Origin of the sequence: Nostoc sp. LEGE 12447 (assembly GCF_015206985.1) — a bacterium.
In the GTDB taxonomy this organism is placed as follows: Bacteria; Cyanobacteriota; Cyanobacteriia; order Cyanobacteriales; family Nostocaceae; genus Nostoc.
Map to the genome: position 1 here is coordinate 1 of NZ_JADEXT010000039.1, position 57,671 is coordinate 57,671.

Sequence of the window (57,671 nt, forward strand, 5' to 3'; positions counted from 1 at the left end):
GGAGGTTATCTTGAACATCGACATAAAACCCCTATTGGTATCCAGGTACTATGGCGAGGTTGGTTAAAATTACACGACCTCTGTGAAGGTTGGCAGCTTGCAAAAGAGACTTAACGGTAAAAGTCAGATCTCGCAGTGGTTCGACATAAGTTAGGGTTTGATCGGCGTATTCCACCTCAGAAATCATCAAACCGGCGACAAATGCCCCCATTTCAATGGACAGCCCCAAATGCTCTGTCAACAGGGCAATGCCCAAACACAAGGCTACAACCCCTAATAAAAATAGTTCTCGGCTTTCAGTACGGGCTAACAGTCGCAACAAAGGCGGTATCAGCCACATCCCCGCAGCCACTGCACCAGCAGCAAATAAAGCAATCCACAGTAGCGCTGTTAGCACGGCGATACCAATGGTTTCTGCTGGTTGGTTTAGGGCTGGTAGAACTGCTAACATCAGTCCCAGTGCCAAGTCTTGGACTACCAAAATCCCCAACATCACCTGTCCGTGAGGCGTTTCTGTTTCATTGCGTTCCATCAAGCACTTGAGGACAACGGCTGTGGAAGACAAGGATAGAATACATCCCAAAAACATCCCCTTCGCGGGTAAGGTTCCCCAGGCCCCGCTTAACCCGGATACCACAACTGTTACCAAAATTGTCAAAGCAATCTGGAGTCCACCTCCACCAAGAGCGATCGCTTTTACCTTCTTGAGTTCCGCAAAGGAAAATTCTACACCCAAGGCGAATAACAAAAAGGCGACACCAAACTGTGCCAGAGTCTCTACTTGAATAACTTCTTTAATTAATCCCAGTCCGGCTGGCCCAATAATCATCCCGCCGATGAGATAGCCTAGCAGCACGGGTTGCCGTAAAAGTGCCGCTAACAATCCACCACAGGCTGCAACGCCCAAAACTAAAACTAAATCAACGATTAGCCTAAAATCTTCTTGCACCAGTTTTAAAAGAACTATTTATTAAGACCTATTAATTCAGGATACAAAGTTTTACGATCTCAAACAGCTTGTTTGGAAATTGGGTATGGGAAATTGGGGATTGGGGATTGTGGATTGGGAATTGGGGCAAGAAGTTTTTTAACTGCTGCTCAATGCCCATTAAATTTTAGGTGAGCTAAGGGCACTCAGTAATAGGAGTGACCACGGCATTTTAATATCGGGTACGAGCCATGAGTAGTTTCTCAGGATAGGTAATGCAGTCGGTAGCACAAAACGTAAAGAACGTAGTGATGCGGGCCGAGCGCCATTTTCATCGACAATTCCATATTTATCAGCGAGTTCGGCAACAATTTGCACACGTCCTGTACGGCGCATTAAATTTGGTTCACAAGCAAGTGCAGCAATTACCCGTCCAGTTAATAATGGAGTTTCCCAGTTGTAGCGATCGCTAAGGAATGAGTTTTTTTGCTCAGTAGCATTGGTTTGATTCATCTCGTCAGCAAAACGGGAAAAAAGCTCAGTACCAACAATACCTGGCCAAATTGAAACAGAAGCCACATTATGGGGTTTTAACTCAACAGCCATATCAGCCGCTAGGCGATCGCAAGCTGCTTTTCCCACACCATAAGCTGTATTAAAGATATAAGACATACTGCCCCACGAGGAAATGGTGCAAATTAGTCCAGAATTACGTTTGGTCATCATTCGCGCAGCAAAAACACTCGCAACATAGTGGCTACGAAGACCAACGTTGTTGCTTGCATCCCATAGACTTAGTTCACAATCCCAAAAAGGCTGCCCAAAAGCGTTTTTTATTGCCTCAACTCCTGAGTAAGCATTATTCACCAATAGATCGAGTTGTCCATCCTGCTCATCTTGGATGCGCTCAAACAGTAAACGCACCTGCTCATCGTCGCTGTGGTCTACTTGGACGGGAATACACACACCACCGGCTTCCTCTATAGTTGATTGGGTTTCACCAAGACTTCCTAAAACCGCATCACTGGAGGAGTTGTTGAGGCTGCGTCCCGTGACGTATACAGTTGCCCCAGCCTCAGCCAAACCAATAGCAATTCCCCTACCAATTCCCCGCGTAGCACCTGTTACTAATGCCACTCTTCCCTCAAGGTGTTTCACGATCGCTTTTCCCTGTGGTTAATTTATTTTAAAGCCGGAGAACCCCAGCCTTAAAAAAGGCAAAAACCTCTCAAAGTCCCCCTTTGCTTAGGGGGATTTAGGAGGATCTACAACTACAAATAATGTCTACCACTCAATCTAAGTAAGTTGGCACGAAAAAAACAAGTATGTTACAAAACGCAAATAGGCTTAAAACCCTTACTAATGAAAGATGACGAAGGACAAATGACAAATGACAGCCCTAGCCAGTTACCTTTAATTGCGCCGACCTACTAACCAATTAATTTCTGCCAGCTAGCAGGCCCAACAATCCCATCGGCATCTAAACCATTTTGCTTTTGAAAGTTCTTGACTACAACTTCTGTTTGCGGCCCGTAAACACCATCATTCTCAACACCTAAACGGTATTGTAAATATCTAACAACTGCACCACCAGCATGGTTTGGTCTGATAATTCGTTTTGCCAAAATTAGATTTATGGCATTCCATGTAGTTGAGTCAGCAACTCCAGTTGGCTGAACTCCGACAATAGCCTGAAATTTTTCGACAGCAGATTTGGTGTTAGCCCCAGCGAAGCCATCTTCTACTAATGCCTTACCATTTTTATCAGTTATTTTGAGTCGATTTAAGGATTTTTGCAGCCTGAGAATCGTAGCATCTGCATTCTCCTCTTCATCTGGTACGGGGTTAACAGGAGTACTCGCTACTTTACCAGTTAAGCCTTTGACGATCGCATTGGCCATTGCTTCAGGATTAAAAAGATTCATATCTTTTTGCGAATCGATGAAGCAACATTCTATCAAGATAGCAGGCATATCTGTATTTTTCAGAACATACAAGTGGGAACCACTCTTAACGCCGCGATTAAAAAATCCCAACTTGACGATTTCATCTAATACAGGTTTAGCGATTTTTCTACCAGTCTCACTAGTGGCAAATACTTCTGTACCATTAGCTTGGTTATTAAAAGCATTAAAATGAATTGAGACGTAAATATCTACTTTACTGCCATTAGCTGTAGAACATCTTTTTGAGAGTGAGTCACGGACTGTACTAGCACTACTCGGTCTACATACTACAACATCATTACCTAAAGCTCTTAACTTGGCTATAACTCTATTACCTACATCTAGAGTTAAATTATCCTCAAATTTAATTCCTCTGGCTCCTGTGTCTGGTGGACAATTGTGTCCGCTATCAATTCCAAATTTCATGATTTTATCCTCAAATTACTTCTTTTTACACTAGTTCAAAACTCTTCAAATTTTAGAGAAAAAGTTTTGTTAATAAATTTGTTGAAGTACTTGTTCACAATGTCCGCATTGTTTTAAGCATTAATACGCTAGCAGACAAAATATGTTTTTCTGCGAACCTGAACAGCAAATTTATATGCTAAAATACCTTAATTAAAAGGTATGTTTTCACCAAAAACACAACCATTATAATTTATCAAAATCGAGAATAACAAGGTTAATTTTTGCAATAAATTTCAATGTAGCAATTGCCTTCACTATTCAGATAATAGCGCTTTAGAAAAGTAGAAAGCCATAAAAGACATACCTAGTAGCGCAAGGCGTAATTCGTAATTCGTAATTTGTAATTCGTAATTACCATTGCATAAGGGCTTTAGACATTTCAAATGGGTGGCTTATTTACGCCGAACTGTACTAGTTAGATATCCAAATCCTTAAACCGACGCACCTCCTGATATGAACGTGGGCTTATAGAGTCGTAAACCATGTACAGACTCTACCCTTGGCTTGCTGTTAACCCTGAGCAGCTTAACACATAATACTTTACAGTATTAAAGAATACGTGATATTTTCTACACACCTGCGGGAGACTTAGATATTATCGAGTTGCATACATTCACAAACCTGTCAGCACAAGAAATTCGTTCGCTGTGTAGAGGCACTAAAGCAATACTGCTTGGGTTTTGGATTTTGAACTCGGAATTGGGTTTGGGAAAAAGGTTAAAGGTTTTTTCTTTCCCCTTCCCTTTAACCGACAAGTGTTGGGTACTAAAGGAATTAAAATATCCCAAAGGCGTTGGTGAGGGTGAAGCAATACTTTTCCGGTTCAGGGGAAAAGGGGAAAGGGAAAGGGTTTGAATTTCCCTTTCCCCATTGCCCTTTAACCTTTCCCCAGACCAAAAGAGAGATTATTGGGTTTATCCGAAAAGTATTGGAGGGTGAAGTTCTAGCTACCTCAAGAAATTATTGACCGGAATCTGTGGGTAGATATATGACAATCAACCTGAAAGCACGTTTAAGATTTAAGTAAAGAAATATTTCGTAGCTTACAGGCATGAAACGCATCGTCTTGGTTGCTGGGTTTGAATCATTCAACGCTGACTTGTACAGGAAAGCAGCTTTTTTGGCTAACTCTCGCTGTCCTGAGTTGGATATTCGGGTATTTAGCGATCGCAATATTACCAGTCAACGTGCCGAGGTAGAAGCAGCACTTGATAACGCTGATGTATTTTTCGGTAGCCTGCTATTTGATTATGACCAGGTTGTGTGGTTGCGCGATCGCATTTCTCAAATTCCCATCCGCCTAGTCTTTGAGTCAGCCTTGGAATTGATGAGTTTAACCAAGTTGGGTGACTTTGCCATTGGCGACAAACCCAAAGGAATGCCCAAACCAGTTAAATTCATTCTTGACAAATTTAGCAACGGACGAGAGGAAGACAAACTTGCTGGTTACATCAGCTTCTTAAAAATTGGCCCTAAACTACTGAAATACGTCCCAGTGCAAAAAGTCCAAGACTTACGCAACTGGTTAATTATCTATGGTTACTGGAATGCTGGCGGGCCAGAAAACGTCGCTTCATTATTCTGGACACTGGCAGAAAAATACTTAGATTTAAAAGTCGGTGACATTCCCCCGTTAATCGAAACCCCCAACATCGGATTACTCCACCCCGATTATCAAGGGTTTTTTGAATCGCCCCGCGAATATTTGGAATGGTATAAAACCCATTGTAGAGACGCGATTCATCGCGTCTCTACAAAACCAGTTGTCGGTATTCTTCTCTACCGAAAACACGTCATTACCAAACTACCCTACATTCCCCAACTAATTCGCAGTTTTGAAAAAGCCGGGTTAACTCCTTTACCCATTTTCATCAACGGCGTAGAAGGACACGTGGCGGTACGAGATTTGATGACAACCGACTATGAAATTCAGCAACGAAAACTAGGTAATATAGAAACTCCCTCACTTTCTAGTGAAGCAGTTAAAGTAGATGCGATCGTTTCCACAATTGGCTTTCCTCTGGTGGGTGGCCCAGCTGGTTCAATGGAAGCAGGCCGCCAAATAGAAGTAGCAAAGCGCATCCTGACTGCCAAGAATGTACCTTATATTGTTGCTGCACCACTATTAATTCAAGATATTCACTCTTGGACGCGCCAAGGTGTTGGCGGATTGCAAAGTGTGGTGTTGTACGCCTTACCAGAATTAGATGGGGCCATTGATACCATTCCACTCGGTGGGTTGGTGGGCGAAGATATTTATCTAGTTCCTGAACGGGTGCAGCGATTAATTGATAGGGTGAAAAGCTGGGTGTCTTTGCGGCAAAAACCTGCTTCGGAACGCAAAATTGCGATCGTTTTATATGGGTTCCCGCCAGGTTATGGTGCTGTGGGGACGGCTGCATTATTAAATGTGCCGCGTAGTTTGCTGAAGTTTCTCCACGCACTGAAAGAACAAGGTTACACTGTGGGAGATTTACCGGAAGATGGGGAAGAATTGATTCGCTGGGTGAAAGAAGCGGATGAAGCTAATCCTCTTGTGGGGCAGTCGTCTCGCCTGCTCCTAAATAATGGCGCTCATGTTGCCCAGCCCACAAGTACTGTAAATTTCCGCACTCTAGAAAAATGGCTGGGATATTTACAAACTTCCCGCATCGAAAAACAATGGAAATCTTTGACGGGAACTGGTATTAAAACTTATGGCGAGGAATTTCAGATTGGTGGTGTGCAATTAGGTAATGTGTGGATAGGTGTACAACCACCTTTGGGGATACAAGGCGACCCGATGCGCTTAATGTTTGAACGGGATTTAACGCCTCATCCGCAATATGCTGCTTATTATAAATGGTTGCAAAATGAGTTTCAAGCTGATGCTTTAGTTCATTTTGGAATGCATGGGACGGTGGAATGGTTGCCTGGTTCTCCGTTGGGTAATACGGGTTATTCTTGGTCGGATATTTTGTTAGGAAACTTGCCTAATCTATATATATATGCGGCGAATAATCCTTCGGAATCGATGTTGGCAAAACGTCGCGGTTATGGTGTGTTGATTTCTCATAATGTGCCTCCTTATGGGCGGGCAGGTTTGTATAAGGAATTGGTGGCGTTGCGGGATTTGATTTCGGAGTATCGGGAAGATCCGCAGAAGAATTATGTTTTGAAGGAAGGGATTTGTAAAAAGATTGTGGACTCTGGGTTGGATGCAGATTGTCCGTTTGAGGATGCGAGGAAGTTGGGGATTGCGTTTACGCCGGAGAATGTTCGGATGTTTAGCGGTCATGCTTTTGATGCTTATTTGGTGGAGTTGTATGGATATTTGCAGGTTTTAGAGAATCGGTTGTTTTCTTCGGGGTTGCATACTTTGGGGGAAAAGCCGAGTGAGGAGGAGTTGGGGTCTTATTTGGAGGCTTATTTTGGGGGGGAGGAGGAAGAAAACGAACCGCGAAGGCGCGTTCACGAAGTGTCTCGAAGAGAAGGACGCGAAGAAGAAGAAAGGTTAATAAGGGATTTGTTGATGCAGTCTACGGATGAGTTAACGAATTTGTTGAGGGGGTTGAATGGGGAGTATATTCCGCCTGCGCCTGGGGGGGATTTGTTAAGGGATGGGGCTGGTGTGTTACCGACTGGGAGAAATATTCATGCTTTAGATCCTTATCGGATGCCTTCGCCTGCGGCGTATGAACGGGGACGAGAAATTGCTCAAAAAATTATCGCGCAGCATTTGGATGAATATGGGAAGTATCCTGAAACGGTGGCGGTGATGCTTTGGGGATTGGATGCGATTAAAACTAAGGGGGAATCTTTGGGGATTCTGTTGGAGTTGGTGGGGGCTGAACCTGTTAAGGAAGGAACTGGTAGGGTTGTTCGTTATGAGTTGAAGCCGTTGGCGGCGGTTGGACATCCCCGGATTGATGTGTTGGGTAATTTGTCTGGGATTTTCCGGGATAGTTTTGTAAATATCATCGAATTATTGGATGATTTATTTCAACGGGCGGCTGATGCTGATGAACCGGATGATCAGAATTTTGTTAGGAAACACGCTTTGGCTTTAAAAGCCCAAGGGGTAGAAAATACCTCGGCGAGATTGTTTTCTAATCCGGCGGGTGATTTTGGTTCTTTGGTAAATGATCGCGTTGTGGATGGTAACTGGGAATCTGGTGAAGAGTTAGGCAATACTTGGCAAAGTCGCAATGTATTCAGCTACGGGAGAGAGGATAAAGGTCAAGCTAGACCGGAAGTTTTGAATACGTTGTTAAAAACTAGCGATCGCATTGTCCAAGAAATTGATTCGGTAGAATATGGTTTAACTGATATTCAAGAATATTACGCCAATACGGGCGGTTTGAAAAAGGCAGCAGAAAAACAAAGCGGTAAGAAGGTGACAACTAGCTTTGTGGAAAGCTTCTCGAAGGATACTACACCGCGCAATTTAGATGATTTGCTGCGAATGGAGTATCGCACTAAGTTGGTAAATCCCAAATGGGCGCAAGCGATGGCAAATCAAGGTTCTGGTGGTGCTTTTGAAATTTCACAACGGATGACGGCGTTGATTGGTTGGGGTGGTACTGCCGATTTTACCGATGATTGGGTTTATGACCAAGCGGCTGATACTTATGCTTTAGATGCAGAGATGGCGGATAAGTTACGGAAGGCAAATCCTGAAGCTTTTCGCAATATTTTAGGGAGAATGTTAGAGGCGCATGGGCGGGGTTTCTGGGAAGCTGATGGTGATAAGTTAGATAAGCTACGTCAGTTGTATGAGTTGACAGATGAAGAGTTGGAAGGAGTGACGGTTTAGAAAGTTGATGCGTTAAAAGTTCAAATAAAGACACTAACGATTAATAAAAATGATTCTAGAGACGGCGATTTATCGCGTCTTTACTTAACCGAACCGTATTGAAAGCGATGTCTACGACGGGCTACGCCTACGCTATTACGCTTGAAGCTGTAAAAATTAAAACCTTTGCAGCTAAGATTACTTCATGTATAAGAAAGGCTTAAGTTTTTCTTGCAAATGTATAAGCTGTTGCTGCAATTGCTTAATACTTTGCAACAAATGATCTTCCATGTATAAGAAAGGCTTAAGTCTTTCTTGCAAATGTATAAGTCGTTGCTGCAATTGTTTAATATTTTGCAACAAATGCTCTTCCATATATAAGAAAGGCTTAAATCATCGCAGCAATTGTTGTAATGAACTTATGAATTTATGAATCAATTTGGGAGATGCTTCAATGTAACTGTCGGTACTCAAACGGGTTCGTCCGTCTGCGCCTCAATACGGTTCGGTTAAGGCAAGAGACGCGATAAATCGCCGTCTCTACAAAGGACTGATTATTTCCGATTTAGTACTGTGCGATCGCTTACTCGCCCAAGTTAGGCATCGCCGACAATTGATGCTGCATAACAGCGTTCAACTAGCTATCATTAGCTAAGTGGTATGCCAGATACATCGACGGCAATACCATTGAGTTAGCAGTCTTTATAAACTGCTTACACTCGCACCCATAAAAATTAGTTTGATCCACCTTCTATTCCCTGCTTTTTATTGTGATACGCATTGGCTCAAAGTACTCTAAATAAGTACGGGGTGCAAAAAATACAAAAATTTCTTCAAGGATTAAGATTAAGGATAAGGTTATGGCAACCGAACAGTTAACTAGAGACAGCGACAATCTCGATTTAAATCAGCTATTAAGAACGCTGAATGCTGTTAAACAGGGTGACTTCTCGGCTCGGATGCCTATAGATCATACTGGTGTGGCGGGGAAAATAGCTGATACGCTCAATGATATTATTGACCAGAATGAGCGGATGGCGGCGGAGCTACAGCGAATTGGTAACGTTGTCGGCAAAGAAGGCAAAATTGCTGAACGTGCTTCCCTAGGAGATGTTCGTGGTTCTTGGTCAAATTGTGTTACTTCTGTCAATACTCTAATTACAGATTTAGTTCAACCAACAGCTGAAACTACGCGGGTAATTCGGTCGGTTGCTAATGGTGATTTATCCCAAACGATCGCTACAGAAATTGACGGCAGACCCCTGCAAGGTGAGTTTCTCCAAACTGCTAATATCGTCAACACGATGGTAGAACGGCTTGGTTCCTTTGCGAGTGAAGTAACAAGAGTTGCCCGTGAAGTGGGAACTGAAGGTAAGTTGGGCGTTCAAGCCGAAGTGCAAGGTGTAGCTGGCACTTGGAAAGATTTGACGGATAACGTTAACTTGATGGCGGGTAATCTCACTGGTCAAGTTCGCAACATTGCCGAAGTTGCTACTGCGATCGCCAATGGTGACTTATCCAAAAAAATCACTGTGGATGTGAAAGGCGAAATTCTGGAGTTGAAAAACACCGTCAATACAATGGTGGATCAACTTAATTCTTTTGCATCAGAAGTCACAAGAGTTGCCCGTGAAGTGGGAACTGAAGGTAAATTGGGCGTGCAAGCAGAAGTTAAAGGTGTTGCAGGTACTTGGAAGGATTTGACTGACAACGTTAACTTGATGGCTGGAAATTTAACCGCCCAAGTGCGTAATATTGCGGAAGTGACAACGGCGGTAGCGAATGGCGACCTTTCTAAAAAAATTACTGTTGATGTCAAAGGCGAAATTCTGGAGTTGAAAAACACCGTTAACATCATGGTGGATCAACTTAATTCCTTTGCAAGTGAAGTAACAAGAGTTGCCCGTGAGGTGGGTGCTGAAGGAAAATTAGGCGGTCAAGCAGAAGTTCGCGGGGTAGCGGGTACGTGGAAAGACCTTACCGATAGTGTGAATTTCATGGCGGGAAGCTTGACGGCACAGGTGCGGAATATTGCCGAAGTGACCACGGCGGTAGCGAATGGCGACTTATCCAAGAAAATCACCGTCGATGTGAAAGGTGAAATCCTGGAGTTGAAAAATACCATCAACACAATGGTGGATCAACTTAATTCCTTTGCAAGTGAAGTAACAAGAGTTGCCCGTGAGGTGGGAACTGAAGGTAAGTTAGGCGTACAAGCAGAAGTTCGGGGAGTTGCGGGGACTTGGAAAGATTTAACTGACAACGTTAATTTAATGGCGGGTAATCTCACCGGACAGGTGCGAAATATTGCCGAAGTTGCAACTGCGATCGCAAATGGCGATCTATCCAAAAAAATCACCGTCGATGTTAGAGGTGAAATTTTCGAACTCAAAAATACCATCAATATCATGGTGGATCAACTCAGTTCCTTTGCATCAGAAGTTACAAGGGTTGCGCGTGAAGTTGGTAGTGAAGGTAAACTGGGTGTACAAGCTGATGTGCGCGGTGTCGCGGGTACTTGGAAAGATTTAACTGACAGCGTGAACTTCATGGCGGGAAGTTTAACGGCACAGGTGCGAAACATTGCCGAAGTAACTACCGCCGTTGCAACAGGCGACTTATCCAAGAAAATCACCGTTGATGTAAAAGGTGAAATTCTGGAGTTGAAAAATACTATCAACACGATGGTGGATCAACTCAATTCCTTTGCATCAGAAGTTACTAGAGTTGCCCGTGAGGTAGGAAGTGAAGGTAAACTTGGCGTACAAGCAGAAGTGCGCGGCGTGGCTGGAACTTGGAAAGATTTAACCGACAGCGTAAACTTCATGGCGGGAAGTTTGACGGCACAGGTGCGGAACATTGCCGAAGTAACTACGGCGGTTGCAACAGGCGATTTATCTAAGAAAATCACTGTTGATGTTAAAGGTGAAATCCTGGAGTTGAAAAATACCATCAACACAATGGTGGATCAACTCAGTTCCTTTGCATCGGAAGTAACAAGGGTTGCCCGTGAAGTGGGAACTGAAGGGAAATTGGGCGTACAAGCAGAAGTAAAAGACGTTGCTGGAACTTGGAAAGACTTAACCGACAGCGTAAACTTCATGGCGGGAAGCTTGACGGCACAGGTGCGGAACATTGCCGAAGTGACAACTGCGATCGCAAATGGTGATTTATCTAAGAAAATTACTGTTGCCGTCAAAGGCGAAATTTTGGAACTCAAAAATACCATCAATATAATGGTGGATCAACTCAACTCCTTTGCAAGTGAAGTAACGCGGGTTGCCCGTGAGGTAGGAAGCGAAGGTAAACTGGGTGTGCAAGCAGATGTGCGCGGCGTGGCTGGCACTTGGAAAGATTTAACTGACAGCGTGAACTTCATGGCGGGAAGTTTAACGGCACAGGTACGAAACATTGCCGCCGTTACTACAGCCGTAGCTAATGGCGATTTATCTAAAAAAATCTCTGTTGATGTCAAAGGTGAAATTTTAGAGTTGAAAAATACCGTTAACACGATGGTAGATCAACTCAATTCCTTTGCAAGTGAAGTAACGCGGGTGGCGCGGGAGGTGGGAACTGAAGGTAAGTTGGGCGTACAAGCAGAAGTTAAAGGTGTTGCCGGCACTTGGAAGGATTTAACTGACAGCGTAAACTTCATGGCGGGAAGTTTGACGGCACAAGTGCGAAACATTGCTGAAGTAACCACCGCCGTAGCTAATGGCGACTTATCCAAGAAAATTACTGTTGATGTAAAAGGCGAAATTCAGGAACTTAAAAACACCATTAATACAATGGTGGATCAGCTAAATTCTTTTGCATCAGAAGTTACTAGGGTTGCCCGTGAGGTGGGAACGGAAGGTAAATTAGGCGTGCAAGCTTACGTCAGAGGAGTTGCTGGGACTTGGAAAGATTTAACGGATAACGTGAACTCGATGGCGGGAAACCTCACCGGACAAGTTCGCAACATCGCGGAAGTTACCAAGGCGGTAGCGAATGGCGACTTATCTAAGAAAATTACCGTCGATGCCAAAGGCGAAATTTTGGACTTAAAGAACACCACCAATACGATGGTGGATCAACTTAGTTCCTTTGCCAGTGAAGTAACGCGGGTGGCGCGAGAAGTGGGAACTGAAGGAAAGTTGGGTGGACAAGCCCAAGTCCAAGGTGTTGCAGGAACTTGGAAAGATTTAACAGATAACGTTAACTCAATGGCGGGTAACTTAACGGCACAAGTGCGCGGTATTGCCAGAGTTGTCACGGCAGTTGCTAACGGTGACTTGAAACGGAAACTGATGTTAGATGCTAAGGGAGAAATTGAAACCTTGGCAGAGACAATCAACGAGATGATTGATACCCTAGCGACATTTGCCAATCAGGTGACTACAGTAGCGCGGGAAGTGGGAATTGAAGGGAAGTTAGGCGGACAAGCGAGAGTACCTGGCGCGGCTGGGACTTGGAAAGATTTGACGGATAATGTGAACGAACTTGCTGCTACACTGACAACTCAGTTGCGAGCGATCGCAGAAGTTGCTACAGCTGTAACTAAAGGTGATTTAACTCGTTCAATTGCCGTTGAAGCATTAGGGGAAGTAGCGATACTCAAAGACAACATCAACCAGATGATTGCCAATCTGCGGGAGACAACGCAGAAAAATACTGAGCAAGATTGGTTGAAAACTAACCTAGCCAAGTTTACCCGAATGCTGCAAGGGCAGCGAGACTTGGAAACCGTATCTAAACTAATTCTCTCAGAACTAGCACCCTTGGTAGGAGCGCAACACGGCGTATTCTTCCTGATGGAATCTGGAGAAAATACACCGTTTTTAAAACTAATCAGTAGCTACGCTTACCGCGAACGCAGACATCTAGCTAACCGCTTCCACTTGGGTGAAGGTTTGGTGGGACAATGCGCTTTAGAAAAAGAGCGAATTCTCTTAACAGATGTACCAAGCGATTATGTGAGAATTGCCTCTGGTTTAGGAGAAGCATCTCCACTTAATGCTGTGGTTTTACCTGTACTCTTTGAAGGACAGGTGACAGCAGTCATAGAATTAGCATCCTTCCGCCGCTTTAGCGAAATCCATTTGACATTCTTCGACCAGCTTACCGAAAGTATAGCGATCGTTCTCAACACGATCGCAGCTTCTATGCGAACTGAAGAATTACTCAAGCAATCGCAATCTTTGGCTGAAGAACTCCAAACTCAACAAAATGAACTCCGGGAAACCAACAAGCGCTTAGAACAACAAGCCCAATCCCTCAAAACTTCAGAGGATTTACTCAAAGGACAACAAGAAGAACTGCAACAAACCAACGCGGAGTTGGAAGAAAAGGCAGAGTTGTTAGCTATGCAGAAGAAAGAAGTCGAGCGCAAAAATCGAGAAATCGAACAAGCAAGAATGTCTTTAGAAGACAAAGCTGAACAACTCGCCCTTTCTTCAAAATACAAATCAGAGTTTCTCGCCAATATGTCCCACGAACTGCGGACACCGCTAAATAGCTTGTTAATTTTGGCGAAGTTGTTGGCAGATAACATAGATCACAACCTCACCAGCAAGCAAGTTGAATACAGCCAGACAATTTACTCAGCTGGTACTGACTTGTTGGCATTAATCAATGACATTCTGGATCTAGCTAAAATTGAATCGGGAACCATGTCAATTGACATGACCCAAATGCCTTTGGTAGAGTTGGGCGAACAAATTGAGCGCACCTTCCGGCAAATCGCTCAGAGCAAAGGACTTGCATTCACAATTGAATTTACTCCCGACTTACCCACAACCATCTATACAGATGTCAAACGCTTACAACAAGTGTTAAAAAATCTCCTCTCCAACGCTTTTAAATTTACGGAGCAAGGGGAAGTCCGCTTGCAGATTGCGGTGGCGAAACAGGGATGGAGCAACGATCAAGTAACTTTAAATCGCGCTCAAAATGTCATTGCCTTCTCAGTTAGCGATACAGGGATTGGCATCGCTCCCGACAAGCAAAAAGTTATTTTCGAGGCATTTCAACAAGCCGATGGCTCTACCAGTCGGAGATACGGCGGTACTGGATTAGGCTTATCAATTAGCCGCGAAATCGCCCGTCTCTTTGGTGGCGAAATTAAACTAACAAGTCAACCCGGTCAAGGTAGCACCTTTACATTCTTTTTCCCACAATTGAATGTTGAGCCTACATCAACACAACTCCCTACTCCCTACTCCCTACTCCCCACTCTCCACTCCTCACCCAGCACTCCTCACTCAGCACTCCTCAGTGACGATCGCGCTACTATTGGCATGGGCGATCGCGTTTTGTTAATCGTCGAGGACGACGTGAACTTTGCCCGCATCCTTATAGAGATGGCGCAACAGCATGAATTTAAGGTGATAACAGCTCAAAATGGCAGTACAGGTTTAGCATTAGCGCAGCAATTCCATCCTTCAGCCGTTTTACTAGATATCCGAATGCCAGAAATGGATGGTTGGACGGTATTGGATCGTCTGAAACATGACCCAAATACTCGCCACATTCCCGTACACATTATGACCGTTGAAGAAGGGCAACAGCGCAGTTTGCAACTAGGTGCGATCGCGTATCTGCAAAAGCCCTTAAGCAGCGAGATAATATCCGAGGCATTGGTCAAAATTAAAGGTTTTGTTGAGCGCCAGGTAAAAAATTTACTGGTAGTCGAAGACGATGACACTCAACGGCATAGCATTGTCGAACTAATTGGCAACAGCGATGTTCATACTACTGCTGTTGCCACAGGTGCAGAAGCGTTAGAAGCCATCCGCACCCAGCATTTTGATTGCCTCGTCCTCGATTTAGGGCTACCCGACATGACCGGGTTTGAATTGATCGATCAGATTAAGCTTCTACCTCACGGCAAAACATTGCCCATCATTGTCTACACCGGGAGAGACATTAGCAAAGCTCAAGAAACCGAACTGAGACGGATTGCCGAAACAATTATCATTAAAGATGTGCGATCGCCCGAACGTCTCCTCGATGAAACAGCATTATTTTTACACCGAGTCCAAGCAAATTTACCTGCACCCAAACGAAAAATACTTGAACAATTGCATTCCATAGATTACTTACTTGCTGGCAAGAAAGCGCTAATTGTAGACGACGATATGCGTAATATTTTCGCGCTGACAAGTATGCTGGAGCGTTATCAAATACAAGTGTTATACGCTGAAAACGGCAGAGAAGGGATTAACGTGTTAGAAAATACACCAGATATTGATGTCGTTTTGATGGATGTAATGATGCCAGAAATGGACGGTTACGAAACAACAAGCTTAATCCGCCAAAACGAGCAATTTAAATCTTTGCCGATTATTGCACTGACAGCTAAAGCCATGCAAGGCGATCGCGAGAAGTGTATTGAAGCTGGTGCATCAGACTACATCACCAAACCCGTAGATACTGAACAATTGCTTTCACTCTTACGTGTTTGGCTATACCGTTAAGCTAAATTAAAGGAGATAGGAGGCAGGGCAATACTTCTCGGTTAAGGGGAAAAGGGGAAGGGGGAAGGGGAAAGAAAAAACCTTTAACCCAAACCCAGTACCCTTTTCCCAAAATCCGATTCCGAATTAAAAATGCACAAAGCGAGAAGTATTGGGAGGCAGGGGGCAGGGAGCCGTTGTACTATTTCAACCCTAATAGGGATTTTGATGAATTGCAATCCAAACCACCCAGCTAAACCTGGAACTGGAGACAGTTTCAATCCCTGATAGGGATTTTGATGAATTGCAATGTGCTTCATCATCTCCTACTCCTTGGAATGATTTAGTTTCAATCCCTGATAGGGATTTTGATGAATTGCAATTTGTTTATCATGTTCTTATGATTCTTTTGGTAAAGTTTCAATCCCTGATAGGGATTTTGATGAATTGCAATCTAAGTCTTCATTGGTAGCTACTTGGTCAGGGATGGTTTCAATCCCTAATAGGGATTTTGATGAATTGCAATCTTCCCGGTCAAAAGGATGTTACATACACCCATGTTTCAATCCCTAATAGGGATTTTGATGAATTGCAATTTTGTCGCTCCCAAAAATGATATTGTCAAGTATAGCGTTTCAATCCCTAATAGGGATTTTGATGAATTGCAATCCGCCAGCTAGCCCATTAACTATTAAGCACTCGATGTTTCAATCCCTAATAGGGATTTTGATGAATTGCAATGCGCTATAAAAGCTCCAGAAGTAGAAGCTCCGCCGAGTTTCAATCCCTAATAGGGATTTTGATGAATTGCAATTTAATAGAAGGATAAAATTATGCCACTCACAAAAGCGTTTCAATCCCTAATAGGGATTTTGATGAATTGCAATTTGGGTGGATGACAATTTGAGCAGCAAGCCTTTGGTTTCAATCCCTAATAGGGATTTTGATGAATTGCAATCTTCGGCTTGTACAGTGCCTTTTGAAATAATTTGTTGGTTTCAATCCCTAATAGGGATTTTGATGAATTGCAATAAAGGAGGGCGATTACAAAATCAAGGTAGTGATTGTTTCAATCCCTAATAGGGATTTTGATGAATTGCAATTTGTGGACGACCCGTATTAAATAAAGTATCAAGTGTTGTTTCAATCCCTAATAGGGATTTTGATGAATTGCAATTAATAGGTTTAACCTTAATCTGTCAAGGTATATTAGTTTCAATCCCTAATAGGGATTTTGATGAATTGCAATTATTAGTAAAAGTGATTGCCCAGATAGGTATTATGGTTTCAATCCCTAATAGGGATTTTGATGAATTGCAATGTGGGGCGCGTCCCCTCATCTCGCGTTCTCTCAGCCGTTTCAATCCCTAATAGGGATTTTGATGAATTGCAATGTTATATTTGCTACTCAAGAAGTTAACACGGGGGCGTTTCAATCCCTAATAGGGATTTTGATGAATTGCAATTGTACCAAATTCCAGCTTGAACTTCAAATTGGTGGTTTCAATCCCTAATAGGGATTTTGATGAATTGCAATAATCTTGATGCACCTCCACCTCCATACCCAGAAGTTTCAATCCCTAATAGGGATTTTGATGAATTGCAATAATTGGGCTTGCGAAGCATTGAGGAGCGGATAACCGTTTCAATCCCTAATAGGGATTTTGATGAATTGCAATGTCAGAGACATCCTTTTTAGCTGAGGTCTGTCCCGTTTCAATCCCTAATAGGGATTTTGATGAATTGCAATCTGTGACGCTGCTCCGTTTGACACTCGTTTACCAGTTTCAATCCCTAATAGGGATTTTGATGAATTGCAATCGTATTTTGGTCGATCGACCTCATACCGGACATCCTCGTTTCAATCCCTAATAGGGATTTTGATGAATTGCAATAGCGGGACGCTGAAAGCCAAGCTGTATTTAGTTTTCAAGGTGCGGTTGCGCGATTCAAGGGCAATCATAGCATTAGAGAATTCGTTTGGAAAGAGCGCCAGGAAAATTTAAAGGCTGAAATCGTATTTTGATAAGCATTTCAGAGATTGCGCGGATAAGGATTAAGCGACTAATGGGTTGAAAGCCTTACTGGAGTTGGGATAGAAGCAATTTTTTAGACCTGTGGAATTTGTACACCTACCCTTCCGCGCATTTTACATACAGAAACCTACCCAGAAGGGGACTCAGCAAAGAAAATTGTTTCGTCTCGTGGCTGTTCTCCGCCAATGCGTTCGACTTTTCCCTGACAACAGCCACAGAGAAAATAAAAGCGCACACTATCGGTATCGGGTTTAATCAATTTGGCTAAACGCGATCGCAGTTTAGCATACTGAGTAGAAGTGATATTGCACTCAAACACACTCAGCTGCATCCATTGTCCGTAAGACTTAAGAACCGAATGGATTTTAGTACGACGCTTATCTTCTGGAATGTCGTAGCTGACAACAATATACATGGGAGTGGGGAATGGGGAATGGGAAAAAATAGCAAGTTATTTGAGAATTAGAGGGGGATATTTATCGATTTCGTTCATGAGATACTTACTCAATAACCTTGCTTGAATTTCAAAGGATTCTTGGTAGGTGCATTTGTTTCCCAAAACTGGATGTTTGAAACTCGATAGTTTCTTTTGTTGATAAGCGCGAAGGAATGTATGCAGTCCTTCTTTGGTTAAAGACACAGCACCACTGAGCGGTTCGGTGGTAAAGTCAGTTAGGGTTAGCGATCGCTTGTTAATCAGCGACAAAACTACAGCATCCACTATTAAAGGACGAAATTCTTCCATCAAATCCAAGGCTAGGGAAGGTCTACCATAACGCTCGACGTGTAAGTATCCTAGATAGGGATCGAAGCCAACAATATTTAAAGCACTTTGTACATCATGGCGTAGTAACGAATACCCAAAACTCAGTAGGGCATTAACTGGATCGGTTGGTGGGCGGCGGCGTCTGGCTTCAAAGCGAAATTCTGAGGTTTTGATTAGCTGTTGAAAACAACCAAAATAGGCTGCACTACCAGCACCTTCTAAGCCTCTGAGAGAATCAATACTGCTAGTTTTTTCAATTGGTGCGATCGCGTTTTCCAATCGAGTGATGTTATTATTCAGGTCAGTATCAGGATGTTCTCGCTGAGTGCGAAGTAAGCTATGGCGGTAATTTTTCAATTTACCCCGGACAAATCCTCTGACTAAATGGATTGCTGGTTCTGATTCTCCCACAGCTTGCCATTGGGCTTTCCGAACAAAGATATTTTTAGTAGCTTCTGGTTCTAAACGTCCTAAATATCGTCCGTTTTGAGTGAGAAATGTCAAACAAATGTGACGTTCTAAAAGTTCATTGACGACGGCGGGAGAAATAGTAGCCCGTCCTAGTACTACAATTCCCTCTATTTTAATTAAAGGGATATCCAGGATTGTTTTTTGTTCAGCTTTGACGGTGAGACGTTCGTCAACTTTACCGATAAAAGCATCGGCTTGTGTTACGTAAACTGTTCCCATTTTTGATGATTCCTAGTAATAATTGGGGATTGGGAAATAGATTTATTGGGTATAATTAAATATGGGTTAGCAAGGGTTGTTGGTGTAGATAATTGGTCTTTTAAGACGCGATGAATCGCGTCTCTACAATGATGGTTTGGTTGCTCATTCTGAACTGTATTAGGGTATGATTTAATTTACTTCTTGATAACTTTTGACTTTATCGGTTGCTTTGGGCAAACATTGCGAATAAAGGCTGCATCCTTGGCAGCGTTTGCTGTAAACTGGTTTTGGCATTGCTCCTGTTTCTAGGAGATTTGTGACAGATTGAATAGTTGCGATCGCACTTTGCCGTAACTCTGCATTAATCTCTACTAATTGCCGTTGATGGGAGTGGGCATAATAGATATATCCAGTAGTAACAGGTTGTCCTGTCATCTCTTCTAAACATAAGGCTTGGGCACAAACTTGCAACTCATCGTTATCCCATTCGCCTTTGCGTCCTCGTTTGTATTCTACTGGATAAACTTGGCCAGATTCGGCTTCAATCAAATCAGATTTGCCGATGAGTTTGTATTGCTCAGACTTTAGCCAAATTGCTCTAATTTGCCAAGTTTCTCCTCGCTGTATATCGCTTGTGGTGTGGACGCGATCGTGTAAAGTTGTGCCTTCAATTGTATATTGATTATCGGTAAATTCCCCGGCACAAAACATCCGCCAACAGCGATGCGGACAATAGGCATATTGATTCAATGCCGCAATTGAAATATATTCTAATGAAGGGGATAGGTGAGAGGTTACAGGGAACAGAAAATTATTCATATTTTTATTCATCGCATTTCTAATGAAGGGGATAGGTGAGAGGTTACAGGGGACAGAAAATTATTCATATTTTTATTCATTGCGTATTGATTAGTCGATTACGAAGAGTAGTAAGCATTTTGCTGATTTCTGTAATCAAAAATAAAGTAGAGTTTGCTTGTGATTGAGGTATATAATTCAACCTTACAGTCAGCATTAAAAAAGTTTCTGTTTCCATTAACGAGCCTTTAGCGATCGCTAAAAAGTTTGCATAATCTTTTTTTGTTCCTCGTGCATGGCCCTCAGCTATATTTGCTGGTACTGATACTGCTGCTCTGGTGATTTGCGAAGTCAATCGATAAGTTTCTGTTGCTGGAAATTTGGCAGTTAATTGATATATCTGCACTACCATATCCATTGATTTTTGCCAAACAATCAAATCTCGATGTGACTCTATTTTCATAGGTGATAGGAAAGAGGTGATAGGAGACAGGTTACAGATTAAGATAAGTTCTATTTGATACATTATTTATAGCCTATCCCCTATCCCCTGTCCCCTGTAACCTACGTGCCATCCCCATACCCATTGTTGTTTTGCGACCAATTCCTGCATACAAAGCAAAGTCAGCTAAAGCGTTAATTTGCTTAATTTGTATTGGTTCAACTGCCCCTAAAATTTTATAAGTAACTTCGCCAAGAATGCCGATAAATTTGCTGCGAGAGTCAGCTAATATTTCTGTGTGAATATTGACAAAAGAAGGAAATATTGACTCGATCGCAATCTGAGATAATTCTATGCCACTGTACTTATTCCACCGCGAAAGTAGGGAATTGAAAACAGATTCTCTGGTAGGAAGAGTAGTATCATACTGTCCTTGACGGAAGGCGGTGGGTGTGGAAAAGGTAAGGTTAATGGAAGAATTGCGATCGCTAGCTTCTTCGTATAATTGAGCATAAGTATTGGCATTTGCCCAAGGTTGAATAGATTGGGGTGTGCCTTGAATGCTGGTAATATACAAGTCAGCCGGGCCAAGATGCCAAGGGCGATTGGGATTAAGATTTAGCCAGAGTTGGGTAAGTTTGCCAAATAGAGTGTCATCTAATAAAGAGATGCGCCACCAACAAGGAGTTCCGGCGGGAATGGGTTGTTGATGTGAATATTGCAATTTAGATCCCCCTTTACCACCCTTTAAAAGGGGGGAATTAATTTGTAAGGGGGAGAGGGTGAAAGCTTTATCAGCAGTGGAATCGTGCAAGCGATCGCCTAATGTGCTATCTACAGAACTGACAAGGGTTAAAAATAGGGCGTGGAGATGTCTACCTGTGAGATATTGTGGTGGGATGGGCGATTGGGGTAGCAAATTCAACACTAAACTATGAGGCATACTTTCTCTTTTTGGTTGTAGACTGAGTGATTCTTGACTCTACAGTGAACTCAGGGATTTCCTGGAGTTCCGCATCACTCAAACTATACTGTTCGCAAACGAGGCTTAGGCGATTTCCTGGGGTTTTGACAGCGTTAACCGAATGGGTTAAATCACCTTGAAAGTAAACTAAAGTATTAAACTGGGGCTTAATTTGCCCAAGTTGGCGTTTGTGCGATCGCAATACCAGTTCTCCCCCTTCCATATCCGTAGGTACGCGCACATAAAGCACACTGACAACCGCAGGCGGTTCAATGGTTTTGGAGTAGGAACGTAAAGAGCGATCGATATGCGGATCGACGCGGGAGCCTTCTTTGAGTTGTAAAGGATTGAGGTAAAAAGCATTACAACTTGATTGGAGAGCCAAATCTAGGTAAGGCTTGAAGTAGGGAAACTGCTGTTCTACCTTTGCTAATCCAGAACGCTGAAATACTACGGAAAATCCTTTAGTGGCGACAAAATCGCGGTTGAGGTTGTTGATAGCAAAGTAAGGACAAGCTTGGATTTCTCCCCACAAGTTGTTTAGGTAATCGCTGGGGAAGGTGTTGGTTTGTTGTTGATAGTGTTTCACTGGGAATGTGAGAAAATATACTTATAAATCGATGTTTTACAAATTCTCGCACCATTGGTGTGAGAATTTAATTATTTATCCTGCAATAAAGACTTCATCATCTGGAAGACGTAATTGTTTAAACTTCATTGCCATTGTTAAAATTCCTGACAACCCTGTAAAAAATCTATATTCTTTCTCCATATCATTACAATCAATGATTATTGGATAAGAAATAATTCCTTGTTTTTTTAATTGAAAAATAACAGCAGCATTTGTTCTTGGACAAATAATTACTCCTGGCAAAAGATGTCTATTCAAAGCTTGTATTAGAGGTGTGGGTCGTATTGCTCCTCCAGCACTGCGGATAATTTGACAATTTTTAAAAGCTGTTAGTTTGTTCAGTTCTGTACTGATAAATTCTTGCCAGTTATCAGTATAACGCAAGCGAAAACTCAATTGATAAGTTTCAGTAGCACGACTGGTGACTTCAATATAATCACCATTTTGGACAAATTCGTAATAGCGTAATAAATGAAAAGGATCTAGTCTTGTTTCCTCCGATTCATCTAGAATAAAACCATGAGGGTCACGAATGGAAAGACTTTCAAACAGACTAGAGCGAAAACTAAATAAAGGTGCATAGCTTGTACTAAAAACTTCAGCAAATTCTTTTAACTCAGCTAGCGCCTCTTCATCTTTTTGAAATAAATCTACGTATTCGTCTAAAGTTGTACGTCCAGTTTGTAAGTCATCCCAATCTTCAGGAAATTTAGCCTTGATAAAGGTTCTGACAAAAGCCTGGCCACCTTTGATATATTTCCAATCTTTTTTGATTTCTTTGGGAGTTTTTTTCGCAATAGTTTCAGCGCCTCGTAAAAGTTTCATTCTATAGCGATAATCATCCCAAGTTCTGTTTCCGTCAAAAATAGATTTTAGAGTATTGAATAACTTCAAAATCAATTTTTCTTCAGCTAAACCTTCAAGCATTTCTTCCAATTCCAACAAGGGGCGGGCAATTTCTAGAAATACTTCTGAACGCCAGTAAGCTTTTAAAAAAGGCTTGTCTAAACAGGGAAGTGTTTCAAGTAAGTCTTTTAGCGCTGTACGTCCCCCATTAGTATCTAGAGAGGTTAAACCTTCTTCCCAAGCGTTAGCAGGTAAGTAAGCAATAGCTTCTGAATCAATATTAGTTTCAGATTTACCCAAAACACGCCCTACTCTACCAATTCTCTGCCAAAATGCGGCGCGATCGCGTGCTGAAAAAATCAACCAATCTAAATTTTGCCGTTTCGGTTCAGGATGTCTTTCAAAGTTAAATCCTACATCTACGGTGCTAGTAGCCAAAATGATTTGACACTGCATAGCCCTTTGTCTATCTTTTTTAGGTGCAGGGCCTGTAATGCGTACGATGTCATCACCAAGTCCTTGCTGTCGTAGTAAATCTGATAAACGATTAATATTATCAAGAGAGTCAAGAATTACAGCACCATTTTCATCAGGTCTTTCTCGAAAACGTTGGATAACTTCTGCTGCTAACTCTGTTAACCACTCTTCCTTACTATCTGGTTTTGGTCTTAATTCCAGATTAACTGCTGTTTGTGACGGTAAAAGATTAGTATTACCTGCTTCTCCATCAATTCTTGCTATCTTCACACCAGCCTGTTTTAAATTCTGCAATGCTAATTCACAAGCTGGTTCTGGTGTTGCTGTTAGCAATACTACTTTGCGTCCGTTTTCAAAAAAGCGAAAAATCTGAGAATAAGCGAGATAAAATAACATTCCTACTAGCTGTTTAGCATCGTAGAGGTGAAATTCATCAAAAATGACTGTCGAAAATTTGATGTAAAAACTACTTGCGATATTACCTCTATCTAAGTTGTTATATGCAAAGAAAGTTGCATAATAAAAGATATCAGGATTTGTGACTAAAATGATGGGTGTATTAGCCCCAACATCAGGAAAAACTGTAGCTGGATTCCGTAATACGTTATACAGCTTTTCCCCTGAACGACTGCCTACTTTATCGTCAGGCCAGCTTTTAATATCTTTCGCGGAAGCTGCTTTGACAACATGAGGTAAATTAGCCTCCCTAACAAACTTTTTTGCTGCTTCTGTTTGCTGTTCAATCAAAGCATTAGTTGGAGCAATGTAAACAGCACTTTTATTTGGCTGATGTTTTAATACTGTTAGTCCTGCATTGGTTTTACCTGTGCCTGTTGGTGCTAAATCAAGGATAATATCTGCATCCTTAGATTGTTTAAATACATCTACTTGATGTTGCAGTCCATTCCCCATAAAAGATAGTTCATCTGGCAAAGATGCACAAGCTGAAATACTGCGCGGTTCTAATCTGATAACTAATCTTTGATTACTCATTGGTACTTTCTCTACCGCAAAAATTTAACCCTGCTGGTACAACCATTTCTCCAACTTTCCAAGCAGCACCCCGAAAACGAAGATTTTTAATGATGGGTGCAGGAGGAATAGAAATTAAATCGAATGCTAAAGCCTCTATTTGCTGTGGTAAATCGGCAGCATTTAGATAATGTTGGCTTTGATATTCACCTTCTGGTAGTAGAGTCACAGGAAATTCATTAAGTATATTCACCTTGACTTTACTCATGAATTTACCAAGGCGAATATAATTTGGTAATTGGTAATTTCCAAATACCAAAGTTTGAAATTTATTTCTGCGTTCAATCATCCGCAGTCTTCCAGTTTGCGGAAAATTACTTGGTCTAAATGAACTTGGTTTTTTACCTTGGCGTTGTAATGGTAAATCTTCCCGCGCCGTAGCAACACGGTTATTAGTCATTGCATACCAGTAGGAATCAGAAAGAGCATTGAAACGTTCAAATCTGAATGTAACTCTACCTACTGGTGAAGCTGGTAATATATAAAAATCCTGTGCTATTGGTTGGAAATCTTCTTTGTAGGTTGGTCGTCCTGTAGCCTGACCTTGGAGGCGATAGGGGGAATTTACCTTACCTAAAGCATAGGTAAGAGCATAATTCCCAATTACCCCCTCAGTGTAATAGGTATCAGACAACTCCCTAGAGGCAAAAAAGACTGGTTCAAGACAATATAATTCAACAAGTTTTGCCTGCTGAAAAGGAATTGTTGACATAACCTAAATCTCTACTTCAACTGGTGTATTCTTGCCTTTCGCCTTAGCCTTTTTCTTTTCAGGTGCAACCTGACGGAAGGATTCATAGGATTGCGTTAAACGCTTGAGAAAATTATCACGTTCAGCTTCTGACCAATTAGTTTCTACATCAGTCACTAAATTTGCTAATTCTTCTTCAGATAGCTGCACAGAAACTCCTCTCTTATTTTTCCAATTAGCAATTACTTGTTTGCTTGCTGTAATTAATTGATTAATATTCAAAGGATGTTCTAAAGGCTTACCTAAGACATCATAAGTAGCTTGTACAAGTTCCAGAGAACTAGGAAGTTCGGTAATACTACCAAATACGCCTAATATTTGGTTTTCCATGCGTCCAACACGACTAGAAACTGCACCGTAACGACTTGTAAAAAGAATGTTACCAATGATATAGCGCAGTTCATCCGCAGTTACATCTTTTAGTGTGACGACATCCAGAAAATGAACTCCTGGTTTAATGTATTCGCTGGTATTTAAAGCTGTTGAGGCGTTACCTTTTTCATCGCGCATTGTACCAGTTTCGTAGATGGCGTTTATGGTGCGATCGCCTACAACATCACTAGCAGGTAAAATACTAAAAGCGTCTTCAGTCCAAATCCGACTTTTTTGAGCGCCACCCCCACCAGCTGCGAAGCCGTAGAGGAAACAATCTACACACATTTCACAAGGTGCATTAGTATTTAAAGAACAAAGAGAGCCATCTTTAGGGTTGGTGTATAAAAGCTCATGCGCTCTTAAATGTTCTCGTCCATAGCGTCTTTCTGGTGCTACTTGTTTACGCTTAGTCATTACCAAGCGTTGAATTATAGTTTTTTGATTTTCACCTTCTAAACCAGCTTGGACAAACTCGCTACACATTGGTTCACCTGAACCTTCTGTGCGAAAGATAGTTTCAGAATGGGTTGTTCTTAAAACAACTAAAGTAATAAAACGTCCTTTGGGGAAGTTCTCATAACTTGTTGCTAGAACTGAAGAAAGCTTTTGAATTGACATGAGAAACTCCTAATTAATTACACAGTTGTATTTGTTTCGACTGAATCATCTTGAGGCTGAGTTTTTAGTTGCTTACGCGCTTCTTCAAGAAAAAACAAATAAGCAGCTTCTAACGTTTTTTGGTCAGATAGAAACTTTTCAGGACGTGCTGAATAAACCTCCTCATATAACTTTCGCAAAACTTCGTAATAATGCTTTATTTGCTCCAACTTTGTTACACCTACTCCATAGTCTCGAATACGTTTTAAGCGAGTGTAATATTGCTGCACCAAAGCGGCGAAAATTAGCTCTAAATCTAAATGAGGTTTTTGAGTACGAATAGCAGCAGAAAAAGCTGTGAAAGGTTCTGCTTGAGCAGTTCTATTGAAAGAACTGCCCTTGAGGTTTGCTTCTGCTGCAATTTGAGCAGCTTCTTTGAGATATTTAGTTAATAACGAATTTTCATCCGACATAAAGCTCTCCAGTAAAGTATTTAATGGCTCACAAATCCGGCTCCAAATAACACTCAAGTTTGGTTCGTCTTGTTCTCGCAGAGTCCAACGTAACAAGACATAATAAAGTTCAATTGGTCTGACACAAGCACGAGCCAAATCATATAAACAATCATCAGCTTTCTGAATACTTGCAACAGATGTTGCTAGTTTGCCAATGCAACGTAGTCGCTCAAGAATTTTTTCTGCATCTTGGCGTTGCTGATATTGTCCATTTCCCAATAAAGTTTGCAGTGCAGAAGGAATTCCCTCTATTCGTCCGTAAATATTACTAGATAACTCAACTTCTAGATTGCTACTCAATGTAAAAGGAAAGCCAATATCTAAAGATAAGGAAATTTCTAAAGCAAGTCTCAGTGACTTTAGTAAAGCTAAAGAATTATTAACATCTCCCCAAAGTAAAGGAATAATGACAGATGTATGAACAAAATCAGGACGTTTTGGCAATGCTAAACCAACTACTTTGTTAGCTTTAAATTCAAGCTGGTTATCTTTATATAATTTCAATTCATCAATAGTGACAGTCCCACCTTCAGCATTTGTTGCTGCAAGTTGTTTTAAAAGTCCACGCCAAATTATCAACAGTTCTGGAGCAGAACCTTTAGGTAATGCTAAGTGCAAATAAAGCGGGTCTTGTTTTTTAACAGCAGGAAAGTTTGCCCCAACTGCCATTAATTGGTAAGCTAAAGCTGCAATTGAATCTGCTTGTCTTTTTGGTTCAGCACTGATACCACCCGGTAAGCGATTAGAAAAAGCCTGTACTTTTGTACCAGGAGGCATATTATCTGAAATCAGCTCATCTATATCAGTAGAAGTAGAACCTAAAGAGCATCTTTGTCTGGGATTTGCTTCTACATAAGCATTTAAATCATTGGCTCCATTTAACCGAATAGCAAAAGGTAAATTGACCATTCGGCTAACGGCTGCAATCATTTCTTCAGATACTTCTGTTTCTTCAGATATTTGTGTACTTTCCTTTCTTAGTTGGAAAGATTCTTGTAGAGCTTCTTTAATACCCTCAATTCCTTTAACAGCAGCCTTAGCAGCAAATAAAGGCCGCCCATATTGACCATTAAACGGCTCAATTGCAGTGCGCTGAAGTTCAGATATACCAGTATGATGAGCGATTTTATCCCAAACTTCTTTAGGGCTTAATCCAGCTTCTCTATAACTGAGGTAAGCTGCCTTTAAACCTTCAGATATGGCAAATTCTTCTGCACTGCTTACAGGTAATAACTGAAGTTCAGCCGCTTTTATTAGTGTATCTGCACCAGCCGCTTCACCCCACTTAGTTACATCTTTAGCAATCTTGTCTGATTTATATCCAGCTTTTTTCCTTTCTAAAAGAGCCTCAACATTTACCAAAACTTCCTCAATATTTTGTTGGATGGCTTGATGAGTAACTTTAATACCATCCTTCGTAGGTCTGACAAGTCTTTCGATATTATTGCCAAAAACTTGGTCAATTTTACTTTGCCAAACAGCAGCTATTTCTTTTGTAAAATCTACATTTGCTAAAGCTTCTCCTTCAAAAAGTTCGCCATCAGGGAAAATTGCTAAAGGATTTAATCCATACTTTTGTAAAACCTCTTCGCAAGCACCCAGCAATAGGGCTGTAATATAGCCTTTGTCTTCAGAAATGCTGATTTTAAAAAGGTTACAGCTTCGCCCAAAAGCAACGGTTAATTCTTTTTCCAGTTTGCGAAAACGTTGTGCATCTGGAATTCCTAAATCAAATAAGTCCGCAGCTGTAAGCATCGCCGCCCAACGTTCAATATTTGGGTCTTCTGGTAAAAATCTTGCTCCATCGCTGACGTTATGACCTGAATGGCGTTCAATTAGCTTTCTGACTAACTCCAAATCATCTTCTGAGACAACAAAGCTAAGTACACAAGCCTTTTCAAGTTGTTCTCGTAAAAATTCCTGATTTCTAGCCAGGGTTTTTACTTTTCTTTCTTGAGGGTCTAATTTATTCAGGTCATGTACAGCAGTTGCAGCTAGTAGCAAAGGTCTTTTATCTTCTGGGACTTCTGCTATTCGGCTGACTGTCAAAATGAACTGACACGCCGAATCTAGGTGTTCTGCAAGGGTTGTACCCGTTCTCACACCAGTTTGATGACGATGTGCATGGTTTTCGTAAAGCTGGGGGCGAATTTCACTGAAATAAATCTCCTCCAAGGTTTTGGGAGGAGCATTTAAAAGCCGACTGCGCTTAATCATATTGAAAGATATAGATTTAATACCAAACTTAGTCTCACAAAGTGGTCAACAAACACCATAGTCTGTCTTAATTTATTGCGCCACTAGTACGAGTTTTTACTGAATGAATTTTCAAGCCCTATTTTCAGGTGGGCGAATTCTGACTTTATCTAATTCAGCAGTTACAATTGCACCAGAGAATAATTCGTCTCCGTAAAGCTGAAGTACCTGCAAACAAACTATTGATTGTTCTTTGGTTGAGAGATTAACTAAACGCAAGATACCACAGTGAGGATTTCCCCGCAGAATTGCTAACTCTCCAAAATCTTTATCAAGGGTGACTAAAATCCTACCTTCACGATAGGCGGTTGCTAAAATTTCCTCGTCACCTGGATCTTTTGGCCAATCTCCAGACCAAACTACATCATACCCAACCGTTTGTAAATCGTTACGCACCCTAGCATTAATGCAAGTATCTAGTAGTATCTTCACCTTGGGGACTCTATGAATAAAGGTTCAACTCGTTCATGACCAACTAACCTTCGTGCATAGACTAAACAGGCTTGTACATCTTCCCGTTCTAACCAGGGATAAGCTTCTAGCAAAGTTTCAATAGTATCTCCTACTGCTAACATTCCTAAAATATGTTCAACAGCTAGGCGACGACCTCGAATGATCGGTTTACCGCCAAAGATTTGGGGGTTAAATGTGATTCTTTCTAGTAATGTTTGTTCGTTCATGGTTTATACGATGACATCTAATACAAGGTTTACCGAAACAAATATTGGAGTCAAGGGAAATTCTGGACAGCAAACGATCATCGGTCATGGTCGAAGCTTATTGCGCTTAATCATATAATGCTAAATGCTACCTAGATTTAGTTCTCAAAGTCGTTATAACTTATGACTTCGCCTTCGTCGTTAGTTACGGGTTGACATTTCATATCTGCGATTACCCTCCTCAATCGAAGGATTTCGCATTGATACTTGTCAATCAGAACCAGACATTCAGCAATCTTGTGAGCGATATATTCCACTGAGTAGTTCATGACCTATGACCTCTTGCAGGTTGAACGAAATCTACCTGCTCTTAGTATAGGCATATTATTTGTCTAGTGTCATATAAACATTGATGTTATTTTCCCGAACCTCTAGTTTGGGGTCATATTGGGTTATATTTATTTGTGACCCCAAATATCTTCACAATCCCTATCAGGGATTGAAAATAGTGACATATATACATAGGGGTCAGTTTCTTTTTGCAAACAAATCCCTATCAGGGTTGGTCAGCCAGAGTTGCTCTCTGGCTTTTTTAATGTCTTCTTTGATAACCCCATTGCTAGAGCATCAAAGTAATGTGGTTACACTTTCCCTTCATGAACATAATTATTTCTAGATGTCCATGCACTTGAGGTTAATATCCTGATTTACAATTACAAATAGAAGTATGGCACAAGTAAAATAAAAGTGCAAGTACATTTTGTAAATGCCGAGAAAAAAAGAAACGATTACACTGTCAATTCCGCCAGGAACTAAGGAACAACTAGAAGCGATCGCTCGCCAACTCAATATCACTTGGGGCAAAGAACCCAGTATTTCGGGCTTAATAGTGGCGATCGCACAACAATCTGTAGAGGTCGGAAAGCCTTTTACGCTTGACTCTAACCAAGTTAATGCCTTACAGCAGGCAATAAAAGCTTTGAATGATGCAGGTCATATAGGAGAAGCGCAAACTGTACTTGCACTTTTACTGGAACGGGGCAATCTCGAAGCACCTCTTCGTCAATTGCTGATGAAACAACTTAGTCAACCTATCCAAGAATGGCGAAATACGATAGAAGAACTAAGTAAAGCCAAACAGCCTTTCTACATTCTCTATTCCAACTCTCAAGGTCACGAGCTAGATTACAAAGTTCGTCACGCTGAGGTGCGCTTCTTTGAGAAACGCTTCTATCTCATGATTTGGTGCGAAGAGACAGCAGACGTAGAAAACGATATTCCAGAATTACCCGAACTTTGGCACAATCGTTGCTTAAGCTTTGAGCGAATTAAGTCTGTTGTCCCTACTAGTGGTGATTGGCGGGGTGAACTTGATTATCTAAAAGTGCAATTACACTTTCGAGGCTGGCTAGCTAAAGCCTATCAACCGAAAGAAGATGATATTGAGGATGACATGATTAATGATGTGCGTCAGGTGGTGCGCCGAGTAGCTAACCCCTTCTGGTTGATTCGAGAAGTATCACGGTATTGGGAAGATTGCGTGATTGTATCACCTGAGAGTCTGCGCGATCGCCTTAAACAAAAACTCCTCACCCTCTGCCAGTTATACGATATCGAAACCAGGTCTTAACTCTTTCCCTCTCCGAGTCGGCTACGGTGTACAGACAAGTCCAAGTAAACTACTAACAGAAGGAGTTGTAGGGAGTAAGAGGTGGTGGAAAATCCAATAAGAGTTCACGCTCAACTGATTCAGGGACGGGATAATCCTGAATTGCCTGCAACTGTTGCCTTTTCGGACGAGCAACTGCAATGTTTTGAGGTGATCGCAGTTCAGGCGATGAAAGTCGGCGCACAGGATTATCATAGACTTTTCCTAAAGTCATAAAATAGAGGGTATGGTAAAATCCTTACATGGATGAGGATTTTAGCGCTATTTCAAAAATAGTAATCTCTCTATGATAACCTGCGGAATGTGGGCTTGAACTCTATCCGCTCAATTAATTCACGATGTCTCAGCAACAGCGCACCCTCTTAATTGTCGATGATTCCCCAGAAGATCGAGAGCTATATCGGCGGTATTTGTTGCGCGATCGCGAATATTCTTACACTTTCCTAGAAGGAACCCTGGGACAGCAAGGGCTAGAACTTTGCCAGCAACACCAACCAGATGCCATTTTACTTGATTATCGACTGCCTGACATAGACGGACTGGAATTTCTGGCTAAATTGCAAACCTCAACCCAACAGCAGTGCCTACCTGTGATTGTTGTCACAGGGCAGGGCAATGAGGCAATCGCAGTTCAGGCGATGAAAGCCGGCGCACAAGATTATATTGTCAAAGAGCAAATTACCGCACAAGGACTACAAATAGCAATCAATGGGGCAATTGAAACAGTGCGGCTACGCACCCAACTGCAACAGCGTATTGAACGAGAGCGCGTAGTCGCGCAAATTACCCAGCAAATTCACTTATCTCTGAATCTGGATGAAATTCTTCAGGCAACTGTAGCCGAGGTGCGGCAGTTTCTTCACACAGATCGCGTCCTGGTTTTTCGGTTAAATCCTGGTGGGGATGGGACAGTAGTGGCAGAATCAGTTGGGACAGAGTGGCGATCGCTTCTTTCTTCTACTATCCAAGATCCCTTCCTAGCTGAGACCTACATCACCTCCAATCGACCGCAACTTGTCAGCTACGATCCCGCCTTTATCAAGAATTATATCGAAGGCTATTATCAGGGGCAAGTAACGGCAGTATCGGACATTCATGACAGCAGTATTGACCCATGCCACGGTGAATTGTTGGCACAGTTTCAAGTCAAAGCTCATCTGGTTGTACCAATTCTGCAAGACAACCAGTTTTGGGGATTGCTAATTGCTCATCATTGTACCTCCCCGCGATTTTGGCAGCCCTTAGAAATTGACTTGCTTAAAGAGTTGGCAACTCAGATGAGTATCGCCTTGCGACAGGCAGAACTGTATCAGCAGGCACAGCGTGAGCTAAAGGAACGCCAACAGGTAGAAGCAGAACTGCGCCAAAGCGAAGAACATCTGCGATTGGCACTCTCAGCCTCTCGGATGGGAACGTGGAACTGGAACATCCAAACGGGAAAAATTACCTGGTCGGATAACCTGGAAGCCTTATTTGGGCTGCAACCAGGAGAGTTTGACGGCTCATTTGAAATGTTTGTGGCGCGGTTGCACCAAGACGATCGCGATCGCGTTCTAGCAGTCGTCGATCATGCCATCGCCACTGGAGAAGACTATGACATTGAATTTCGGGTAGTATATCCCAATGGTAAGATTCGGTGGGCACTGAGCCAGGGCAAGGTATTCTACGACCAACACGGGCAACCGATTCAGATGGCGGGTATCGATCTCGATATCACCGAACGCAAACAGTCAGCCGAAACTCTGCGCGAGAGTGAGGAACGTTTTCGGCAGCTTGCAGAAAATATTGATGCGGTGTTCTGGATCAAAGAGGTACAGGAAAATCGGGTCAGCTATGTTAGTCCTGCATATAAACGCCTGTGGGGATTGAACCCAGAGGAATTGTATCAAGGACAACAAGCATGGGTCGATCATATCCACCCAGAAGATCGAGAAGCGACAGACAGAGCGTTTCATGAAAAAGCTGTCGCAGGTAAATTCGATGAGGAATACCGAATTATTTTAGCCGATGGTAGTATTCGCTGGGTTCACGATCGCTGCTTTCCCCTTCGAGATGAAACAGGAGAGATTTATCGGTTTGCAGGCATTGCCGAAGACATCAGCGAACAGCAAGCTGCGCTACGCGAACGCAAACAGGCAGAGCAAGCCTTGCGAGACAGTGAAGAACGCCTGCAAATGGCACTGGAAGGTTCTGGTGGCGGTCTCTGGGATTGGAATATTGTTACCAATGAAGATTATTTAAGTTCCCAATGGCTGGAAATGTTGGGATATGAGCAAGGAGATTTACCTGGGGACTTTAGCGCTTGGGAGCGACTGATTCATCCTGACGATAAAGTTTGGGTGATGGAACGGTTGAATGCTCATCTTCACGACGATTCGGTGTCTTACAAATTTGAATATCGAATGTTAACCAAGTCTGGGGAGTGGAAATGGATAGCCAACCACGGAAAGGTAGTTTCGCGGGATCGACAGGGCAATCCACTCCGTCTTTCAGGCATCCATCATGATATCAGCGATCACAAACAGGCAGAACTTGCTCTGCGAAAGAGCGAAGAACGCTTCCGCACTTCAGTTGAAAATATGCTGGACTGCTTTGGGGTATACCGTGCTGTACGGAATGATCGGGGACAGATTGTCGATTTTGTAACTGAATATGTCAATAGCGCGGCTTGTTTCAACAATCAAATGACTTATGAGCAGCAGATTGGGCATGGGTTGTGTGAATTACTACCAGGGCATCATGAAAGTGGATTGTTTAATGAATACTGCCAGGTAGTAGAAACAGGACAGCCGCTCATTAAAGACAGCCTACTTTATGAGGATGATTACGGGCAACAACGCTTAGTTCGAGCCTTTGATATCCGCGTGGCTAAATTTGGAGACGGATTTGTTGCTACTTGGCGAGATATCACCACTCGCCAACAAACCGAAGAAGCCTTGCGCCAGAGTGAAGAATTTAAAAACCGCATTTTAGACAGCAGTTCTGACTGCATCAAGGTATTAAGTCTTGATGGACGGCTGCTGTACATGAATACAGGTGGACTGTGTTTGATGGAAATTGATGACTTAAATGCCCATCTCAATAATGAATGGCTCTGTTTCTGGGAAGGCAGTTCTCGGCAACAGGCAGAGGAGGCACTTACTGCCACTAAAACAGGCAAAGTCAGCATTTTTAGCGGATACTGCCCAACTGTAAAAGGCACTCCGAAATGGTGGGAAGTGGTCATTAGCCCGATTTTAGATGCCTCCGGGCAGCTGGAACGAATCTTATTGATTTCACGAGACATTACCGATCGCAAAAAGATAGAACTCCTGTTGCAGGAGAGCGAAGCCCGGTTAAAATTGGCGTACAAAGCGACGCAATCGGGATTATGGGACTGGGACATTATCCACAATAGCGCTCATGTATCTGAAGAGTACGTCAATCTGTTTGGGCTTGATCCAAGCATAAAGGAAATCACATATCAACTGTGGTTAAGTCTCCTGCACCCAGACGATCGCACCTCAGCCGATGAAGGGGTGAGTCGCACCATCCAGCAACAGGAAGAGTACTATGAAGATGACTTCCGCACTATACATCCTGATGGTATTCGCTGGTTAGCGGCTAGAGGTCAGGTTTTCTATGATGCTGCGGGCAATGCGGTGCGGATGGTAGGTAATGTCCAGGATATCACCGATCGCAAACAAGCTGAAATCCAACGCGATCGCCTATTTCAGCTAGAGCAAGCAGCCAGAGCCGAAGCCGAACGCGCTAATCGGATCAAAGATGAATTTTTGGCCGTTCTCTCTCATGAATTGCGATCGCCTCTCAACCCAATTCTCGGCTGGACAAAACTGCTGCAAACCCGTAAATTTAGTGAAACCAAAACAGCTGAAGCTTTAGCCACCATTGAACGCAATGCCAAACTGCAAACTCAACTGATTGATGACTTGCTGGATGTTGCCAAGATTCTGCGCGGCAAACTCACCATAGATGCTGTACCTGTGAATCTGGCATTTATTATTGAATCTGCGATCGACACGGTAACTACAGCAGCCATTGCCAAATCAATTTCGTTGCATCCGGTGCTGCCAAATATTGGGCAAGTCTCTGGAGATTCCAACCGCTTGCAACAGATCGTTTGGAATTTACTTTCCAACGCTATCAAGTTTACCCCCAAGGGAGGACGGGTTGAAATCCGATTAGAGCAAGTAGATGAGCAGGCACAGATTATCGTCCGTGACACTGGTAAAGGCATTAACCTTGAGTTTCTCCCGTATATTTTTGAGTCATTCCGTCAAGAAGATGTTTCAATTACTCGCAAGTATGGCGGGTTAGGATTGGGATTAGCGATCGTCCGGCAGTTGGTTGAGGCTCACGGCGGCACCATCATGGCTGACAGTCCGGGTGTTGGCTTGGGAGCTACCTTTACAGTCCAGTTGCCACTACTGAATCTTCAACCAGAAATCAAGCAGATAGATGAGTTACCACAACCAGGACTTGAACTCACGGGAATTCGAGTTCTGACAGTGGATGATGATCCCGATGCCCGTGAGCTATTAACAGTATTGCTTACTGAATACGGAGCTACAGTCTTGACTGTTGCTTCTGCGGCAGAAGTGTTAGCAAACCTGGAGTCCTTTCAACCGGATGTGTTAGTCAGTGATATTGGGATGCCTGAAGTCGATGGTTATTCCTTGATTCAACAGATCCGAACTTTAACCCCCGAAAAAGGCGGACAAATTCCCGCGATCGCTTTGACTGCTTATGCCAGAGTTGATGATTACCAGCGAGCCATAACCAGTGGCTATCAACGCCACGTTACCAAGCCCCTCGATCCAGAAGAGTTAGTGCAAGCTGTGGTGGCACTCGCACAGATCAAGATGGGGCAGGGGAGCAGGGGAGCAGGGGAGAAGGGGAGAATAAGAAATGACAAATGACAAATGACCAATGACAAATGACAAATGACCAATGACAAATGACAAATGACAAATGACAAATGACCAATGACAAATGACCAATGACAAATGACAAATGACAAATCATCATAATCCCACTTACTTTTTCGAATTGCTCCCGATCAAGATTGGCAAATCGGAATCATCACAATGAATGTGGCTCCCTGTCCTGGTTCGGAAACACAATGTAATGTGCCTTTGTGTTTTTCAGCCACAATTTGATAACTAATAGAAAGTCCCATTCCTGTACCTTTGCCGACAGCTTTTGTCGTAAAGAATGGATCAAATAATTTTTGCTTGATATGAGCAGGAATTCCGGGGCCATTATCTGCAATTTTAATGACAACTTGTTTGCTTTCTACCAGGCAAGTGCTAATCGTAATGGTAGGAGTTAAGGTTTTGTCTTGAGCGTTTGCTTCTTCTAGGGCATCAATAGCATTGCTCAAAAGATTCATAAACACTTGATTGAGTTGTCCGGCATAGCATTCGACTAACGGTAACTCTCCATAAGCTTTGACAATCTCAATGCCAAGAGAATCAGGTTTCGCTTTCAGTCGATGTTGCAGAATCATCAGTGTGCTATCAATGCCCTCATGAATATTGACTTCTTTCATCTCGGCTTCATCCATGCGCGAGAAAGTGCGTAGAGAGACAACAATTTTTTGAATGCGTTCTGCTCCAACTCGCATGGAATAAATAAGTTTGGGTAAGTCTTCTACTAAAAACTCCAAGTCCATTGCTTCGGCTTCTTCTTGAATATCAGAATGAGGAATTGGGTAATGTTTCTGATAAAGTTCTAGGAGTTTCAGAATATTTTTGGTGTATTCATTGGCGTGGCTAAGATTGCCGAAAATAAAGTTGACTGGGTTGTTGATTTCATGGGCAACGCCTGCCACCAGTTGCCCCAATCCTGACATTTTCTCGGATTGGATCATCTGGGTTTGGGTGTGCTGGAGTTGTTGCAGGATTTGCTCTAATTCTGCTGTGCGATGATTCAATTGGACTTCGGCGCGTTTGCGATCGCTAATATCAAAGCTTGTGCCAATAACCCGGTAAATCTGTCCCTCAGTATTCTTGAGTGGGTTGAAGTTGATAAACCACCAGGTTTCCTGCCCATCAAAGGTTAGGCAATGCTCATAATAAAGGGGCATTCCCGTTCTGGCGCACTCAGCAAGCCGTTGTTGGATAGTCTGGGCCTGTGCTGCCCCAAGGACTTCAGTAGGCGTTTTGCCTACGGCATCAGCACTACGAATTCCAGAGGCTCGTTCCGCAACAGCGTTCCATCCGGCGTAATGGAAGCGATCGTTATCCAACACATCCACAACAAAGATGATTATTTCGGCTCCGTTGTAAATGCTGCTCAGAAACTCCTCTTTCTCTTGAAGTGCGGCTTCCGCTTGTTTGCGTAAACGAAGCTCGTCGTAGACATCGCTAATATCAATCACCACCCCATCCCACACAATCAAGCCATCAGCTTGCAGTTCTGGTCGAGAAACACATTGAATCCATTTGATTTTGCCTGAAGGAGTCACAATTCGCCACTCGTGACTAAAAGGCGTTAACATTCGACCAGAATCAGCAACTAACTGTCCCAGAGTTGAGGAATCGTCTGGATGCGCCATGAGGTGAATGTTGTGTACCCCTGCCATCACTGCCTTTGGATCAACCTCATACAGGTCATAGCAACCAGAACTGACGTAGGGTGTCCAGAAAGAGCCATCGGTAGCCAGACAGAATTGAAACACCATGCCTGGAATATTGTCAACCACCTTCTGGAAGCGGGCTTCACTGGCACGCAATTCTACCAGTGTTTGTTGTGTCTGCTCATAAAGTCGGGCATTTTCTAGAGAAATAGCGGCTTGAGTACATAACAGGTTAAGCAGTTCGACGCGATCGCTAGTAAATGCCCCAGTCGTCAAGTTATTCTCCAAATAAAGGATACCTGCGAATCGACCCCGATGGAGAATCGGATTACACAAGATGCTTTTTGGCTGTTGGCTCAAAATGTAAGCATCACTGGCAAAGACTGGATGATTAGTGGCATCCGCCAACACCACAGGTTGTAAGGAATGTTTGACGTGATAAATCACTTTCAGAGGAATGTCGTGGCTTTCCTCCACTGGAATTTTTTGCAGAACGATGGGTTGAGTATTAACGCTGATAGTCCCTTTAATCAACAAGCGATTGTCCCGCAGCAGCATTAACACGCATTTTTCTGCCCCAGCATTTTCAATTACTATCTGAAGCAGCATCATTAGGAGTTTTTCTAATTCAATTTCACCAGAAAGAGTTTGAGAGGCTTTGAGAATGGTTGCCAAATCGAGCGATTCTGTAATATTGCTGGAGCTAGAGGTTTGAGTCGAATGAAAAGATGGGGCAAAAATTGTGTCAGATGGCTTAAGTAAAGGTTGCGGTTGTTGCACAATTGCGGTTAAAAGCTGAGGATAGCGCTGTTCCAAGCCAGTTACTTTGGCTTTCGCTCCCCAACGGGCGTAGCAGTAATATGCTTCTTGCATATATGCTTGGGCGAGTTTTTCTTTACCCCAATTGAGGTAAAATCTGCCTGCTAGTTCATTGCTTAGGGCTTCTTCTTGAATATATGCATTTGCTTTCGCGGAGGCGATCGCGCGATCGTAGTAATCCATTGCTTCATACATTCGCCCCAACACCCGATACTGCTCTGCTTCAACCAAATAAAATTTGTGTAAATGGTTTGTAGGGGCATGGTTTGCCCAATCTTTGAGTTTCTTCTGGTTGCTAACAACTTCCTGGGGCAAACTATTACATTCCTTACCTTGGGCGTTGGATAATATCGCCAGATGGGTTAATGAATCGTAAAAGTGAAACACCGGAATCATGAAACAACCGGATACACCATTCAAATATTGTTTGGCATTAACTGCCACTTTTGTTGCTTGTTCCCACTCATTGAACAAGTAACAAAGAATTAGTTTATTAATATACAGTGTTCCCATTGCATAGAGATCGTTAGCCTGCTGATGCTTGGGCAACATCATTTCTTCGTCATAAACCACACCTTTAATTTCCCAAGAACACTTACTCTGCCCCAGTAAATTTAAGACGGATTGGTAAAAGACTCTTAGGTAATTGTGAGCAACTTCCTGTTTTAATTGAGCCAATACCTGACTATAAACCTTCATCTCTGGTTCTAAGATTGACAAATCTTTGCCGAGAAAAAAGGACAGCGAACAATAATTGTAGGCACAGTCAGCAGCATATTCTAAAGTACCCATCTCCAGACCGCTATGGTATCCGTCGAGCAAAGGAGCGAGTGAATTTTGAATATGATGTTTCCAAGGTTTCACAAAAGGATAAACCATGTTAATCGTGCTGGCTTTAAATTCTCTACTCTCGAAGCGTGATAGTAGTCCCATTGCCAGTTCACCAATGCGATCGCCTAAATCTATTTCTCCAGTACCACACAAAATTACTCCATACCAAGCATAAGCCTGTGCTGATACCCCAGCATTACCATAAGCAACCGATAACCTCACCTGCTTGCACACGATTAACGGCAGCAATGCTGGAACCGCTTGATAGACTGCTGCTGTTACAGTCGCTAAAATTCGGATCACTGCCAGACCTCGGAGGTCTTTCATCTCAGGCAGTTCCAGCAAATCTTCTAAATGTTTTTCTTTTAATACATCTTGAGTCTGTTGCAAACTTTCAGTAATATCTGCGTCAGTCGGCTCCTCTGGAAACGACATTCCAAATAATTTCAAAGCAGAAAGAGCGGTTTTAATGGCTTTAGGTTGCTGACTCTGAGCGACATCAGCCAGAATTCTCACTTCATAGACTTTCACTTTGTCTAGTAATTGACGAGCATTTTGCAGTACCTCATCAACTATCTGCTCCATTTGCCCAAAGTCACCACTCAAACAGGCTACTTCTGCGGCTAAATCATGGAGAGCCAACGTTAAATCATAGCATTGCCGCCAACAACTTTCCGTGAGCAGTTGTATGCCTTTAGTAGCGTATTCAATTGCAGCCACGTAAGCAGTTGCAGATTTGGCTTTTTGTGCAGCAGTTAAATTTAGCTTCGCTAATGTCTCCCGTTCTGTTTCTAAGACAATTAAATCGGCTCCTTTATTTAATTGATTAACAATCTCGAAGATTTTTTCCTCTTTTTCCGTTTCGTTCATTACACTTAAGAGCAATCGCCCAATTTTTAAGTGCATCAGTTGTTTTTGGTTATCGGGAATGAGCGAATAAGCAGCTTGTTGGACGCGACCATGCAAAAATTTGTAGAAAACAACTACTTTATTATCTGCTTCTATCTGTTCATTCTCCTCAATCAACAACTCTGATTTTGACTGATAAAACTTGTAAATATCATTGCTGGGAATCACTAATCCTTCCTGAAGGGCTTTCCATAAGTCAGTAGCAGTTTCAGCTTGAGACTTTTCATAGACAATTGCCAGTGTTGCTAAATCAAAGGAGTTACCAATACATGCTGCGAGTTTCAGGGCATTTTGAGTGGCAACTGGCAACTTCTGCAACTGCATTGCCATTAACTCTACCACGTCATCTCTCAGAGAGAGCAATTGCACATCACTAATATCACACTGCCAATGCCCAGCTTGAGGATCAAACTCAATAGCTCCCTCTTCATGTAGCGCCTTGAGAAACTGTGTGCTGAAAAAGGGGTTTCCTTGAGTTTTTTGATAAACTAGCTGGGTTAAAGGTTGAGCGATCGCTGCTGGACATTGTAATGTATCTGTAACTAGCGAATTTAAACTTTCTTGACTCAAGGGAGCCAGTGTGATTGTATTGACTGTAGTGCCAGCTTTCTTGATTTCTTCTAACGTCAATATCAACGGATGAGCAGGCGAGACTTCATTATCACGATATGCACCAATCAATAACATGAAGCCGCTTTCTCTTTGTCCGATCAATACCTGAATCAAGTTTAGTGATGCTGAATCTGCCCACTGTAAATCATCCAAAAACATCACCAAGGGATGTGTAACTGTAGTAAATACTTGAATAAATTTTTGGAACAACAGATTAAAACGGTTCTGGGAAGCATTACCTGATAGTTCCACCACTGGGGATTGTTGCCCAATAATCTGCTCTAACTCAGGAATCACATCGATAATTACTTGGGCATTTTCCCCCAACGCCGTCAAAATCTTCCATTTCCATTGCTTTAATTGGGTGTCACTTTCGCCTAACAACTGCCCCATTAAGTCACGGAAGGCTTGTACAAAGGCACTGAGGGGAATGTTGCGGTTGAACTGGTCATACTTGCCTTTAATAAAGTAGCCTCGTTGCCGGACAATGGGTTTATGTACTTCATTCACCACTGCCGTTTTACCAATGCCGGAGAACCCCGCCACTAACATGAACTCCGATGTCCCACTGGCAACCCGCTCGAATGCTTCTAGTAGTATTTTAACTTCTTGCTCTCTGCCATAGAGTTTTTCTGCCATTACGAAGCGATCGCTTATATCTCGCTTTCCAATCGCGAAATGCTCAATTTTTCCTATTTCTTTCAGTTTTTCTATACATAGATGCAAATCATGTTTTAGTCCCAACGCAGTCTGGTAGCGGTCTTCGGCATTCTTCGCCATCAGCTTGTGAATAATTTCTCCCACAACCAAAGGGATCTCAGAGTTGACATCGCACACATTAGGAGGAAGTTTTGCAATATGACAATGCACTAATTCCATCGGGTCTTGAGCATCAAAAGGCACTTTTCCTGTCAGTAGCTCAAAGAAACTTACTCCCAATGAATAGAAGTCGCTGCGGTAGTCAATCCCCCGATTCATGCGTCCTGTCTGTTCTGGTGATAGATAAGCTAGAGTCCCTTCCAGGACATTTGGATTTTGGATTTCGGTGGTTTCTCTCGGTAACAAGGAGGAGATGCTAAAGTCTATCAGCTTTAACACCTTGGTGTCTGGGTGAATCAGGATATTAGCAGGTTTAATGTCTTTATGAATCACCCGTTGTTGATGTAACTGGTGCAGAATCTCTGTTAGTTGTAGGGCTATAATTAAAGATTGGTCTAAGTGTTGCGGCTGTTCCTTAATAAATTGTCGCAGTGATATGCCACCAAAATCTTCCATCACCAAAGCATAGCCATTATTATAGGGTTCAAGGCTGTAGGGCTTAATAATCCCAGGAATCTCTAGGTTTTTGGCTAGGGCATATTGGTTGCGAAACTGTACGAGTTCACTAAAGCTGGGGTACTCTCGTTTTAAAAGCTTAATTACAACTGCTTGGTTATCTGCTTCTCTGACCGCGCGATATACGAGTGTACGTGAACCTGAGTATAGTTGCTCTCTAATTTGGTAGCCTGACAGTGTTACAGTTACATCCACTTTTACGCTCATCACTTTTTCAGGGAATTTTTCTAGTCAGTTTAGAATTCCCCACAGGAAATTTTTTGTAACAAACTTTCGCAATTATTTACGTTTTGGATGTATTTCCTGATGAAAAACTACACGTTAGCGATCGCTCTTTGTGCAACTGAGTTAGCAGAAAATACAAAAAATATATAACCAATAGAAAAGCAATTTATCGACTTACAAAAAGCTGAAGGCATTAAAGCTTTAACTCCCCATTTTTTGAAAATGATTTTCTGCTTCCTGGCTTATTACTACAGCGATTTCCAATAAGTAAATAGCTGATTATCACTTGATTTCCCTCCAAGGTTCTATCCTGTGGGAAAAGAAGGGGCTTTTTGATTGAAAATGCCTATAACCCGTTCCTGATGATAATTGCAACTATCCTTAACCTCAAATCGAATGTCTGATATATTTGGTTTTTAGCAAACAAACTTCTTGCAAAATTCTCTTCACGCGGTAAAATAACGAAATTTTGCAAGAGTTTTAATTATGAAACCATTTCTTTTTGTAACCGATCTAGATGACACCCTCGTGTATCGCACCGTTGGCGATGACAGCGCTTTACCAGAACTAAATAAACTGCTGAGTCAACATCGCCAAGAATACGGCACTAAAATTGTTTATTCTACCGGGCGATCGCCCTTACTTTACAAACAACTCCAAGCTCAAAAAAATCTTTTGCAACCAGATGCCCTTGTTCTTTCTGTAGGGACGGAAATTTATCTCAATGGTACTGATAGTCCAGACTCAGATTGGTCAGAAACCCTGTCTCCGGGATGGGAACGGGAAACTGTATTATCTATTACCCATAAATACCGTGAGTTACTTCGGCAACCAGATTCAGAACAGCGTCCTTTCAAAGTGAGCTTTTTTTTAGAACAAGAAGCATCTGCGAATGTTCTACCACAACTTGAAGCAGAGTTGCAGAAATCGAAATTAAATGTAAAGTTAATCTACAGTAGCGGTATTGACCTTGACATTGTACCCCATAGCAGCGATAAAGGTCAGGCAATGCAGTTTTTACGCCAGAAGTGGAAATTTGCAGCAGAACAAACAGTTGTCTGTGGTGATTCGGGTAATGATATTGCTTTATTTGCTGTAGGCAACGAACGGGGAATCATCGTCGGGAATGCCCGAAAAGAGTTACTCCAATGGCATAACGAGTATCCCGCTATGCACCGCTACCTAGCAAAAGGTTTTTGTGCAGGTGGAATTATTGAAGGCTTAAATTATTTTGGTCTCTTGTAATGATTAGTTATCTAAAAGGTATAGTCGCTGGTATCCAAACAATTGGCGCTAATCGCGTGATTCTGACTCTGGAAGTCAATGGCTTGGGGTACGATTTGCAAGTTCCCCAACGGCTAGCAAACCAGTTACCAGAATCGGGAGGCGTGGCGCAAATTTTTACCCATTTCCAAATTCGGGAAGAAGTGCCCTATTTATATGGCTTTGCTTCCCCAGCTGAACGCGATTTATTTCGCCACTTGCTGACTGTCACAGGGATTGGTGCAGCCTTAGCGATCGCACTTCTGGACACTCTGGAACTACCAGATTTAGTCCAAGCAATTATCGCTGGCAATACACAAATCTTAATTCAGGCTCCCGGTGTCGGCAAAAAAATCGCAGAGCGCATCTGTTTGGAACTGAAAAGCAAATTAGTCGAGTGGCGTAAATCAGCTGGGTTCTTCGTCGCCACAGGCGGGCCAGCACCAGGAATTCTCGAAGAGGTGCAAATGACCCTCTTCGCCCTGGGATATACTGCCCATGAGGTCAGTCACGCCCTGCATGTAGTCAGCGAAGACATCGGCCTACCCAAAGATGCCTACGTCGAAGATTGGATTAAACAAGCGATCGCTCATCTCAGCAGCGAACAAGTTTAATTGTCATTTGTCATTTGTCATTGGTCATTTGTCATTTGTCATTGGTCATTGGTCATTTGTCATTTGTCATTGGTCATTGGTCATTGGTCATTGGTCATTGGTCATTGGTCATCTCTTATTCTCCCCCTGTCCCTCCTTATGCCCACTGACCGAAAACAACTCATGATACAAGCCCCTAAATTTATTTATTATTTATGGGGATCATTAATTTTGAATTTTGAATTTTGAATTTTGAATTCGGAGCGAAGCGACGTGACCCTTACGCCTGGCTAGAACAGTCCTTAGCAACAATTCATCGGGCGGACTGGTATCGTTCGGTACAACCTATCAACGGTCGTCCGGGTGCAACGGTGGTTTTAGCTGGGCAAGAGGTAATTAATTTTGCCAGTAATGACTATTTGGGATTGGCTGGGGATGAGCGGTTGATGGCAGCCGCAACTGCTGCGATCGCAGAATTTGGCACTGGTAGTACTGGTTCTAGATTACTCAGTGGGCATCGAGAATTGCATGGGGAGTTAGAAAAGGCGATCGCATCTACCAAACAAACAGAAGATGCCTTGGTATTTAGTTCAGGGTATCTAGCTAATTTGGGTGCTATTACCGCCCTTGTGGGCAAGCGTGATTTAATTTTATCTGACCAGTACAATCATTCCAGTTTGAAAAATGGAGCGATTCTGAGCGGTGCAGCAGTTGTAGAATATCCGCACTGTGATATGGCAGTACTCAAAGCCAAGTTGAATCAGCAGAGGCAAAATTATCGACGCTGTTTGATTCTTACTGATACTGTCTTCAGCATGGACGGCGATTTATGTCCCTTGCCCGCACTGTTCGATCTGGCTGATGAATTTAGCTGTATGCTGCTAGTCGATGAGGCTCATGCCACTGGGGTACTAGGAAAAACTGGCGCTGGGTGTGTCGAGCATTTTGGGTGTACAGGAAAGCAATTAATTCAAATTGGGACTTTGAGTAAAGCTTTGGGTAGTTTAGGCGGTTATGTGGCAGGAAGTAGCGCCTTAATTGACTTTTTGCGGAACCGCGCACCCAGTTGGATTTATACCACTGGGCTTTCACCTGCTGATACAGCAGCAGCCTTAGCAGCAATCAAGATAGTGCAACAAGAACCGCAACACCTTGCCCAATTGTGGGGGAATATACATTACTTGAAAACTTTGCTGCAACAGTTGCCTAACTTAAAATTGCTGCCTTCTGAATCACCCATATTATGCTTTCAATTGCCTAATGCCACAGATGCCCTCAAAGCTGGAAAACAGCTAAGAGATGCTGGCATTTTTGCTCCAGCAATTCGTCCTCCCACAGTGCCCACAAGTCGAATCAGAATATCTGTAATGGCGACTCATGAAGTAGCACATATTGAAAAATTGGTAACAGTGCTGAAGGATGTTATTTGAATGGGGAAGGGGGAATGGGGAATGGGGAATGGGGAATGGGAGAATAAGAAAATAACTAATGACTAAAGACTAATACCAATTTAATGTGAAGCTGCACTAAATGAGTAACTCTCTATTCTTGGCGCTCTTGGCGTACTTGGCGGTTCGTTTAATATTCTGTGCATCTTCATACAGAATTGGTATAAGGACAAATGACTCAGGACTCAGGACTAAGGACTAATGACTAATGACTAATGACTAATGACTAATCCTTTTAAAAAACTGGCAATCGGTTAAACAAGATCCAATAAAAACCAAGCTGTTGGACTGCTTGGTTAAATTGTTCAAAATCCACAGGTTTAACGATGTAGCTATTTACCCCAAGCCGGTAACTCTCGATCATATCCTGGTCTTCAGCAGAAGAGGTCAGCACCACAACCGGAATCATTTGTGTGCGTGGATCGGATTTGAGTTGCCGTAAAACTTCTAACCCACTTATCCTTGGCAGTTTCAAATCCAGCAAAATGACTTTGGGTTGATTCGTCATGCTACGGTGCGCGTACTCTCCCCGACAAAAGAAAAAATCTAGGGCTTCGGCTCCATCTTCGAGCAGTTGAATATTGTTGCCAATTTTACCGCGACGTAATGCTCGGATAGTTAACTCGGCATCGGTGGCATTATCTTCAACTAATACAATGGAAAGTGCTTGCTCAAAATATGGATCGGTGGGTTGATCTATGGGTTGGTCATTCATAGGTTAATTTCCCCTTGAAGGGTGAAATAAAACGTCGCACCTCGATCGATCGCTGCTTCGGCCCAGATCCGCCCCCCGTGGCGTTGAATAATGCGTTGGACGATCGCTAGTCCGATCCCCGTGCCTGTAAATTCTTGTTCGCGGTGCAGCCGTTGGAATACCCCAAACAAATTATCTGCATACCGCATATCAAATCCTGCCCCATTATCTCTGATGAAATACACTCTTTCACCAGCCATAATCTCATAGCCTATTTCAATGCAAGCAGAAGATTTGTAGCGAGTGTATTTGATGGCATTTGACAATAGATTTAGCCAAACTTGTTTAAACAAGGAAAGATCAGCTTGACAGATGGGTAAATCAGCGATCGCAAACTCAATTTGACGACCTTCAAAATCTGGGGCTAAATCACTCAGCACCTCTTGAATAATCTCATTCATAAAAACAGGCTGCCGGGACATTTCCTTACGATCTAGGCGGGATAGGTTCAATAGGTCGTCGATCAACTCACCCATGCGTTTGGCATTGTCTCGGACAATTTTCAGATAACGATTGCCTTCCGCATCAAGTTGCTCACCATAGTCTTCTTGCATAATTCTCGAAAAACCAACGATCGCCCGCAGTGGTGCCCGTAAATCATGAGAAACAGAGTAGGAAAACGCCTCTAATGCTTTGTTAGCAGCTTCCAATTGGGCAGTTCGTTGTTTGACCCTGGTTTCTAAAGACTGGTTCAGTTGATGCAGGGCTTCGATTGCCCTCTGGCGCTCCAATTCTGCTGCTGCTCGTGCGGCAAATACCTTTAAAATTACTTCTGTTCGTTCCGTGTCTACCAGTGGTTGTACGTCAAGAATACAAAGATTACCAATTGGGTCGCCATTGGCATTTTTTAAGGAAATACCCAGATAACTCTCTGCCTGCATTACCACTAAGTCTAAGTCTTCCGGGAAAATTTGCTGAACAAGCTTTTTGCAGTAGAATAAGCCGTTTCTCAAGGCAAATTCGCATGGTGTACGGGCCGGTAAGTAGGATATTTGTGGTTGTAATGCCCCATGCGCCCAAAAAGCTAGGGCTTTAAGTTCGCCATTTACTAGTTCGGTAACGAGGGCATAACGGACGTGCAAGGCTTTGGCTATATGACCAACCAAAGCTGCGAAAAAATCTTCTCCTGTAACCGCAGCTGTTCCCATGACCAAATTTTGCAGCGTTGTTTCCGATCTTTTCAGATCCTCTTCCCGGCGTTTCACCTCACTAATATCCCGGATAATGGTAGATAAATATTCCAGACTGCCATCTGTTGCTTTATGAGCAATGATCATTTGGGAAACCGGAATTTCTCTGCCATCAATGTCCAACAAAGCGGTTTCACCCACCCAGGTACCATCTCGAATCGCCAGAGGAATGCCCTGGTTTTGAATAATCTCTAATGCCCACTGGGGATGGTAGTTGCTGAATGTGCAAAGGTCTGCATCCAGTGGTATCCCTGCTAGTTTCCTAGCTTGAGCATTATTCCAGAAAACATTGCCTTGGGGGGTGGCCATGCCAATATGATCGGTGGATGCTTCGAGAATGGCAATTAAGCGATCGCGATCTTTTTCTGCTCTTTGGCGTTCGGCAATTTCAGCCCGTAAGGATTGATTCAGTTCTGACTGTTGCTTCAATAAACGGGCATTGTCAATGGAAATAGCTGCCTGAGTCGAAAGTAAACTGAAGATTTCAATTCGCTCTGGGGTAAATGCGCTAGTGGTTAGATTGTTTTCTAAAAGGACAATTCCTGTCAGTTTTCCCTGGTTTAATAAAGTAGCACAAAGAATCGATTTTGATTGGCGTTGCACAATCCAGGGTTCAGATTGAAAGTTACCGACTTGAGCCGCATTATTGAGGACGATGCTTTCTTGGGTGCGAACTACATAATTGATGAGGGCAGTTGGCAAGCAAGGAGTACTGTCTGCTGATACCGATTCCAGAGGAATTGATTGCAAAACAGCTATTTTCTCATCGCCAATCGATCCCATTGCCTCAATCTGCCATTTTTCTTGTGTTGGTAAAATTAGATAACCGGTTTGTGCCCCGGCATTCTCAATTAAGATCGTCATTATTTTTGCCAGGAGTTTATCTAACAAAATTTCACTGGCGATCGCTTGGGAGGCTTTCAATACTGTTTCTAAATCAAGTGCTTCTAACTTTCTAGAAGTCGATTCTGTAATGTCAACTTTTCCGATGTTAGTTCTTTCAGTTTGCACCTCTAGCAGTTGGGGATAACGTCTTTCCAAATCTTGGACTTTAGCCATTGCTCCCCAACGGCTGTAGCCGTACCTTGCCTCTTGCAGATAGACTTTGGCGATCGCTATCCGGTTGTTTGCCAGATAAAATTTTGCTGCTAGTTCGTTGGCCAGGCTTTCTTCTTGGAGGTATTCGTTTTCTCTCGCCAGGGCGATGGCGCGATCGTAGGCATCCATTGCTTCTACTACTTCACCCAATACCCGATGCCGTTCTGCTTCTACCAAATGCCACTTGTGTAGATAGTTCATCGGGGCATGGTGCGCCCAATTTTTCATTTTTGCCTGATTTTCTGCTACCTGCTCCAGCAACTCGGATTGTTTTGCTGTATCTGTGTTGGAATATACCGCCAGTCTGCATAGAGAATCGTAGAAGTGAAAGATGGCAACCAATGCCGCTCCAGTCATTGCTGGTAAGTACTCTTGAGCGAGGATAGCATTGGCAATTGCCTGATTTATATCGTCAAATAAATAACAGAGAAATAATTTATTTAGGTAGAAATAGAACAAACCCCCGTGAAAATGCGTTTGTTGCATCTGGGGTAGTCGGGTTGCTTGATTGTAAGCTTGACCAGATAAAATCCCAGGATTCGGAACCTCGTGAACTAGGTTCAAAACAGTTTGCGAGCAAATCTCTACTAAATGAATCCCCGCCGAGTGCTTGATTTGTTTCACTGCTTGGGCATAACTTGTCAGATGTAATTGGAGTTCAGCCAGGGGTTGACCGATTGCCAATGAATTACCACAGAAATACATCGCAGCGTAGCCAGCAAACTCGAAATCGCCCTGCTCAATACCAACCTGATAGCAATCTTGGAGTGGCTTCAGGCTGTGTTTTAGGTGTGTCTTCCAAACATTAATCTGGTTGCTAACCGCGAATAGACTTCTGGCTTGAATGGGTTTGGCATCTAGGCGATCGAGCAGACTTACAGCTAGTTGACCAAATTGATATCCTGCTTCAATGTCCAATACAACTCCACAGAGAATAATTCCATAAGCGGCATAAGCAAAGGGAGCTAACATCATGTTTCCGTACTCAATCAGCAAATCTACCATTTTGAGTACAACCAGCAAAAATAGGGGAGGGACAGCCAAATAAGCTGATGCACACATACTTGTCAAAAGCTGCATTGCTGCCAGCACCTCTGGCTCAGACATCATTGGTAAGTCAACTAAATCTTCAATGCGTCTATTCGCCAATTTGGAGGCGGTTTCCGAGAGTGCCTGCTGAACATCCTCAAAGGTTGGCTGGATGGGGAGGTGAACTCCTAATTGCTGAAGTAGTTGTAGACTAATTTGAATTGCCTCTAGTAATTTACTTTGAGCAACATAAGTCTGAATTTTGACATCATAGACTTTTAAGCTGGCTAGTAGGGTTTTGGCGTGGTTAATTACCTGTTGGAACAGTGGCTCTACTTGCTCAAAATTACCGCTCAGATAGGCTGCTTCTGTTGTTGCACTATACAGGGTAAGGGTAAAATCATAGTTTGTTTGCCAGCTATCGGTTGTCAGTAGATCCAAACCCGTTTGCAAATATTGCCACGCAGCATCATAAGCACCTGATGCCTTGGCTTTTTCTCCCGCCATCAGGTTTAAGCGAGACAAGTTATCCTGCTCGGATTGAGTTTTGAGGAGTGTTTTGCCCAGGTTCAGTTGGTTGGTAATATCAAAAATCTGGTGTTCTAAGTTTTCTCTGGGAGTTATTTGCAATAAGGACTGTCCGATTTGCCAATGGATCTTGCTTTGCTCGGCTTCGGGAATCAGGGAATAGGCTGCTTGCTGAATGCGATCGTGGGCAAACTTATATTCAATGGCAGGACAATTGCTAGGGAGTGGTACATCCAACTCAACGGATTTGTGGGCATTGCTTAGGGGCAAAATGAACCCTTGAGCGATCGCCATTCTTAAAGCCTGGGCGGTTTCTCGCTGGGATAATTCCGCAGTCAGTGCCAGAGTTTCCAGCTCAAAAGAGTTGCCAATGCAGGCAGCTCGCTGCAACACTTCCTGCGTATTTTTATTGAGCTTTTGAATCTTGAGAGCCATCAAATCGACAATATTATCTGTAATTCCCTGCTGCTGAATTTGCTCGATCGACCATTGCCATTTTTTGGTTTGGTGATTAAATTCCAGTAGCCCTTCAGTGTAGAGAGATTTCAAAAATTCGTTCATAAAAAAGGGATTACCACCAGTTTTTCGTTGCACCAGTTCAGCTAAAGACAGGGAATCTTCTGGTTGGCAGCGAAATGTATCAGCGATAAACTGATTGATATGATCTAGGCTCAATGGCAAAAGAGAAAGTTGGTTTACCACTCCTCCACTCTGCTGAATTTCTTCCACCATCTGAATGAGGGGATGAGCGGCATTAACCTCGTTATCTCGGTATGCCCCCATCAACAACAAAGATTGCCCCTTGGTAGCAGTAGCTAGTAGTTGGATCAGCTTCAGCGAGGCATTATCTACCCACTGGAGATCGTCTAAAAATATGGCGAGGGGATGTTCTGATTGCGTAAAAACGCGAATGAAATTTTGGAAAACTTGATGAAAGCGATTTTGGGCTTCCGTTGGTGGTAATACAGGTACTTCTGGTTGATTGCCTACAATCAATTCCAGTGCTGGAATCACCTGGGTAATAACTCGACTGTTTGAGCCGAGGGCAGCTAAAAGGTTCTGTCGCCATTGAGACAGCTGCACTTCATCTTCAGACAGTAATTGTTTGATCAGTGACTCTAAGGCTTGAGCGATCGCAAAATAAGGGATATTGCGCTGATACTGATCGAATTTACCAGAAACAAAGTACCCCCGTTGTTGCGTAATCGGCTGATAAATTTCCTGCACTAAAACTGACTTACCAATACCAGAGTATCCTGCTATCAACATCACTTCAACATGAGAAGCAGACGCGGGTAAATCAGAGTTATCTTTCCCTGCTACTCTTTCAAAGGAAGCTAATAACATCTCCACCTCCCTTTCTCTGCCATAGAGTTTTTCAGGGATATGAAACTTATCAGAAATATCCTCTTTTCCTAGCAAAAAAGACTCAATTCTTCCCGTGTGTTGTAGCTGTTTCAGGCACTCTTCTAAATCATTTTTAATTCCCCAGGCGCTTTGATAGCGATTTTCTGCTGTTTTTGCTAATAGTTTCAGTACAATTCCTGAGACTATCACAGGAATTCCTGAATTGATAAAATGGGGTGGAACAGGTTCCAAAGCTAGGTGATAATGAATTAACTCCAGTGCATCAATGGATTCAAACGGCAATCGATGGGTCAACAGTTCATAAAAGGTAACACCTAAAGAGTAAAAATCAGTTCTATAGTCCAAAGAACGGTTCATTCTGCCTGTTTGCTCTGGAGATATATAGGCTAATGTTCCCTCTAATATCGGTAGATTTCTGAGAGTTAATATCTCCCGCGACAATACAGTTGAAATACCAAAGTCAATAATTTTAAGTTGTTGTGTTCTTGGATTAAAAATAATATTAGATGGATTGATATCTTTATGAATGATATTTGCTGTATGAATTGCACCCAAGGTTTCAACAATCTGAATGGCTATTTTCAGGAAATCTGTTAATGAAAACTGTGTTTTTGCTATGATCTTTGTTAAAGATTCGCCCCCAAAATCTTCCAGAATAATGACAAAACTCCTTTGATATTGCTGCAAACTATAAGCCTGAATAACACCTTCCAATGACAAGCTACGTGTAATTTCGTATTCGAGCTTATAGCGTGTGATTTCTTCTGGTGTCGGGTAGTCTTTCTTTAAAACTTTGAAGATGACAGGCAAGTTATTCTGCTGATTAATTCCCCGATAGACTCGTGAATTAGCACTTTCATGAATTTTTATATGAATTTTATATTCAGGAATTTCCAGCATGGTTAAACTGCCTACAATTGTTAGATACAAAGATAAATTTAGTATGAGGTAATTTTAAATTTCTGATTTTGGATTAAATTATTTTAGAATACCAAATATAAGAAATTTTTAAAGTAAATAAATTTAAACATGAGAACAAAGGTAAAATCATAAATCCTAAAAATTTTTTATTCAGAGCCACCGCCTTGAGCCAGAGAATAAATCTAAAATCTAAAATCCAAAATCACTTGACTCACAAACCTGATTATACAAGTTTACTGAATAGTTCCCAAGGAGATTGTGGGGTATGAATGAACTGTTGAACATCCTGATTGTTGAAGATTCAGAGGAGGATGCTATGTTAGTTATTCATGAATTGCGTCGCGGTGGTTTCAATCCAAACTGGCAGCGTGTGCAAACAGACAAGGAACTACAAATAGCACTCAATAGTCAGACTTGGGATGTGATGATTTCAGATTACCGACTGCCAGGATTCAATGCTCCTGCGGCTTTGGAAATAGCAAAGCAGAGCCAAAAAGATATTCCTTTTATTTTGGTTTCCGGCACAATTGGCGAAGTACTTGCTGTGGAAATGATGAAAGCGGGTGCGAATGATTATGTCATGAAGGACAACTTAAATCGATTGCCAGAGGCAGTGCGTAGAGAACTTCGGGATGCACAGGTGAGAGCGGAGCGCAAACAAGCTCAAAAGCTGTTACAAACATTAGCGTCTAATATACCCGGAATGATTTACAGCTTTGTTCAGTATTCTAATGGTTCTATTGCCTTTGATTACATTAGTTTTGGCTGTCTGGATCTTTTAGAGTTAACGCCAGATCAAATTTTAGAAAATGCCTCTCTTTGCTTTGTACAAATTCATCCCGATGATTATCCAGGATGTTATGCCGCGGCCAACGAGAGCGCTCAAACTTTAAAACCATTTTCTTACGAGTGGCGATTAGTTACACCTTCTGGCAAACTCAAATGGGTACAGGCAAGCGCTCGTCCAGAATGTCGAGAAAATGGGGATATTGTCTGGTATGGTGTTTTATTAGATGTGAGCGAACGGCAAGTTGCACTTCGCGATCGCAAACAAGCACAAGAGTTAATTATCCACAACTCTTTACACGATCCATTGACGGATTTACCAAATCGCACACTTTTGATAGAGCGGCTAGAACTAGCCATCAACCGAGCTAAACGATTAGAAACCTATCGTTATGCTGTCTTGTTTCTCGACCTAGACCGATTTAAAGTGATCAATGACAGCCTCGGACACCTTGCTGGAGATCAACTGTTAAAGAATATTGCTCACAAACTAAAAACTCATCTGCGGGAAGTTGATTTAGTTGCTCGAATTGGTGGTGACGAATTCGTAATTTTGCTGGAAGATATTTCTGATATTGAAAAAGCTATTCAAATTACTGAGCGTATGCTCATAGATTTTCAAACACCATTGATACTTAATGATGCCGAAGTAGTTATCAGTACAAGCATCGGGATTGTTTTAGGAACAAACGAATATTCTCAAGCCTCCGATTTACTCCGAGATGCCGATATTGCTATGTATCAAGCCAAAGCTCAAAGGAGAAACTCGTATAAAATTTTTGATGTCAAAATGCACACTCAAGCCGTAAATCGACTAACTGTAGAAACCGATATTCGCAAAGCTATCGAACGAGAAGAGTTTGTTATATATTACCAGCCAATTGTTGACATACTTGGGGATGAGCAAAGCAAAGCAGGACAACTGATTGGATTTGAAGCATTGCTGCGCTGGCAACACCCAACTCGTGGGTTAGTCTTACCAAAAGAATTTGTCTCTATCGCGGAAGAAACGGGGCTAATTGTGCAAATTGATCGCTGGATGCTCTACAAAGCTTGTCAACACCTAGCAAACTGGAAAGCAAAGTTTGCTACTCACTTCCCAATCAAGGTTAATATTAACCTTTCTGTTCAAGACATTCGCCAAGGAAACTTAATTGAATACATCGATCAAATACTAGCCCAAACAGGTTTAGAAGGCGACTGTATAACCCTAGAAATTACTGAAAGTATGCTAATTGAGAATATTAGTCAGACAATTGATTTATTAAGCCAATTAAAGTCTAGAAAAATTCAAATTAGCATTGATGACTTTGGTACTGGTTATTCGTCGCTCAATTATCTCCATCGTTTACCTGCTGATAATTTAAAGATTGATCGCTCTTTTGTAAGTCAGATGCAGCAAGGAAACCGTAATTATCAGGTAGTTAGTACTATTATTGCTTTAAGCAATCAACTCGGATTAGCCGTTGTTGCAGAAGGTATCGAAACACCGCAGCAACTTCAATGGTTACAGGAACTGGGATGCGAATTTGGTCAAGGCTATCTATTTTCTAAGCCTCTAAGCCACCAGACAGTAGAAGCACTTCTGACGACAAGTAAAATTTTGCATTATATCCTCTGATAATTGCGACTGACTAATGGAAAACTAGCCATTGGTAAATTTTATACCATAATTTTTATAAGCAAATTAGGCTACTGCATTTCTGATAATTGACTATTCACAATCGGCAAATTAATGTTATGGATATAGAATATTCATGATAAATTATCGCTGACCGTACTATATAACTTAATAATTAGCCTCTAGCAAAAGAGATTTTTAAAACTGAAAAAAATCTATCTAGAGATAAATTACTAAAACTTGAAAACTAGCTTAGGGTATGTAGAGCCTCTGCAATAAGTATTGGTTGTTCTTAGACATTTTCATGCCTCATATTCATTATTCCCAGTTACTGCGCTATGGAATTGTTGTATTAATTGTCACACTCGCACTAGTGTTAATGTTGATGCTAGACCCTTGGTTAAGCATGAGTGGAACTCCTTTCTTGCTGTTTTTTGGCGCTGTAATGGTGAGTGCTTGGTATGGTGGTTTGAAATCAGGGCTATTAGCAACTTCCTTGTCTGTATTACTGAGCAATTACTTCTTTCTCTCACCAGTTTATGAGCTGAGTTTTGACCTATCTAATTCTGTGCGAATTGGGTTGTTTGCATTACAAGGATTGCTCTTTAGTATCTTATGTGAGGCATTAAAGACTGCTAAAAGACGGGCTGATAGAAATCTCCAACAGCTAAGAGTTAGTGAGGAGAGATTTCGATTAGCGTTAAGCAATTCAGATATTGTGGTCTTTCAACAAGATCGAGATTTGCGATATCAGTGGATTCATAATCCTCAAGGTCTAGATACTGCTGAGGAAATTTTAGGTAAGTCTGATGATGAATTATTTCCAGCTTCAGTAGCAGAGCAATTGAAGGCAATTAAGCTGAAGGTAATAGAGACTGGTGTTTCAACTCGTGAAGAGGTTTATCTGACAACTTGCGGAGAATATCGTTACTATGATTTGCTGGTTGAACCACTGAAAGATACAGACAATAGTATTCATGGTATTACTTGTGCGGCTGTGAATATTACAGAACGCAGGCAGGCTGAAGAAAGACTCCGCTATATCGCGCAAGTTAGTAGTGTCCTATCTACTTCGCTAGATTATGAAGAAACCTTAGAACAAATTGCCAAAATTTCAGTTCCCCAGCTAGCTGATTGGTGTAGTGTTGACATTTTAAATGAAGATGGTTCTATTCGCCGCCTACCAATTGCCCATGCAGACCCATCTAAGGCGGAGTTGGCGCGTAAACTTCAGGAGTATGCAACAGATTACAAGGGTGCAAGTGCAATTACTAGAGTACTGCAAACCGGGCAAAGCGAATTAATCTCAGAAATATCTGACTCGCTATTAGTGGCAAGCACTCAGAATCTTGAACATTTAGAACTTGTTCGGGAATTGGGGATGAAGTCTGTGATGATTGTGCCCTTAATTGCACAAGGGCGAGTACTCGGCACAATCAGCTTTGTCAGCACGCAATCAAACCGTCGCTACGATCGCACTGACCTCACTTTAGCAACAGAGATTACTCACCGTGCAGCCTTAGCAGTAGAAAATGCCCGACTTTATCAAGATATCCAACACGCTTTAGTTCATTACGCCGAATCTCTATCTCTTCTAGATGCACTGTTAGAAGCCGCTCCTGTTGCCGTATGCTTTTTGGATCGAGAACTGAAATATCTCCGAATTAATCAAGTTTTTGCTGACATTAATGGTTTGACTATAGAAGAACATCTAGGACGCAAATTTGGGGAAGTATTGCCAGCAATGGCAGCTGAGGAGGAGCAGCAGTTACAGCGCGTCTTGGATACTGGAGAACCAGTGCTGAATGTAGAAATTAGCGGTGAGACAAGGGAACAATCCAGACGTTATGGCTACTGGCTGGGCAACTATTACCCAGTCAACAACGCAATGGGCGAAACGGTAGGAATTGGGATTATTTTGGCAGATGTGACAGCAGCCAAGCAAACAGAAGTAGCTTTGCGAGAAAGCGAAGAAAGATTCCGGGCAATGTTCGACCAGGCAGCTGTGGGTATTACCCTGGTAGCGTTGGATGGAAAATTTATTCAGGTTAATCCTGCACTATGCGAAATTACTGGGTACAGCCCTGAAGAGTTAATGCAAATAACTTTTGAAGAAATTACCCACCCTGAGGACTTAGCAGTTGACTTGGAAAATGCTCGGCGAGTTTTAGCAAAAGAAATTAGTGGTTATTCCCTAGAGAAGCGCTACATCCGCAAAGATGGTTCTATAGTTTGGGTAAACCTAACTTCATCAGCAGTTTGTGATACTAACGGACAACCAAAGTATGCGTTAGGCATTATTGAGGATATTAGCGAACGGCAAGCCGCGCTGCGCGAACGCAAACGAGTTGAAACGACACAACAGTTTTTAGTCGAAGCCAGCACCTTACTCGCTGCCTCATTAGATTATGAAATCACCTTAGAAAGTGTGGCTAATCTCGCAGTTCCTACCTTAGCTGACTGGTGTATTGTAGATGTTTTCCAGGAAGATTGGTCAAGTAAACAAATTGCGATCGCAATTGCCGATCCCACAAAACTAAATACTTTAGACGAAATCCGGCGGCGTTATCGACCCAAAACTAGAGCCAAACAGCTTGTACGGCAGCTACGGCTTGGTATATCTGTCTTTTATCCCAAATTATCTGACTCTCATCTGGTAGAGATGGCTGAAGACGACGAACATCTGCAATTACTGCAAAGTCTGGGTATTTGTTCTCTAATGG

General features: G+C 42.4%; 28 protein-coding genes, 1 pseudogene and 1 CRISPR repeat array (1 of these 30 running past the window's edge). Of the genes and pseudogenes, 9 read left to right on the forward strand and 20 right to left on the reverse strand.

Going from position 1 to position 57,671, the window contains the following annotated elements:
• Nucleotides 1-124: 124 nt before the first annotated feature.
• The 3 genes and pseudogenes from IQ274_RS28100 to IQ274_RS28110 all read right to left on the reverse strand — a co-directional run.
• Nucleotides 125-949, reverse strand: a pseudogene (locus IQ274_RS28100) (cation:proton antiporter); the annotation flags it as partial.
• Between the two features lie 159 nt (nt 950-1,108).
• Entirely contained in the window at nt 1,109-2,086 is a 978-nt protein-coding gene (locus tag IQ274_RS28105) for an SDR family NAD(P)-dependent oxidoreductase (RefSeq protein WP_194144139.1), read from the reverse strand.
• A 272-nt stretch (nt 2,087-2,358) separates the two neighbouring features.
• Nucleotides 2,359-3,300 carry an N-acetylmuramoyl-L-alanine amidase gene (locus tag IQ274_RS28110; protein WP_163929795.1) on the reverse strand — a complete coding sequence of 314 codons (942 nt, stop codon included), beginning with the start codon at nt 3,298-3,300 and terminating at the stop codon, nt 2,359-2,361.
• A gap of 1,093 nt (nt 3,301-4,393) precedes the next feature.
• Here IQ274_RS28110 and bchH point away from each other — a divergent pair.
• Nucleotides 4,394-8,137: a magnesium chelatase subunit H gene (gene bchH, locus IQ274_RS28115; RefSeq protein ID WP_194144140.1), complete on the forward strand. Its 3,744-nt coding sequence runs from the start codon at nt 4,394-4,396 to the stop codon at nt 8,135-8,137.
• 839 nt (nt 8,138-8,976) lie between these two features.
• The gene (locus IQ274_RS28120; protein WP_194144141.1) at nt 8,977-15,573 is read left to right on the forward strand and encodes a HAMP domain-containing protein; all 6,597 of its coding nucleotides are present in this window, start codon (nt 8,977-8,979) and stop codon (nt 15,571-15,573) included.
• Between the two features lie 182 nt (nt 15,574-15,755).
• Nucleotides 15,756-17,447: direct repeats of the CRISPR family, unit length 37 nt; unit sequence GTTTCAATCCCTAATAGGGATTTTGATGAATTGCAAT.
• A gap of 268 nt (nt 17,448-17,715) precedes the next feature.
• Here the strand turns inward: IQ274_RS28120 and cas2 are convergent.
• From cas2 to IQ274_RS28185, 13 genes are all read right to left on the reverse strand, one after another.
• Nucleotides 17,716-18,003, reverse strand: coding sequence for a CRISPR-associated endonuclease Cas2 (gene cas2 / locus IQ274_RS28125; RefSeq protein ID WP_194144142.1), 288 nt, complete (start codon nt 18,001-18,003; stop codon nt 17,716-17,718).
• A gap of 36 nt (nt 18,004-18,039) precedes the next feature.
• Nucleotides 18,040-19,044, reverse strand: a complete 1,005-nt coding sequence (gene cas1d, locus IQ274_RS28130) for a type I-D CRISPR-associated endonuclease Cas1d (RefSeq protein ID WP_194144143.1) — start codon at nt 19,042-19,044, stop codon at nt 18,040-18,042.
• Between the two features lie 171 nt (nt 19,045-19,215).
• Entirely contained in the window at nt 19,216-19,845 is a 630-nt protein-coding gene (cas4, locus tag IQ274_RS28135; RefSeq protein WP_194144144.1) for a CRISPR-associated protein Cas4, read from the reverse strand.
• A gap of 76 nt (nt 19,846-19,921) precedes the next feature.
• Nucleotides 19,922-20,287, reverse strand: coding sequence for a four helix bundle protein (locus tag IQ274_RS28140; RefSeq protein WP_069070565.1), 366 nt, complete (start codon nt 20,285-20,287; stop codon nt 19,922-19,924).
• 73 nt (nt 20,288-20,360) lie between these two features.
• The gene (gene cas6 / locus IQ274_RS28145) at nt 20,361-21,209 is read right to left on the reverse strand and encodes a CRISPR-associated endoribonuclease Cas6 (RefSeq protein ID WP_194144145.1); all 849 of its coding nucleotides are present in this window, start codon (nt 21,207-21,209) and stop codon (nt 20,361-20,363) included.
• On the reverse strand, nt 21,199-21,819 hold the full coding sequence (locus tag IQ274_RS28150; protein WP_194144146.1) for a 2OG-Fe(II) oxygenase: 621 nt from the start codon (nt 21,817-21,819) through the stop codon (nt 21,199-21,201). The genes cas6 and IQ274_RS28150 overlap by 11 nt, the downstream gene beginning before the upstream one ends.
• A 75-nt stretch (nt 21,820-21,894) precedes the next feature.
• Nucleotides 21,895-24,177 carry a type I-D CRISPR-associated helicase Cas3' gene (gene cas3 / locus IQ274_RS28155; protein ID WP_194144147.1) on the reverse strand — a complete coding sequence of 761 codons (2,283 nt, stop codon included), beginning with the start codon at nt 24,175-24,177 and terminating at the stop codon, nt 21,895-21,897.
• Nucleotides 24,170-24,928 (reverse strand): type I-D CRISPR-associated protein Cas5/Csc1, encoded by a 759-nt coding sequence (gene cas5d / locus IQ274_RS28160; protein WP_194144148.1) that lies wholly within the window; start codon nt 24,926-24,928, stop codon nt 24,170-24,172. The genes cas3 and cas5d overlap by 8 nt, the downstream gene beginning before the upstream one ends.
• Before the next feature lie 3 nt (nt 24,929-24,931).
• Entirely contained in the window at nt 24,932-25,960 is a 1,029-nt protein-coding gene (gene cas7d, locus IQ274_RS28165; RefSeq protein WP_194144149.1) for a type I-D CRISPR-associated protein Cas7/Csc2, read from the reverse strand.
• A 17-nt stretch (nt 25,961-25,977) separates the two neighbouring features.
• Complete coding sequence (locus tag IQ274_RS28170; protein WP_194144150.1) at nt 25,978-28,671, reverse strand: CRISPR-associated protein Csc3; 2,694 nt, start codon at nt 28,669-28,671, stop codon at nt 25,978-25,980.
• Between the two features lie 111 nt (nt 28,672-28,782).
• Nucleotides 28,783-29,142 (reverse strand): DUF5615 family PIN-like protein, encoded by a 360-nt coding sequence (locus IQ274_RS28175; protein WP_194144151.1) that lies wholly within the window; start codon nt 29,140-29,142, stop codon nt 28,783-28,785.
• On the reverse strand, nt 29,139-29,390 hold the full coding sequence (locus tag IQ274_RS28180) for a DUF433 domain-containing protein (RefSeq protein ID WP_194144152.1): 252 nt from the start codon (nt 29,388-29,390) through the stop codon (nt 29,139-29,141). The genes IQ274_RS28175 and IQ274_RS28180 overlap by 4 nt, the downstream gene beginning before the upstream one ends.
• 137 nt (nt 29,391-29,527) lie before the next feature.
• A complete protein-coding gene (locus IQ274_RS28185) occupies nt 29,528-29,698 on the reverse strand; it encodes a hypothetical protein (protein ID WP_194144153.1) in 171 nt (56 codons plus the stop codon).
• A gap of 437 nt (nt 29,699-30,135) precedes the next feature.
• Between IQ274_RS28185 and IQ274_RS28190 the strand changes: the two genes are divergently transcribed.
• Nucleotides 30,136-30,999 carry a WYL domain-containing protein gene (locus IQ274_RS28190; RefSeq protein WP_194144154.1) on the forward strand — a complete coding sequence of 288 codons (864 nt, stop codon included), beginning with the start codon at nt 30,136-30,138 and terminating at the stop codon, nt 30,997-30,999.
• Nucleotides 31,000-31,051: 52 nt separating this feature from the next.
• On the opposite strand, the gene IQ274_RS28195 is transcribed toward IQ274_RS28190, so the two are convergent.
• Nucleotides 31,052-31,252, reverse strand: coding sequence for a hypothetical protein (locus IQ274_RS28195; RefSeq protein ID WP_194144155.1), 201 nt, complete (start codon nt 31,250-31,252; stop codon nt 31,052-31,054).
• Nucleotides 31,253-31,376: 124 nt separating this feature from the next.
• Here IQ274_RS28195 and IQ274_RS28200 point away from each other — a divergent pair, with 124 nt between their 5' ends.
• On the forward strand, nt 31,377-35,957 hold the full coding sequence (locus tag IQ274_RS28200; RefSeq protein ID WP_194144156.1) for a PAS domain-containing protein: 4,581 nt from the start codon (nt 31,377-31,379) through the stop codon (nt 35,955-35,957).
• A gap of 140 nt (nt 35,958-36,097) precedes the next feature.
• On the opposite strand, the gene IQ274_RS28205 is transcribed toward IQ274_RS28200, so the two are convergent.
• On the reverse strand, nt 36,098-42,331 hold the full coding sequence (locus IQ274_RS28205; RefSeq protein WP_194144157.1) for an AAA family ATPase: 6,234 nt from the start codon (nt 42,329-42,331) through the stop codon (nt 36,098-36,100).
• Between the two features lie 504 nt (nt 42,332-42,835).
• Between IQ274_RS28205 and IQ274_RS28210 the strand changes: the two genes are divergently transcribed.
• The 3 genes from IQ274_RS28210 (at nt 42,836) to bioF (ending at nt 45,635) form a co-directional block, all read left to right on the forward strand.
• Nucleotides 42,836-43,594 carry a sucrose-phosphate phosphatase gene (locus tag IQ274_RS28210; RefSeq protein ID WP_194144158.1) on the forward strand — a complete coding sequence of 253 codons (759 nt, stop codon included), beginning with the start codon at nt 42,836-42,838 and terminating at the stop codon, nt 43,592-43,594.
• A complete protein-coding gene (gene ruvA / locus IQ274_RS28215; RefSeq protein WP_041565497.1) occupies nt 43,594-44,226 on the forward strand; it encodes a Holliday junction branch migration protein RuvA in 633 nt (210 codons plus the stop codon). The genes IQ274_RS28210 and ruvA overlap by 1 nt, the downstream gene beginning before the upstream one ends.
• Before the next feature lie 224 nt (nt 44,227-44,450).
• Complete coding sequence (gene bioF, locus IQ274_RS28220) at nt 44,451-45,635, forward strand: 8-amino-7-oxononanoate synthase (protein ID WP_194144159.1); 1,185 nt, start codon at nt 44,451-44,453, stop codon at nt 45,633-45,635.
• Between the two features lie 253 nt (nt 45,636-45,888).
• Here bioF and IQ274_RS28225 read toward each other — a convergent pair whose 3' ends face one another.
• A complete protein-coding gene (locus IQ274_RS28225) occupies nt 45,889-46,368 on the reverse strand; it encodes a response regulator (RefSeq protein ID WP_163930923.1) in 480 nt (159 codons plus the stop codon).
• Nucleotides 46,365-52,520 carry an AAA family ATPase gene (locus tag IQ274_RS28230; RefSeq protein ID WP_194144160.1) on the reverse strand — a complete coding sequence of 2,052 codons (6,156 nt, stop codon included), beginning with the start codon at nt 52,518-52,520 and terminating at the stop codon, nt 46,365-46,367. The genes IQ274_RS28225 and IQ274_RS28230 overlap by 4 nt, the downstream gene beginning before the upstream one ends.
• Nucleotides 52,521-52,806: 286 nt before the next feature.
• On the opposite strand from IQ274_RS28230, the gene IQ274_RS28235 reads away from it, so the two are divergent.
• Nucleotides 52,807-54,948: an EAL domain-containing protein gene (locus IQ274_RS28235; protein WP_194144161.1), complete on the forward strand. Its 2,142-nt coding sequence runs from the start codon at nt 52,807-52,809 to the stop codon at nt 54,946-54,948.
• Nucleotides 54,949-55,252: 304 nt separating this feature from the next.
• Nucleotides 55,253-57,671 carry the 5' portion of a PAS domain S-box protein gene (locus IQ274_RS28240; RefSeq protein WP_194144162.1) on the forward strand. It continues 1,862 nt past the right edge of the window, so 2,419 of the gene's 4,281 nt are visible here — the first part of the coding sequence; its start codon is at nt 55,253-55,255; the stop codon falls past the right edge of the window.

Bases quoted from the DNA above. Each gene is read 5' to 3' on its own strand.
- IQ274_RS28110 (WP_163929795.1), bottom strand. From the start codon at position 3,300: ATGAAATTTGGAATTGATAGCGGACACAATTGTCCACCAGACACAGGA.
- bchH (WP_194144140.1), top strand. From the start codon at position 4,394: ATGAAACGCATCGTCTTGGTTGCTGGGTTTGAATCATTCAACGCTGAC.
- IQ274_RS28120 (WP_194144141.1), top strand. From the start codon at position 8,977: ATGGCAACCGAACAGTTAACTAGAGACAGCGACAATCTCGATTTAAAT.
- cas2 (WP_194144142.1), bottom strand. From the start codon at position 18,003: ATGTATATTGTTGTCAGCTACGACATTCCAGAAGATAAGCGTCGTACT.
- cas1d (WP_194144143.1), bottom strand. From the start codon at position 19,044: ATGGGAACAGTTTACGTAACACAAGCCGATGCTTTTATCGGTAAAGTT.
- cas4 (WP_194144144.1), bottom strand. From the start codon at position 19,845: ATGAATAATTTTCTGTTCCCTGTAACCTCTCACCTATCCCCTTCATTA.
- IQ274_RS28140 (WP_069070565.1), bottom strand. From the start codon at position 20,287: ATGAAAATAGAGTCACATCGAGATTTGATTGTTTGGCAAAAATCAATG.
- cas6 (WP_194144145.1), bottom strand. From the start codon at position 21,209: ATGCCTCATAGTTTAGTGTTGAATTTGCTACCCCAATCGCCCATCCCA.
- cas3 (WP_194144147.1), bottom strand. From the start codon at position 24,177: ATGAGTAATCAAAGATTAGTTATCAGATTAGAACCGCGCAGTATTTCA.
- cas5d (WP_194144148.1), bottom strand. From the start codon at position 24,928: ATGTCAACAATTCCTTTTCAGCAGGCAAAACTTGTTGAATTATATTGT.
- cas7d (WP_194144149.1), bottom strand. From the start codon at position 25,960: ATGTCAATTCAAAAGCTTTCTTCAGTTCTAGCAACAAGTTATGAGAAC.
- IQ274_RS28170 (WP_194144150.1), bottom strand. From the start codon at position 28,671: ATGATTAAGCGCAGTCGGCTTTTAAATGCTCCTCCCAAAACCTTGGAG.
- IQ274_RS28180 (WP_194144152.1), bottom strand. From the start codon at position 29,390: ATGAACGAACAAACATTACTAGAAAGAATCACATTTAACCCCCAAATC.
- IQ274_RS28185 (WP_194144153.1), bottom strand. From the start codon at position 29,698: ATGAACTACTCAGTGGAATATATCGCTCACAAGATTGCTGAATGTCTG.
- IQ274_RS28190 (WP_194144154.1), top strand. From the start codon at position 30,136: ATGCCGAGAAAAAAAGAAACGATTACACTGTCAATTCCGCCAGGAACT.
- IQ274_RS28195 (WP_194144155.1), bottom strand. From the start codon at position 31,252: ATGACTTTAGGAAAAGTCTATGATAATCCTGTGCGCCGACTTTCATCG.
- IQ274_RS28200 (WP_194144156.1), top strand. From the start codon at position 31,377: ATGTCTCAGCAACAGCGCACCCTCTTAATTGTCGATGATTCCCCAGAA.
- IQ274_RS28205 (WP_194144157.1), bottom strand. From the start codon at position 42,331: ATGAGCGTAAAAGTGGATGTAACTGTAACACTGTCAGGCTACCAAATT.
- IQ274_RS28210 (WP_194144158.1), top strand. From the start codon at position 42,836: ATGAAACCATTTCTTTTTGTAACCGATCTAGATGACACCCTCGTGTAT.
- ruvA (WP_041565497.1), top strand. From the start codon at position 43,594: ATGATTAGTTATCTAAAAGGTATAGTCGCTGGTATCCAAACAATTGGC.
- IQ274_RS28225 (WP_163930923.1), bottom strand. From the start codon at position 46,368: ATGAATGACCAACCCATAGATCAACCCACCGATCCATATTTTGAGCAA.
- IQ274_RS28230 (WP_194144160.1), bottom strand. From the start codon at position 52,520: ATGCTGGAAATTCCTGAATATAAAATTCATATAAAAATTCATGAAAGT.
- IQ274_RS28235 (WP_194144161.1), top strand. From the start codon at position 52,807: ATGAATGAACTGTTGAACATCCTGATTGTTGAAGATTCAGAGGAGGAT.